55 protein-coding genes and 1 pseudogene (1 of these 56 running past the window's edge) are annotated in these 57,671 nt (G+C 39.9%); 2 read left to right on the top strand and 54 right to left on the bottom strand.

Going from position 1 to position 57,671, the window contains the following annotated elements; translation table 11 throughout:
* Positions 1-264: 264 nt before the first annotated feature.
* The 26 genes and pseudogenes from dprA to JOC76_RS16720 form a co-directional block, all read right to left on the bottom strand.
* Positions 265-1,167, bottom strand: coding sequence for a DNA-processing protein DprA (gene dprA / locus JOC76_RS16595; protein ID WP_205179670.1), 903 nt, complete (start codon positions 1,165-1,167; stop codon positions 265-267).
* Positions 1,168-1,432: 265 nt separating this feature from the next.
* Entirely contained in the window at positions 1,433-2,335 is a 903-nt protein-coding gene (gene sucD / locus JOC76_RS16600; RefSeq protein WP_205179277.1) for a succinate--CoA ligase subunit alpha, read from the bottom strand.
* Positions 2,336-2,358: 23 nt separating this feature from the next.
* On the bottom strand, positions 2,359-3,519 hold the full coding sequence (sucC, locus tag JOC76_RS16605; protein WP_205179279.1) for an ADP-forming succinate--CoA ligase subunit beta: 1,161 nt from the start codon (positions 3,517-3,519) through the stop codon (positions 2,359-2,361).
* Between the two features lie 212 nt (positions 3,520-3,731).
* On the bottom strand, positions 3,732-4,511 hold the full coding sequence (gene rnhB, locus JOC76_RS16610; RefSeq protein WP_205179281.1) for a ribonuclease HII: 780 nt from the start codon (positions 4,509-4,511) through the stop codon (positions 3,732-3,734).
* A 58-nt stretch (positions 4,512-4,569) separates the two neighbouring features.
* Positions 4,570-5,445 (bottom strand): ribosome biogenesis GTPase YlqF, encoded by an 876-nt coding sequence (ylqF, locus tag JOC76_RS16615; RefSeq protein ID WP_205179282.1) that lies wholly within the window; start codon positions 5,443-5,445, stop codon positions 4,570-4,572.
* Positions 5,446-5,472: 27 nt separating this feature from the next.
* Positions 5,473-6,042 carry a signal peptidase I gene (gene lepB, locus JOC76_RS16620; RefSeq protein WP_205179283.1) on the bottom strand — a complete coding sequence of 190 codons (570 nt, stop codon included), beginning with the start codon at positions 6,040-6,042 and terminating at the stop codon, positions 5,473-5,475.
* 186 nt (positions 6,043-6,228) lie between these two features.
* Positions 6,229-6,573, bottom strand: coding sequence for a 50S ribosomal protein L19 (rplS, locus tag JOC76_RS16625; protein ID WP_160720849.1), 345 nt, complete (start codon positions 6,571-6,573; stop codon positions 6,229-6,231).
* Positions 6,574-6,718: 145 nt separating this feature from the next.
* Positions 6,719-7,462: a tRNA (guanosine(37)-N1)-methyltransferase TrmD gene (gene trmD, locus JOC76_RS16630; protein ID WP_239557774.1), complete on the bottom strand. Its 744-nt coding sequence runs from the start codon at positions 7,460-7,462 to the stop codon at positions 6,719-6,721.
* Entirely contained in the window at positions 7,459-7,977 is a 519-nt protein-coding gene (rimM, locus tag JOC76_RS16635; RefSeq protein WP_205179284.1) for a ribosome maturation factor RimM, read from the bottom strand. The genes trmD and rimM overlap by 4 nt, the downstream gene beginning before the upstream one ends.
* A gap of 13 nt (positions 7,978-7,990) precedes the next feature.
* A complete protein-coding gene (locus tag JOC76_RS16640; protein WP_205179285.1) occupies positions 7,991-8,377 on the bottom strand; it encodes a YlqD family protein in 387 nt (128 codons plus the stop codon).
* A gap of 216 nt (positions 8,378-8,593) precedes the next feature.
* Positions 8,594-8,824: a KH domain-containing protein gene (locus JOC76_RS16645; RefSeq protein WP_205179286.1), complete on the bottom strand. Its 231-nt coding sequence runs from the start codon at positions 8,822-8,824 to the stop codon at positions 8,594-8,596.
* Positions 8,825-8,838: 14 nt separating this feature from the next.
* The gene (gene rpsP / locus JOC76_RS16650; protein WP_205179288.1) at positions 8,839-9,111 is read right to left on the bottom strand and encodes a 30S ribosomal protein S16; all 273 of its coding nucleotides are present in this window, start codon (positions 9,109-9,111) and stop codon (positions 8,839-8,841) included.
* 321 nt (positions 9,112-9,432) lie between these two features.
* Positions 9,433-10,782, bottom strand: coding sequence for a signal recognition particle protein (ffh, locus tag JOC76_RS16655; protein WP_205179289.1), 1,350 nt, complete (start codon positions 10,780-10,782; stop codon positions 9,433-9,435).
* A 12-nt stretch (positions 10,783-10,794) separates the two neighbouring features.
* Positions 10,795-11,127, bottom strand: coding sequence for a putative DNA-binding protein (locus JOC76_RS16660; protein ID WP_205179676.1), 333 nt, complete (start codon positions 11,125-11,127; stop codon positions 10,795-10,797).
* Between the two features lie 101 nt (positions 11,128-11,228).
* Positions 11,229-12,215, bottom strand: coding sequence for a signal recognition particle-docking protein FtsY (gene ftsY / locus JOC76_RS16665; RefSeq protein WP_205179291.1), 987 nt, complete (start codon positions 12,213-12,215; stop codon positions 11,229-11,231).
* Positions 12,216-12,233: 18 nt separating this feature from the next.
* Positions 12,234-15,800 carry a chromosome segregation protein SMC gene (gene smc / locus JOC76_RS16670; RefSeq protein ID WP_205179681.1) on the bottom strand — a complete coding sequence of 1,189 codons (3,567 nt, stop codon included), beginning with the start codon at positions 15,798-15,800 and terminating at the stop codon, positions 12,234-12,236.
* Between the two features lie 52 nt (positions 15,801-15,852).
* Positions 15,853-16,590 carry a ribonuclease III gene (gene rnc, locus JOC76_RS16675; protein ID WP_205179293.1) on the bottom strand — a complete coding sequence of 246 codons (738 nt, stop codon included), beginning with the start codon at positions 16,588-16,590 and terminating at the stop codon, positions 15,853-15,855.
* A gap of 172 nt (positions 16,591-16,762) precedes the next feature.
* Positions 16,763-16,996 carry an acyl carrier protein gene (gene acpP / locus JOC76_RS16680; protein WP_205179295.1) on the bottom strand — a complete coding sequence of 78 codons (234 nt, stop codon included), beginning with the start codon at positions 16,994-16,996 and terminating at the stop codon, positions 16,763-16,765.
* A 70-nt stretch (positions 16,997-17,066) separates the two neighbouring features.
* Positions 17,067-17,810 carry a 3-oxoacyl-[acyl-carrier-protein] reductase gene (gene fabG, locus JOC76_RS16685; RefSeq protein WP_205179297.1) on the bottom strand — a complete coding sequence of 248 codons (744 nt, stop codon included), beginning with the start codon at positions 17,808-17,810 and terminating at the stop codon, positions 17,067-17,069.
* A complete protein-coding gene (gene fabD, locus JOC76_RS16690; protein ID WP_205179299.1) occupies positions 17,807-18,754 on the bottom strand; it encodes an ACP S-malonyltransferase in 948 nt (315 codons plus the stop codon). Before fabD ends, fabG begins: the two co-directional genes overlap by 4 nt.
* A 10-nt stretch (positions 18,755-18,764) precedes the next feature.
* Complete coding sequence (gene plsX, locus JOC76_RS16695) at positions 18,765-19,769, bottom strand: phosphate acyltransferase PlsX (protein ID WP_205179300.1); 1,005 nt, start codon at positions 19,767-19,769, stop codon at positions 18,765-18,767.
* Between the two features lie 12 nt (positions 19,770-19,781).
* Positions 19,782-20,345 carry a transcription factor FapR gene (fapR, locus tag JOC76_RS16700; RefSeq protein ID WP_205179302.1) on the bottom strand — a complete coding sequence of 188 codons (564 nt, stop codon included), beginning with the start codon at positions 20,343-20,345 and terminating at the stop codon, positions 19,782-19,784.
* Positions 20,346-20,487: 142 nt separating this feature from the next.
* Positions 20,488-22,536: an ATP-dependent DNA helicase RecG gene (recG, locus tag JOC76_RS16705; protein ID WP_205179303.1), complete on the bottom strand. Its 2,049-nt coding sequence runs from the start codon at positions 22,534-22,536 to the stop codon at positions 20,488-20,490.
* Positions 22,533-22,658: pseudogene (locus JOC76_RS16710) on the bottom strand (L-serine ammonia-lyase, iron-sulfur-dependent, subunit alpha); the annotation flags it as partial. The gene recG and the pseudogene JOC76_RS16710, both read right to left, overlap by 4 nt.
* A gap of 98 nt (positions 22,659-22,756) precedes the next feature.
* The gene (locus tag JOC76_RS16715) at positions 22,757-24,439 is read right to left on the bottom strand and encodes a DAK2 domain-containing protein (protein ID WP_205179304.1); all 1,683 of its coding nucleotides are present in this window, start codon (positions 24,437-24,439) and stop codon (positions 22,757-22,759) included.
* A 15-nt stretch (positions 24,440-24,454) separates the two neighbouring features.
* Positions 24,455-24,817, bottom strand: a complete 363-nt coding sequence (locus JOC76_RS16720; RefSeq protein WP_205179305.1) for an Asp23/Gls24 family envelope stress response protein — start codon at positions 24,815-24,817, stop codon at positions 24,455-24,457.
* Positions 24,818-25,103: 286 nt separating this feature from the next.
* On the opposite strand from JOC76_RS16720, the gene rpmB reads away from it, so the two are divergent.
* The gene (gene rpmB, locus JOC76_RS16725; RefSeq protein WP_007087786.1) at positions 25,104-25,292 is read left to right on the top strand and encodes a 50S ribosomal protein L28; all 189 of its coding nucleotides are present in this window, start codon (positions 25,104-25,106) and stop codon (positions 25,290-25,292) included.
* 169 nt (positions 25,293-25,461) lie between these two features.
* On the opposite strand, the gene spoVM is transcribed toward rpmB, so the two are convergent.
* The 17 genes from spoVM to JOC76_RS16810 form a co-directional block, all read right to left on the bottom strand.
* On the bottom strand, positions 25,462-25,545 hold the full coding sequence (gene spoVM / locus JOC76_RS16730; RefSeq protein WP_007087787.1) for a stage V sporulation protein SpoVM: 84 nt from the start codon (positions 25,543-25,545) through the stop codon (positions 25,462-25,464).
* A gap of 109 nt (positions 25,546-25,654) precedes the next feature.
* Positions 25,655-26,302: a thiamine diphosphokinase gene (locus JOC76_RS16735; RefSeq protein WP_205179306.1), complete on the bottom strand. Its 648-nt coding sequence runs from the start codon at positions 26,300-26,302 to the stop codon at positions 25,655-25,657.
* Positions 26,303-26,352: 50 nt separating this feature from the next.
* Positions 26,353-26,997: a ribulose-phosphate 3-epimerase gene (gene rpe / locus JOC76_RS16740; protein ID WP_205179307.1), complete on the bottom strand. Its 645-nt coding sequence runs from the start codon at positions 26,995-26,997 to the stop codon at positions 26,353-26,355.
* Positions 26,998-26,999: 2 nt separating this feature from the next.
* On the bottom strand, positions 27,000-27,881 hold the full coding sequence (rsgA, locus tag JOC76_RS16745) for a ribosome small subunit-dependent GTPase A (protein WP_205179311.1): 882 nt from the start codon (positions 27,879-27,881) through the stop codon (positions 27,000-27,002).
* A 96-nt stretch (positions 27,882-27,977) separates the two neighbouring features.
* Positions 27,978-30,095: a Stk1 family PASTA domain-containing Ser/Thr kinase gene (gene pknB, locus JOC76_RS16750; RefSeq protein WP_205179312.1), complete on the bottom strand. Its 2,118-nt coding sequence runs from the start codon at positions 30,093-30,095 to the stop codon at positions 27,978-27,980.
* On the bottom strand, positions 30,089-30,847 hold the full coding sequence (locus tag JOC76_RS16755) for a Stp1/IreP family PP2C-type Ser/Thr phosphatase (protein ID WP_205179313.1): 759 nt from the start codon (positions 30,845-30,847) through the stop codon (positions 30,089-30,091). The genes pknB and JOC76_RS16755 overlap by 7 nt, the downstream gene beginning before the upstream one ends.
* A 4-nt stretch (positions 30,848-30,851) precedes the next feature.
* Positions 30,852-31,943: a dual-specificity RNA methyltransferase RlmN gene (rlmN, locus tag JOC76_RS16760; RefSeq protein WP_205179314.1), complete on the bottom strand. Its 1,092-nt coding sequence runs from the start codon at positions 31,941-31,943 to the stop codon at positions 30,852-30,854.
* Positions 31,944-31,989: 46 nt separating this feature from the next.
* Positions 31,990-33,336 carry a 16S rRNA (cytosine(967)-C(5))-methyltransferase RsmB gene (gene rsmB, locus JOC76_RS16765; RefSeq protein ID WP_205179315.1) on the bottom strand — a complete coding sequence of 449 codons (1,347 nt, stop codon included), beginning with the start codon at positions 33,334-33,336 and terminating at the stop codon, positions 31,990-31,992.
* A gap of 1 nt (position 33,337) precedes the next feature.
* Complete coding sequence (gene fmt / locus JOC76_RS16770; RefSeq protein WP_205179317.1) at positions 33,338-34,279, bottom strand: methionyl-tRNA formyltransferase; 942 nt, start codon at positions 34,277-34,279, stop codon at positions 33,338-33,340.
* Positions 34,276-34,761: a peptide deformylase gene (gene def, locus JOC76_RS16775; RefSeq protein ID WP_205179682.1), complete on the bottom strand. Its 486-nt coding sequence runs from the start codon at positions 34,759-34,761 to the stop codon at positions 34,276-34,278. The genes fmt and def overlap by 4 nt, the downstream gene beginning before the upstream one ends.
* Before the next feature lie 175 nt (positions 34,762-34,936).
* Positions 34,937-37,348, bottom strand: coding sequence for a primosomal protein N' (gene priA, locus JOC76_RS16780; RefSeq protein WP_205179318.1), 2,412 nt, complete (start codon positions 37,346-37,348; stop codon positions 34,937-34,939).
* Positions 37,335-38,558: a bifunctional phosphopantothenoylcysteine decarboxylase/phosphopantothenate--cysteine ligase CoaBC gene (coaBC, locus tag JOC76_RS16785; RefSeq protein ID WP_205179321.1), complete on the bottom strand. Its 1,224-nt coding sequence runs from the start codon at positions 38,556-38,558 to the stop codon at positions 37,335-37,337. The genes priA and coaBC overlap by 14 nt, the downstream gene beginning before the upstream one ends.
* A gap of 182 nt (positions 38,559-38,740) precedes the next feature.
* Positions 38,741-38,959 carry a DNA-directed RNA polymerase subunit omega gene (gene rpoZ / locus JOC76_RS16790; RefSeq protein WP_205179323.1) on the bottom strand — a complete coding sequence of 73 codons (219 nt, stop codon included), beginning with the start codon at positions 38,957-38,959 and terminating at the stop codon, positions 38,741-38,743.
* Position 38,960: 1 nt separating this feature from the next.
* Complete coding sequence (gene gmk, locus JOC76_RS16795; protein WP_205179324.1) at positions 38,961-39,575, bottom strand: guanylate kinase; 615 nt, start codon at positions 39,573-39,575, stop codon at positions 38,961-38,963.
* 12 nt (positions 39,576-39,587) lie between these two features.
* Positions 39,588-39,851, bottom strand: coding sequence for an extracellular matrix/biofilm regulator RemA (remA, locus tag JOC76_RS16800; protein ID WP_205179326.1), 264 nt, complete (start codon positions 39,849-39,851; stop codon positions 39,588-39,590).
* A gap of 247 nt (positions 39,852-40,098) precedes the next feature.
* Entirely contained in the window at positions 40,099-40,974 is an 876-nt protein-coding gene (locus JOC76_RS16805) for a YicC/YloC family endoribonuclease (RefSeq protein WP_205179328.1), read from the bottom strand.
* Positions 40,975-41,075: 101 nt separating this feature from the next.
* On the bottom strand, positions 41,076-43,754 hold the full coding sequence (locus JOC76_RS16810; protein ID WP_205179330.1) for a calcium-translocating P-type ATPase, SERCA-type: 2,679 nt from the start codon (positions 43,752-43,754) through the stop codon (positions 41,076-41,078).
* Positions 43,755-43,918: 164 nt separating this feature from the next.
* Here JOC76_RS16810 and JOC76_RS16815 point away from each other — a divergent pair, with 164 nt between their 5' ends.
* Positions 43,919-45,628: an Rqc2 family fibronectin-binding protein gene (locus tag JOC76_RS16815; RefSeq protein ID WP_205179332.1), complete on the top strand. Its 1,710-nt coding sequence runs from the start codon at positions 43,919-43,921 to the stop codon at positions 45,626-45,628.
* Positions 45,629-45,791: 163 nt separating this feature from the next.
* On the opposite strand, the gene pyrE is transcribed toward JOC76_RS16815, so the two are convergent.
* The 11 genes from pyrE to JOC76_RS16870 all read right to left on the bottom strand — a co-directional run.
* Positions 45,792-46,445 carry an orotate phosphoribosyltransferase gene (pyrE, locus tag JOC76_RS16820; RefSeq protein ID WP_205179334.1) on the bottom strand — a complete coding sequence of 218 codons (654 nt, stop codon included), beginning with the start codon at positions 46,443-46,445 and terminating at the stop codon, positions 45,792-45,794.
* A complete protein-coding gene (gene pyrF / locus JOC76_RS16825) occupies positions 46,442-47,158 on the bottom strand; it encodes an orotidine-5'-phosphate decarboxylase (RefSeq protein ID WP_205179336.1) in 717 nt (238 codons plus the stop codon). The genes pyrE and pyrF overlap by 4 nt, the downstream gene beginning before the upstream one ends.
* Complete coding sequence (locus JOC76_RS16830; RefSeq protein WP_205179344.1) at positions 47,130-48,071, bottom strand: dihydroorotate dehydrogenase; 942 nt, start codon at positions 48,069-48,071, stop codon at positions 47,130-47,132. Before JOC76_RS16830 ends, pyrF begins: the two co-directional genes overlap by 29 nt.
* Entirely contained in the window at positions 48,068-48,841 is a 774-nt protein-coding gene (locus JOC76_RS16835; protein WP_205179346.1) for a dihydroorotate dehydrogenase electron transfer subunit, read from the bottom strand. The genes JOC76_RS16830 and JOC76_RS16835 overlap by 4 nt, the downstream gene beginning before the upstream one ends.
* Complete coding sequence (gene carB / locus JOC76_RS16840; RefSeq protein ID WP_205179348.1) at positions 48,838-52,044, bottom strand: carbamoyl-phosphate synthase large subunit; 3,207 nt, start codon at positions 52,042-52,044, stop codon at positions 48,838-48,840. Before carB ends, JOC76_RS16835 begins: the two co-directional genes overlap by 4 nt.
* Entirely contained in the window at positions 52,037-53,128 is a 1,092-nt protein-coding gene (locus JOC76_RS16845) for a carbamoyl phosphate synthase small subunit (protein ID WP_205179362.1), read from the bottom strand. Before JOC76_RS16845 ends, carB begins: the two co-directional genes overlap by 8 nt.
* The gene (gene pyrC / locus JOC76_RS16850) at positions 53,125-54,411 is read right to left on the bottom strand and encodes a dihydroorotase (RefSeq protein ID WP_205179364.1); all 1,287 of its coding nucleotides are present in this window, start codon (positions 54,409-54,411) and stop codon (positions 53,125-53,127) included. Before pyrC ends, JOC76_RS16845 begins: the two co-directional genes overlap by 4 nt.
* Positions 54,371-55,315: an aspartate carbamoyltransferase catalytic subunit gene (locus JOC76_RS16855; protein WP_205179366.1), complete on the bottom strand. Its 945-nt coding sequence runs from the start codon at positions 55,313-55,315 to the stop codon at positions 54,371-54,373. Before JOC76_RS16855 ends, pyrC begins: the two co-directional genes overlap by 41 nt.
* 148 nt (positions 55,316-55,463) lie before the next feature.
* Positions 55,464-56,819: a solute carrier family 23 protein gene (locus JOC76_RS16860; RefSeq protein WP_372441968.1), complete on the bottom strand. Its 1,356-nt coding sequence runs from the start codon at positions 56,817-56,819 to the stop codon at positions 55,464-55,466.
* 111 nt (positions 56,820-56,930) lie between these two features.
* Positions 56,931-57,473, bottom strand: a complete 543-nt coding sequence (gene pyrR, locus JOC76_RS16865; protein ID WP_205179368.1) for a bifunctional pyr operon transcriptional regulator/uracil phosphoribosyltransferase PyrR — start codon at positions 57,471-57,473, stop codon at positions 56,931-56,933.
* A gap of 190 nt (positions 57,474-57,663) precedes the next feature.
* Positions 57,664-57,671 carry the 3' portion of an RluA family pseudouridine synthase gene (locus tag JOC76_RS16870; RefSeq protein ID WP_205179370.1) on the bottom strand. Its footprint extends 898 nt past the window's final position, so the window shows 8 of its 906 coding nt (coding positions 899-906); its start codon lies beyond the right edge, outside the window — the gene reads right to left on this strand; its stop codon occupies positions 57,664-57,666.

Genomic DNA, 57,671 nt, shown 5'->3' on the forward strand with positions numbered 1-57,671 from the left:
CGTAAAATTTAATAATTTTATTATAAAACAAAAAAGCAGTTGAAAGGTCGATAAAATCTACCTTTCAACTGCTTAAAATGTGGACTTTTTCAGTGCCCTCGCTGAAGCGCCTGTGGGGTCTCCCCTGCCCCGTACTGCCGCAGGACATTGAAATTCTTCTTCGATTCCACCCACGCACGAAGAAAATGCGAGAGCATTTTCGAGGAGTCGAGCGCCTTCCGCTCTAATCAACTGGAGTATTAAAAAAATTTCATTTAACAGAACCTATTCTTTAAATAGGGGGAGGTATTTTAATTCTTCCAGGATATCCTTTGCACTTGTAACCAGTTTTGCCCCTTGCTGAATCAATTCATTCGTTCCTCCTGAGCAGGGATTAAAGATGCTTCCTGGCAAAGAAAATACCTCACGTCCTTCATGGACCGCATAATTAGCGGTAATAAGCGATCCGCTTTTTCGCTTTGCTTCTATAATAAGTGTACCTGCAGATAAACCACTTATAATTCGATTACGAGCTGGAAAGTGCCACCTAAGGGGCTTGGTGTCAGGGGGATACTCCGAGAGGATTAGCTGCGTTTTCATCATATGTGTAGCAAGAGGAATATTTTCCTTTGGATAGATATGATATAGACCACCCGCAATAACCGCAATAGTCCTTCCTCCTAGCCTGATTGTCTGTTCATGGGCAAGTGCATCAATCCCTTTTGCTAAGCCGCTGACAATGACGAAATTATGTTCGATTAGCTCAGGAAAGATGAGGCGGATGGCATTTTTTCCGTATTGTGTTGCTTGACGAGATCCAACAACGGCTAGCATTGGTTCTGTTTTTAATAGTGATAGGTCACCTTTTGCATACAATACCCATGGTGGCTGATAAATTTCTTTCAATGCTCGCGGATATTCCTTATCAAAAATCGTAATGACGGAAATTTCGTTGGTCTTATATTGGCGAATTTGTTCATGAATGGTGGCTTTAGGAATGGATGTTAAAGGTAATCGTGAAGACTCTTGGGGAATTGTTAACTGATTGGGCATTGGAGGAAAATGATAATGGAATTTAGAGTCAAGGGTTTGGAGTGTTGGATCTCTTTTGAGTAAATAATAGACTTGGTTCCAAGTTATATTGGGGTAGTGCAATAAATGAACAAATTTTTCTTTAAACTCATCCATAAAGAAACCTCCATTATTTTTATTAATCAACAAATAGCCCCCCAAGTTTTCGGGGGACTATTCTGACAGGAACACTGATGAATATTAGTGTCTAGCTACAGACGCCATCGGCTCTATGGTCTACAGCCAATCCGTCGTGAAGGTTAAATAGCAACCTTCTCGCCGGCTTGTCTTATGCTTGGCTACAGGAAGCTATCGCTTTCTGTACGCATTAAGTTCGACTAAGTCTCCCTATATCGCCGATAAACGGGCGTCTTCCGCTTTTCTAGTTCGTTTTACATTTTTCGTATAGGCCCTGCTCTTTTAATACTTCGATTAAAGTTTCACCCATTACAGAAGGAGTATCAGCTACTTTAATGCCGCATTGGTTCATAATGCGAATCTTTTCGTCTGCTGTACCTTTTCCGCCCGAGATAATAGCACCTGCGTGTCCCATTCTTTTTCCAGGAGGGGCCGTACGACCGCCGATAAAGCCCACAACTGGTTTGGTCATGTTCGCTTTCACCCACTCAGCTGCTTCTTCCTCAGCAGTACCACCAATTTCACCAATCATGATGACAGCGTAGGTTTCAGGATCTTCATTAAATGCCTTTAACACATCGATGAAGTTTGTACCATTTACTGGGTCTCCACCAATTCCGACAGCAGTTGTTTGACCAATACCAGCTTGTGTCAATTGATGAACTGCCTCATATGTTAAGGTTCCAGACCGGGAAACAACACCGACATGACCTTTTGTATGGATATATCCAGGCATGATGCCAATTTTACATTCATCAGCTGTAATAACCCCAGGGCAGTTAGGACCTACTAAACGGGTCTTCTTGCCTTCCATGTAACGCTTAACCTTTACCATGTCTAAAACTGGAATATGCTCTGTGATACAAATAACTAGATCTAGTTCAGCATCCACTGCTTCAATGATAGAATCTGCAGCAAATGGAGCAGGAACATAGATAACAGAGGCATTTGCACCTGTCGCTGCAACAGCGTCTCTAACTGTATTAAAAACAGGCACGCCTTCCACTTCCTGACCAGCTTTACCAGGTGAAGTTCCACCGACAATTTTCGTACCATATTCAATCATTTGCTTTGTATGGAAACGGGCGGTACCGCCAGTAATTCCTTGAACAATAACTTTTGTATCTTTATTAATAAAAACGCTCACGTGAATTCCCCTTTCTTCTGATCCTATTTAACTAATGAAACGATTTTTTGTGCACCGTCAGCCATGGATTCTGCAGCAATAATTTCAACGTCCGACTCAGCAAGAATTTTCTTACCTAAGTCAACATTTGTTCCTTCTAAACGAACAACAAGTGGAACTGAAAGCCCAACCTGCTTAGCTGCTTCCACAACACCCTCGGCAATGACATCACACTTCATAATTCCACCAAAGATATTGACGAAAATACCTTTTACGTTTGGATCTGAAAGGATAATTTTAAATGCTTCTGTTACTTTCTCAGCTGTTGCACCGCCGCCAACATCAAGGAAGTTAGCAGGATCACCGCCATAATGCTTCACGATATCCATTGTAGCCATTGCAAGACCCGCACCATTAACCATACAGCCAATATTACCATCTAATGCAATATAGCTTAAATCATACTTTGATGCTTCAATTTCTTTCGCATCTTCTTCTTCTAAATCGCGATAAGCTAGGACGTCTTTTTGACGGTATAACGCATTTGAGTCAAAGTTTAATTTGGCATCTAATGCCATAACCTTGCCGTCTCCGGTCACCACTAATGGATTGATTTCCGCGATTGAACAATCTTTTTCAATATAAGCACTATATAAGCCCATCATGAACTTAACTGCTTGATTTACTAATTCATTCGGAATATTAATATTGAAGGCAATACGACGTGCTTGGTATGGTTGCAAGCCGATAGCCGGATCGATTTCTTCTTTAAAAATTTTCTCAGGCGTTTTAGCAGCAACTTCTTCAATTTCTGTACCGCCTTCTTCAGATGCCATTAAAACGACACGTGAGGTTGCACGGTCTAATACTAGACCTATATAGTATTCTTTCTTAATGTCACAGCCTTCTTCAATTAGGAGGCGTTTAACTTCTTTACCCTCAGGACCGGTTTGGTGTGTAACTAGCGTTTTTCCTAGGATTTCATTTGCATATGTACGAACCTCGTCAAGGTTTTTCGCAACTTTAACCCCACCTGCTTTTCCTCGTCCGCCCGCATGAATTTGTGCTTTTACTACACATACTTGTGTTCCTAGTTCTTTAGCAGCTTCCACTGCTTCTTCAACCGTGAATGCCACTTTTCCATTTGGAACAGCTACCCCAAATTGCTTGAGGATCTCTTTCCCTTGATACTCATGGATATTCATTTCCCATCCTCCTATCAAACTCTTCAAAAAATTGACTCCGTTTTCATTTTATATAATGACTGAAACCTTGTCTACCATAAAGTATAAAAATTATACTCATCTTTAAAATATTCAGAAAAGCAGGCTATAAAGAAACCGTTTTCATTGGTTTTTTTCACCTTTTTATTTTTTCTTACGATAATAAAAAAACAGGTAAAAACCTGTTTTTTTATTTAACTTATTATAGTGATATAGTCCTTAATAGGAGCAAAACTTCTTCGATGATAAGGTGTAATACCGTATTGTTTAATTGCTTCAAGATGTTCTCTTGTCCCATAACCCATATTTTGCTGAAAACCATATACAGGATAACTTACAGATAGCTCCTTCATTAACTCGTCTCTTGCTACCTTTGCAACAATGGAGGCAGCCGCAATTGAAATGCTTTTTGCATCCCCTTTAATGATTGATTCCGTAGGATACGGCGTTTCAAGCTTCATTGCATCAATTAATAAAAAATCAGGCTTTGGTCCAAGCGAGACAATGGCTGCTTTCATTGCCTTTTTAGTGGCTTCATAAATATTTATCGCGTCAATTTCATCAGCCTGTATCATTGCCACATTATAAGAGATTGCTTCTTTTTTAATAATCTCGGCAAATTCCTGCCGTTTTTTTTCGGTAAGTTTCTTGGAATCATCTATCCCAGCTAAGTAAAAATCTTCAGGTAAAATAACCGCAGCCGCAACAACTGGTCCTGCAAGCGGTCCCCTACCAACTTCGTCCACTCCTGCGATAAAACGAAACCCTTGTGCACGGACCTTTCGTTCATATTGATTCATTTCCAGAAACTTTTCCTGAAGACGCTTTTCATGCTCTCGTTGTTTTTTCCATTTGGCTAAGGATTGCTGTACACCTTTTCGATCATCATTGTAAAGATCTACTATAAACGAATCTGTTTCATCTAAAATAGCAGATAGTTTTTGCTCTATTTGGGCAATTGATAGTTTCTCCATTTGTAGTCACCTTGTTTATTAATGAAAAAATCAAGCCCTCCATTTGGAGAGCTCCTTTTTATTGTTCATTTTCTACTGGTACTTGAATATCTATTGGTCTTTCAAACGTAAGTGGACCGAATTTCTCGGAACGGATTTCTCTAATAACTAATTCCGCCACTTTATCATAATCGACCATACCACCGCCCATTAAACAGCCTCTGAGTACGCCTATATGATCAAATAATGCCACAATATCATCCGGAATTTTCTCAAGTTTGTAGCGCTCTTGTAATCGTTTTGGATAAGCCTTTTCTAAAAAGCGCATCGTGTAAACCGTTAAATCTTGCAAATTTAATAAAGTATCTTTTATAGCCCCCGTGATCGCCAACTTCATACCTACTTCTTGGTCCTCAAATTTAGGCCATAAAATCCCTGGAGTATCGAGCAGCTCCATTTCTTTCCCTACTTTAATCCATTGCTGTGATTTCGTTACGCCGGGAGTATTTCCAGTTTTAGCGATATTTTTCTTTGCCAGTCGATTGATAAGCGTAGACTTTCCAGCATTCGGTATCCCGACAATCATGGCGCGAATCGCTCTAGGTTTTACTCCTTTTGCTTTTAGCCGATCAAATTTCTCTTTAAGAATTTCATTTGATGCTTGGACAATATTTTTCATGCCTTCGCCTGCTTGAGAATTGATTGCAAGTGCTTTGATTCCCTTTTCAGCAAAATAAGCAATCCATTCTTTTGTAACCTCTTTATCGGCCATATCTGCCTTATTTAAGAGGACAAGCCTTGGTTTATGCTGGATTATTTCATCAATCATTGGATTCCTAGAGGAATAAGGGATTCTTGCATCCACCAATTCAAAAATAATATCCACCAGCTTTAACTTTTCCGTGACCTCTCTGCGAGCCTTGGCCATATGGCCTGGAAACCATTGAATCGTCAAAGTCCCGCCTCCTTTTAAAAGCTTAAACTATTTTCCATCTACACTAAGAATATGGGCATCCTTTAAAGGCCAATAGACCACACTTGTTTTCCCAATAACCTTGCTCATCGGAATAGTTCCAATATGTCTGGAATCTTTACTAAAGCGGCGATTATCACCCATTACAAATAATTCGCCTTTAGGAACCGTTGTACGGCCAATTTTTTCTTTTAAAGTGAAAGAACCTGTTAACGGACCATCTTCTACTTGTTTCTTATATTCATCCAAATAAGGCTCTTTATACGCTTTTCCATTTATATATAAGACATCATCCTTATACTCAAGCGTATCGCCTGGAAGCCCTATTACACGCTTTATGTAATCCTTACCTTCCGGGGCATGAAAAACAATAATATCAAATCGTTTTGGCTCCCCAATTTTATAACTGAATTTATTCACAATCATTCTGTCTTGATCCTTTAATGTCGGCATCATGGATAGACCGTCAACTACAATTGGGGCAAAAAGAAAATATCGAATGACTGCAGCGAGAGCTACCGCAATCAATAATGCTTTCGTCCATTCCCAAAGTTCATTTTTCTTCTTCTTTTCTGTCATTATATTCCCCACCAATCACTATTAAAAAATGTCTTACAACCTATTTTACAAAAGTTGACCATAATTAACACGATGGGCTGATTTTTTTAACCAAACTTTAATATTTTGTTCCAAAATCTGTGGAACCATTCGAAAAAGAATAAAAAAAGAGCCTGCTTTTGAGCAAGCCCTTTTTCTTGGTTCTTATTATCGAATCTCTTTAATTCTAGCTTTTTTACCACGAAGGTTACGCAAGTAGTAAAGCTTAGCACGGCGAACTTTACCGCGGCGAATTACTTCAAGCTTCGCAATTTTTGGTGTGTGTACTGGGAAAGTACGCTCAACGCCTACTCCGTAAGAAACTTTACGTACTGTAAAAGTTTCGCTAATTCCACCACCACGACGCTTAATCACTACACCTTCAAATAACTGAATACGCTCACGAGTACCCTCGACAACCTTTACGTGTACACGTACAGTGTCACCAGGACGGAAAGCAGGAAGATCAGTACGAAGTTGTTCTTGTGTGATTTCTTTAATTAATTGTTGCATCGTTTTCAACTCCTTCCAACAGATGCTCATGCATATCTACTTTCGATTACATTGCAGCGGAACATCGTTTTAAGACCACAATCTGAAAAACATCAGTTCTGAGTCACAAGTAGTATCATAACATAATAATAACGAGCCTGCAATATTACTCATAATCTTTTTTTACTTCTTTCAGCCATTTTTCTTGTTCTTTTGTTAGTTCCATTTTATCCAATAAATCAGGTCGTCTTAAAAGCGTCCGGCGTAACGCCTCTTTATTGCGCCACTCTTCAATAAGCTTATGATTACCTGAAAGTAAGACATCAGGAACCTTCAACCCGCGAAAATCAGCTGGTCGTGTATAATGAGGATGTTCTAGCAGCCCTGTACTAAACGAGTCTTTCTGATGAGACTCCGCGTTTCCTAATACCTCTGGCAAAAGTCGGACAACACTATCGACTACCACCATTGCCCCGAGTTCTCCTCCCGTTAACACATAGTCGCCAATCGAAATTTCGTCTGTGACAACATGTTCCCGTATCCGTTCATCATATCCTTCATAATGACCGCAGATAAAAATTAAGTGCTCTTCCTTCGCCAATTCTTCTGCTTTACGCTGTTCGTAGCGTTCTCCTTGAGGACAAAGGAGAATCACCCTTGGATTTTTACTTTTTGCTTGTTCCCTAAGTGATGTTACCGCATCGAAGATTGGTTGTGGTTTTAGCACCATGCCTGCCCCGCCGCCGTATGGATAATCATCTACTGTTGAGTGTTTATTATCTGCAAAATCACGGAAATTCACGACATTATAGCGAACAGCTGATTTCTCAGCAGCTTTTTGTAAAATAGAATGACCGAAAACTCCGGCAAACATCTCCGGAAATAACGTCAAGATATCAATCTGCATCATGAAAGTAATCCTTCCATAGGATCAATAATGATGACTTTTTCCTTTACATCGACTTTCTTTACTACTTCATGAATATAAGGGATTAAGACATCTTTGCCACCCTTGCCTTTTACAACCCAAACATCATTTGCCCCAGGAGAGAGAATTTCCGTTACTTTTCCGATTTCCTCTCCTTTTGTGGTCGCGACCAAACAGCCGATAATTTCATGATAATAGAATTCATCATCTTCTAATTCATCTAGTTGTGTTTCAGGTACCTTTAGAATACCTTCTTTGAATTTTTCCACATCATTGATATTATTGTACCCTTCAAAAGTAAGTAACTCGAAATTCTTATGGGTCCGGTGGCTTTTGACTGTGAGTTCAATTGGTGTATTGGATTTTGGCATAAATAAATAGAGAATATTCCCAGACTTATACCGTTTTTCAGGAAAATCTGTTTTGGATATAACCCGTACCTCGCCTTTAATCCCTTGTGTATTAACGATTTTTCCGACATTAAACCATTTTTCCATATGTCTTCACCTTCTATCTAATTTCCTTTACAATACCGTCCTCAATAATGATGGTCGATTGTCCCATTTTCTCGTCCCACTGGTCACCAACATTTACTTCAATGAGTGCCTGAACTTCTCTTTCCTGTATTTCACTACCTAATGGTAGGGTATGTAATTGTTCGATTTGAAACTCAAAAAGCTTTATTTTTTCTTTACGCATTTGTATTTCTTTTTCAAATTTTTGCTTTAATGTTTCAGGCGAAAAATTTTTTGTTTTCTCCAAACGCTTGTGCTCAAATAAAAGTTGATCACATTCCTTTTTGAGCTCTAGTAATTTCCTATGAAACATTTCAAAAAGCTGTTCCTTACTTTTTTCTGTCACGACCTGCTTCACCACAACAGTTTGAATAAGCTGCATTTAACATCCCGCCTCCCTGTGTTCTATAGAACTACGAGAATTGTCTAGCTACAGCGCCTAGGGGCTCTTAGGTCTAAGCCAATCCGTCAAGAAGGTTAAAAAGCAACCTTCTCGCCGGCTCGTCTGTAGCCTTACGCCCCTGAGCATGGCGCTTCCGCTTTTCTGGTAGCAAAAAAGGGAGGAATGAATCCCTCCCTTTTATCTAGATGCAAAAAGCTATTCACCAATTTCTAGAAAAATTTTCTTTTGTTGTGATGATCCTGCTGCATATACAACAGTTCTAATGGCCTTTGCAACACGCCCTTGTTTGCCGATTACTTTTCCCATATCCGTTTTATTAACGGATAATTGATAGGTAACACGGTGTTCATCTTCTAAGACATTCACACGAACATCTTCAGGAAAATCAACAAGAGGCTTAACAATCGTTTCGATTAATTGTTTCATAATCAATCAGGCTATTACTTGCCTAATTTTGCATTATGGAATTTTTCCATGATGCCTTGATTAGAGAAAAGGTTACGAACAGTGTCTGATGGCTTCGCACCGTCTTTTAACCATTTAAGCGCTAATTCTTCGTTGATTTCCACTAATGCTGGCTCAGCAACTGGATTGTAAGTTCCAACTGTTTCAATGAAACGACCGTCACGTGGTGAACGAGAATCTGCTACTACAATACGATAGAAAGGAGTCTTTTTAGCTCCCATACGCTTTAAACGAATTTTTACTGCCATTTTAAATAAGCACCTCCGAATAGTTTCACACAAGATAGTATAATATCAATTCTTTTATAGTTTGTAAAGTGTTTTTTCTTTACAACCAGTATTACCAAATTTTTGCAGTTTAAACTTAAATAGACTTGTTGATTTCCTCTCCAGGCACTCGCTTTCCGCGGGCGTGCCGGGGAGCCTCCTCGACGAAGAAAGCGCCTGTGATGTCTCCCCAGCCCCGTACTCCCGCAGGACATTGAAATTCTTCCTCGAATCCGCCCACGCACGAAGAAAATGCGATAGCATTTTCGAGGAGTCGAGTGCCTTCCGCTCCAATTAACTAGTTTAAAACTTAAAAGGGAACTTAAATCCACCTTTTTTCTTGGCTTTCATCTGCATGCCAGACATTTGTTTCATCATTTTCTTCATGTCTTCAAATTGCTTCAAAAGGCGGTTAATCTCCGTTACAGGACGTCCGCTTCCTTTGGAAATTCTCTTCTTGCGGCTTGCATTGAGTATTTCTGGATTATTTTTCTCATGCTTGGTCATGGATTGAATAATCGCTTCCACATGGGCAATTTGTTTTTCATCGATAGTAATGTTATTCAAACCTTTGATTTTATTTGCTCCAGGCATCATTTTTAGCAATTCATCCAATGGACCTAAGTTTCGAACCTGACCAAGCTGATCTAAAAAGTCTTCGAGCGTAAACGATGCTGTCCGCATTTTCTGTTCTAACTCTTTTGCCTTTTCTTCATCCACATTCGCTTGTGCCTTTTCAATCAGCGTCAGGACATCACCCATGCCCAAGATTCTTGATGCCATACGTTCTGGGTGAAATGGCTCCAATGCATCCATTTTCTCGCCAAGACCGACAAATTTAATCGGTGTCTGTGTGACAGCGCGAATAGACAAGGCCGCCCCGCCGCGAGTATCACCATCAAGCTTCGTTAAGACGACACCTGTTAAGCCAAGCTGTTCATTAAAGCTTTGTGCAACATTGACCGCATCTTGACCTGTCATTGCATCAACAACTAGGAAAATTTCATCTGGTTTGGTTAGCTCTTTAATGTCCTTCAGCTCGTCCATTAATGCCTCGTCTACATGTAAACGACCAGCGGTATCAATCAGAACATAGTCATGATGGTCTTCTTTTGCTTTAGCAATGGCTTGTTTAGCAATCTCCACAGGGCTTACTTGATCCCCCAGCGAGAATACAGGCATATCCAATTGTTTCCCTAAGGTCTGAAGCTGTTTAATGGCTGCAGGGCGATAAATATCGGCTGCAACTAGCAATGGCTTGCGATTATACTTTTTACGTAGCAACAGCGACAGCTTACCCGTTGTCGTTGTTTTACCGGCCCCTTGCAGCCCGACCATCATAATAACAGTTGGTGGACGATTGGATACAGCAATCTTGCTTTGCTCGCCTCCCATTAAAATGGTTAATTCCTCGTTAACGATTTTAATGATTTGCTGGCCTGGAGTTAAACTCTTTAGGACCTCTTGCCCTACAGCCCGCTCACTGACTTTTTTAACAAAGTCTTTGACGACCTTGAAGTTAACGTCCGCTTCTAGCAGGGCGAGACGTACTTCACGCATCATTTCTTTGACATCCGCTTCCGAGACCTTTCCTTTTCCACGGATCTTTTGGATTGTATTTTGCAGTCGGTCGGCTAATCCTTCAAACGCCATTCATGCCGCCTCCTAATCTAATTTCTCAAGCTCAGTTACAGTTTCTAATAATGCTTCTTTAGATAGGTTCCCCTTATTAATCGATGCTTTTAAGTCCCTGATCAGTTTCGTACGCTCTTGAAATTTTTGAAATAATAACAGCTTTTCCTCATACTCCTCGAGCATTGCTTCTGTCCGTTTAATATTATCATAAACAGCCTGTCTACTGACTTCATACTCTTCTGCAATTTCTCCTAGAGAGTAATCATCTAAATAATAGAGAGACATATAGCTTTGTTGCTTTGGAGTTAACAGCGAATAGTAGAAATCATATAGATAATTAATTCGTGTTGTCTTTTCAAGCATCATGCCAGTATTCCCTCCAATGCTATTGTTAAGTGAAAAGCCTTTACAAAAGTAAAGTTTACAGGGTCCTATCATTTCTGTCAAGAAAATACCTTTACAACCTATTCTGTTTTTTCTACTTGATCTGCAAATAGCCCGTACACATATTTTTCCGCATCAAATTCTTGAAGATCATCCATTTTTTCCCCAAGACCGACAAATTTAACAGGGATCTTTAATTCATTGCGAATGGCTAGTACAATACCGCCCTTTGCCGTACCATCTAATTTGGATAGGACAATTCCACTGACATTTGTTGCCTCTTTAAAGGTTTTCGCCTGAATAAGCGCATTTTGACCAGTGGTTGCATCAAGTACTAGAATGACTTCATGCGGTGCGCCAGGAATCTCGCGTTCAATTACCCGCTTGACTTTTTCTAGCTCTTTCATTAGATTCACTTTGTTTTGCAGACGGCCGGCCGTATCACATAATAAAATATCAGCATTGCGTGATTTAGCCGCTTGGATGGCATCATACATAACAGCAGCCGGGTCAGAGCCTTCTGCCTGCTTAATGACTTCCACTCCCACTCTTTCGCCCCATACTTCGAGCTGTTCAATCGCGCCTGCACGGAAGGTATCTCCCGCTGCCATCAACACTTTCTTTCCTTCACTTTTAAATTTATACCCGAGCTTGCCAATGGTAGTTGTTTTTCCAACTCCATTAACCCCAACAAACAAGATAACCGTTAATCCGTCCTGTTGGATATTTAATTTTGATGAATACTCTTCACCAGAATTATAGATTTCCACAAGCTTCTCAGAGATTACGCTTTGGACCTCAGCCGGGTCTTGGATATTACGGCGTTTTACTTCCATCTTGAGTTCCTCGATTAGCTGCATTACCGTATCGAAACCTACATCTGCCTGGATTAAGATTTCCTCTAGTTCTTCAAAAAAGTCTTCATCGACCTTTCTATATCTAGCCACTAAATCATTCACTTTTCCGGAAAAACTGTCACGTGTTTTCGTTAAGCCTTCCTTAAACTTTTCTGTAACCGAATCCGTTGATTTCGAAATTTTTTCTTTTAATTTTTTAAAAAAACTCATGTTTTTCACTTCCTTAAATTATAATTCAACTAGTTCTTTTGTATCCTCTAAGCGGACAGATACCAGCTTTGAAACTCCCGATTCCTGCATCGTTACACCATAAAGGACATCTGCTTCCTCCATTGTTCCCTTTCTATGCGTAATGACAATGAATTGGGTTTCTTTACTATACCGCTTTAAATATTGACTAAAACGGTAAACGTTTGCTTCATCTAAGGCTGCTTCAACTTCATCCAGGATACAGAATGGAACCGGGCGGACCTTTAAAATAGAAAATAACAAAGCAATGGCTGTCAGCGCTCGTTCTCCACCTGAAAGAAGTCCAAGATTTTGAAGTTTTTTCCCTGGCGGCTGGGCAACAATTTCCACGCCTGTATTTAATAAGTCTTCAGGTATGGTTAAAACCAAATCCGCTCTTCCGCCACCAAACAAGGTTCGAAATGTGGGTTCAAAATGCTGACGTATTCCTTCAAAGGTTTGTTGGAAACGTCTTTTCATTTCTATATCCATTTCTTCAATAATCTTAAAGAGAGTATCTTTCGCTTCCTGAAGGTCGGTCTTTTGTTCATTTAAAAATTCATAGCGTTCAGAGACCCGTTCATATTCTTCAATAGCCCCAAGATTGACATTGCCAAGCTCTTCAATGGCCAGTTTGATTAATTTAACCTTTTTCCTGGCTTCCTCCACCGAGATATTTAATGGGTATTGCTCCTTCGCTCCTTCAAATGAGAGGAGGTATTCCTCTCTTAAATGGGCAAGCCGATTTTCCAGCTCCACATCTAAACGGTTAATTTTTACTTCCTCATCTTTTAAGACCCCCGTCATCCCTTTATGAAGTCTTTTTAATTCTCTTGCTTCTAATTCAGTATTTTCAAGGGAATCCTGCAGCAACAAACGCTCTTGTCTTCTTTCAGTGATTAATTGTAGGGTGGCCTCTTTATCTTGCTGCTTTCTTTTGGCCGCCGCTTCTAGTTGCTCTTCCCCAGAAGAACTATTAGACATTTCAGATGTTAAAAGGTTAAGATCTTCAGTAAAAATAGACAGCTTTTGCTCACTCTCTGTTAAATCATCATTAACTAGCGTAAAGCGTTCCTTTGCATGGTTAAACTGTTCATTCCTTGAAGCAAACTCTACCTTTAATTCATTTATTTCATTCGTCAAGGTTTCTTTAGAACTCAAGTCACTCGTTTTCTGAACAGTTAATTTTTCAATTTGGGCATCGAGTTCAGCAATCATTTCCTTATAGGAGCTAACAGCATCCGCTAACTCCCTTTTTCTTTTTAAAAGTGATTCTTTTTCCTCCGTCAATTGTCCTTTTTCGAGGTCATATAGAGCTAAACGATCATTAAGGTTCTTTTCTTGAAGCTCTGCCTCGCGGAGGTTACCCTTTACAGACTGCTCCGATAATCTTAACGATTCTCCATCTTGCCGTTTCTTCTCTACTTGCTGATCAGCCTGTTGAACCTCAGCTTTTAATCGCTTAACAGTCGCTTCTAATGCTGCTGTTTTTTCTTCCATAATGACGATTTTTTCTTTTAAATTTTCTAATTCCCCTTTTCTCGTTAACAAAGAGGATGTCTTTTGCTTAACGGCTCCACCCGTCATGGAACCGCCTGGATTGACAATATCGCCATCCAACGTTACCAATCTTGCCCGGTACTGAAGGATTTTCGCTAATTCATTAGCTCCCTTTAAGTCCTTTGTTATGACCACATTACCGAGTAAATTATTCATAACTTCAGAATACTTTGGCACAAATTTCACCAAACTGACGGCAGGTCCAATTAAGGCTGGATGATTTTGAATGGAAGATAGTTGTGCAGACGATAAAGGTCTCCCTTTAATAACACTTAACGGCAAAAATGTAGCCCGGCCAAATGAATTCTGTTTTAAATATTGAATAGCTGTACGGGCATTTTGCTCATGATCAACAACAATATGCTGCAGCGCACCCCCGAGAGCTGTTTCAAGAGCCGTTTCATACTCTTTCGGAACCGTTATGAGCTCTGCAACTGCCCCTTCAATTCCCTTTAACTTTTGGTCACGAGCCTTTAAAATCTCTTTCACGCCTTGAAAAAAGCCGGCAAAGTCTTCTTCCATTTCTTCAAGCATTTCTTTTCTTGATTTTGCCTGCTGAAGGAGTTGATAGGCTTGATACAGTGTTTTTTCCTGTTTCTCGTAATTGTTTTTTACTTTCTCCAGTTGATGTTGTCCTTCTCGATACGCAACCAACTGATCGGCTAATTTTTTCTGAACCTCTTCTAAAGCCTCTTGAATGTCCAATTTGTGCTGTTGGACATGAACACGCTCTTCAAGATACTTTTCGTTTTCCGCATCAAGTCTGGAGCCTCTGCGCTCTTGCTGTTCCAATTGTTGGTCAATATATTTTAGTTCATTTTTTGCACTCGCTTGCTCGTTTAATAAATCAATATATTCACTTTTTAAACTTTCAATTTTCTCTTCCACATTTTCTGAGAATAAAGGCAGTTTATCTTGCCGCTCTTTTAATTCAAATTGCAATTTTTCAACTTGTATACTCAGTTCCTTAACAATCTCAGCTTGTGCATCTCTGTTTTCCTTTAACTTACTGATTCGATCGGTTAGTTCTAAAATATTAATCTTTAACTGATCTTTATTTTGCGCAGCATTTTTCTTCCGTTCCTTAAGGACTTCTTTTCTGCCCTCAAGCTTTTCAAGTTCCTCACTTGCATGCAGTAGTACATTTTGGAGGTCTGTGATAGACTCATCTAATGCAGCAATCTTATCTCTTGTTTGAACAATTGCTGCTTCCTTCACTTGCAATTCTGAGGACATCTTTAGTTCTTCTTGTTGGTGTTCTTCTAGCTGCTTGGAAAGATGTTCCCATTTTTGATGCAGGTCCTCAATTTCAAAAACTGTCAACGCCACTTCTATTTTTTCAAGTTCTTCTTTTTTCTCTAGGAAATCTTTAGCCATGGATGCTTGAATTTTCAATGGCTCTACTTGCCCTTCAAGTTCATGTAAAATATCATTGACACGATTTAAATTATCCTGAGTCTCAAACAACTTCACTTCTGCCTTTTTTTTGCGGTTCTTATATTTGAGAACTCCAGCGGCTTCTTCAAAGATTGTCCGGCGTTCTTCTGCCTTACTATTTAATATTTCTTCTACCTTTCCTTGGCTTATAATCGAAAAAGCTTCTCTGCCAAGGCCAGAATCCATAAATAAATCAATAATATCTTTAAGTCGGCATGATTGCTTGTTAATGTAGAAATCACTATCACCCGAGCGTGACACTCTTCTTGTTACACTCACTTCATTATAGTCGATCCCAAGTCCTTGGTCGGTATTATCTAAAGTCAGTGTGACTTCAGCAAAATTAAGAGCCTTTCTAGATTCACTGCCAGCAAAAATAATATCTTCCATCTTGCTGCCTCTCAAAGATTTGGCTGATTGTTCCCCTAATACCCAGCGAATAGCATCGGTAATATTACTTTTGCCACTCCCATTAGGACCAACAACAGCCGTTACACCAGGAACAAAATCAACCTCAATACGTTCAGCGAAAGATTTAAAGCCAATAATGTCCAACCGTTTTAAAAACATTTCTTTATCCTCCCTATACTGCATGGGGATTTCTCCTGCCAAATTGCGATTTCTAAGTTGTTTTTGTTTTTAATACCTTGAGGGCCATTTCAGCCGCATGCTGCTCCGCTTCTTTCTTTGATTTCCCTGCTCCTATACCTAGCTCTGCACCATTAAGTGATACTCTTGAAACAAATTCTTTATTGTGAGCTGGTCCTTTTTCTTGAAGGACACGATATTCAATGATTCCTGCACCATCTCTTTGAACAAGCTCTTGTAATTGACTTTTAAAATCCATCACATGAGAAAAAGCACCGGCATTAATTTTAGGAAAGACCACTCTATCTAGAAATTCGACTACTTTATCAATTCCTTGATCCAAGTATAGCGCACCAATGAAGGCTTCAAACACGTCAGCAAGCAAAGCTGGGCGTTCTCGGCCGCCTGTCATTTCCTCTCCTTTACCCAGCAAAATATGTTTGCCGAATTCAAGTTCATTAGCAAACGATACGAGCGAAGGTTCACATACGATAGCAGCACGCAGTTTTGTTAATTCTCCTTCAGTCATCGTAGGGTATTTTTTAAAAAGGAATTGTGAAACAGTTAATTCAAGGACAGCGTCTCCTAAAAATTCTAGTCTTTCATTATCTTCGAATGGCTTTCTGCGATGCTCATTCACATAGGATGAATGTGTAAATGCTTGTTTTAATAATTTTTCGTTTTCAATCGTCACTCCGATTGAAGTTTGAAAATCCTTCATTTGATTTTCTTTTGCGCGATTTACATCTTTGTCTTTACCGTTCTTGCGCATGAATTTCTCCACCTTGCATCAAATTTACAAACTATCTAATAAGAGTTTAAAAAAGATTTTATAAAAACGCAAAGAAACTTGGCAGATAGTTTTGCCAAGTTTGGCTGCCAAGCTCTACTATATAGAATAAAGCTCCGTTTGAAAACGGAGCTTTTGAATCAATCTAACGGGATTATTTACTGCTATTTATGTAATTAACAGCATCACCAACAGTACTGATTTTTTCAGCATCATCGTCAGAAATTTCCATATCGAACTCATCTTCTAATTCCATTACTAGTTCAACTACGTCAAGGGAATCAGCACCAAGATCATCTTTGAATGAAGCATCAAGGGTAACTTGAGACTCATCAACGCCTAAGCGGTCAACGATGATTTTTGTAACACGTTCTAATACCTCTGCCATGCTTGTCACCTCCCCTCAAGCTATTATAGAGTATTTCATCAAAAAGATAAATCTAAAATATTATTTATTTTTACATTACCATTCCGCCATTAACATGAAGCGTCTGGCCGGTGATATATGATGCATCATCAGATGCGATAAAGGCGGTTATTTTCGCAATATCCTTTGGCTCTCCTAGGCGTGCTAAAGGAATTTGTTTTAACATTTCTGCCTTTACTTCCTCAGATAATTTATCTGTCATATCAGTGGTGATAAAGCCAGGAGCAATAGCATTTACTGTAATATTGCGTGAAGCCAATTCTTTAGCAGTCGTTTTCGTCATGCCAATGACTCCAGCTTTTGCCGCTACATAGTTAACTTGACCTGGATTTCCGCTTACACCGACAACAGAAGCGATATTAATAATACGGCCGGCACGTTGCTTCATCATTTGTCTAGTCACAGCTTTGGTACAGAGGAATACACCTTTTAGGTTCGTGTTGATCACATCATCCCATTCCTCTTCCTTCATTCGCATTAGTAAATTATCTCTTGTTATTCCCGCATTATTAATGAGAATGTCTAGCTTTCCAAAACGGTCAACCGTTTCCTTCACCATTTTCGCAACTTCTTCCGAATCAGCCACATTACATTTGATTACGAAGGCGTCTCTGCCTAACGCTTTAATTTCATCGACCACTTCATTGGCCTTTGCTTCACTACCGGCAAAATTAACAGCCACATTCGCACCAAGACGCGCAAGTTCTAAAGCAATTTCTCGTCCAATTCCTCGTGATGCTCCTGTCACAAGAGCTGATTTCCCTGTTAGTATCATAGTTTTTCCTCCTTTAGGGCGTCTAATACAACTTGAGCGCTCTCCTCATCCGATACTGAATAAGTTTTAACAGTCTTATCAATTTTCTTGATTAAACCTGAAAGAACTTTTCCAGGGCCAATTTCAATAAATGTATCAACACCGAGGCTGATCATCTTCTCAACGGAATCTTCCCATAATACTGGGGAATATAATTGTTCAATTAATTTATCTTTAATTTCTAAACTCGCACTGATGGGTTCAGCCGTAACGTTTGCAATCACAGGGATTTCAGCATCTTTCATTTCCAGTCCATCTAGGACTTCACGGAGTTGATTTGCTGCTGGTTTCATTAAGGCTGAATGAAACGGTCCACTTACTTCTAAAGGCAACACTCGCTTCGCCCCAGCTTCCTTTGCTTTAGCACCTGCATTTTGTACACCTTCTCTAGAACCTGAAATGACGATTTGACCAGGACAGTTTAGGTTAGCTAAAGAAACAGGTAAACCCGTCTGATTAACCTCATCGGTTACTTGTTGGAGTGTATCACGATCTAAGCCAAGAACAGCAGCCATGGACCCCTCACCGTTAGGAACGGCATGCTCCATAAACTCTCCTCGTTTGCGAACAGCGTAAACACCATCTTCAAAAGACATTACTCCAGCAGCAACCAGTGCCGTATATTCACCTAAGCTGTGTCCGGCAACAAAATCAGCCTTAACCCCAGATTGTTGAAAGAAGTCCAAGATGGCAATACTTGTTGTCAACAAGGCCGGCTGTGTATTATAGGTTACTGTCAACTCTTCTTTCGGACCTTCAAAGATTAACTTACTCAATGGAACATTCAGCCTTTTGTCGGCATTTGAAAAATAATTCATAATCTCAGGATACTTGTCAGCTAAATCTTTTCCCATTCCTACCGTTTGTGAACCTTGTCCAGGAAAAACAAAGGCTATTTTACTCATTTCAACACCTCTATTGTTCAAATTTAACAGAATCTGACTCTTCGACAGCTTTTTGAATTAATTGGACAACATCGTTACCTACCATTTCCCTTGTCTGCTTAATCGCACTATAGATAGCTTGGGCGTTGGAAGAACCATGTGCCTTGATGACAGGTGCTTTTAGCCCGAAAAGTGCAGCCCCGCCATACTCTGAATAGTCCATTGTATTTTTTAGCTTTTTTAGGTTCGGCTTTAGGACTGCAGCAGCCAATTTACTTGTATAACTGCTCATTAAGGCGGTCTTTAGCATTTTAAACATCGAAAGGGCTGTCCCTTCAAGTGTCTTCAATACCATATTACCAGTGAAACCATCGGTTACTACCACATCTGCAACACCTTCAAGTAAATCACGTGCCTCTACATTCCCAACAAAATGCAAGTTACTATTTTTTAATAAAGTAAACGTGCTTTTGGTCAGCTCATTACCTTTCTTTTCCTCGGTTCCAATATTTAAAAGCCCTACTCTTGGCTGTTTGATTCCTCTAACCTTTTCACTATAAATGGAACCCATGATAGCGTATTGAACTAAATGTTCAGGTTTTGCATCGGCGTTTGCTCCAACATCGAGAAGCATGAAGCCTTCTCCACCGATGGTTGGCAATGTCGGAGAAAGGGCAGGTCGATCGATTCCGTCTATTCGTCCAACAACAAATAGTCCAGCCGCCATTAATGCTCCTGTATTCCCCGCTGAGATGCAGGCATCGGCTAATCCATCGGTTACTTGTTTAGCAGCCAAAACCATCGAGGCATCTTTTTTACGGCGGACCGCTCTTACCGGCTCATCCGTTCCAAGTATAACCTCAGTTGTATGTAAAATAGAAATTCTTTCGTGATTTGTAAGTATTTCCTTGATTTGTTTTTCATCCCCAACAAGAGTAAGATGAATATCAGAAAAGGACTGAACTGCCTTCATTGCACCTAATACAATTTCTTTTGGGGCATGATCTCCGCCCATGGCATCGATTGCTATTTTCATTTGTCTCATTCCTTAAATGTTTTTCGAACGGTACATTTCGAATTCTCCAGTAAAAACTAGTTCGTCATTGACAAAACTACTTACTTCAACAGTGGTTCTGCCGGATTCCTCTATTTTTGTTACCTTTGCTTTAGCGATGACTCGCTCATCTAAATTGACCGATCGTTTAAATTGGATATTCGCTTTAGCGGTTAGGGCCAATTCATCATTAATGACGGCCACCGCCAGGGAATTAGCTTGAGCAAAGAGATGGTGTCCGCGTGCAATAAGATTACGTTTAAATACATGTTCTTTTTTTACATCAAAAATAGATATGGCATTTTGGTCTAGTTCTATATGAATGATTTCACCGATTACTTCTTCAAGCGGTAAGGAGCGTACTTCATCATCGAAGCGTTTCTCCGCAACTGTTTTAATCCGTTCCCGCAGTTCCGGTATCGATAACTCCAAGCGGTCGAGACGAATCGTCTGTACACTTACTTGAAATTTTTCTGCTAATTCCTCATCGGTAATAAAAGGATTATCCTTTATGGTAGAAGTTAATAATTGTTGTCGGTCTTTTTTGCTTCTTCTCATAGTTTTTACACCGTCCGAGCTCTTATGACTAGGTACTAAGAGTAGTATAAAATTTAAAAAAGCATAATGCAAGATTAAAATTTAAAAGAAAAACGGAAATGCCCGTTGCCGGGCACTGATTAGACGGTATCAAATTAATTCATTAGTCTAGTTTTTCCCCTTCTAGCACACCTGATTCTTTAATTTTTTCTCGTAAATAATGATAGTCAGGGTCTGTCCAAAAAAAGTCTGAACTGATTAGCATACTCGCATCATTTCGCGCTGTTTCAAGCGCGCGATAATCATGCACCATATCAGCGACTTTAAATTCAGGAACGCCGCTTTGTTTTTTACCAAAGAAGTCCCCAGGTCCTCTTAATTCTAAATCCTTCTCACTCAAAACAAATCCATCATTTGTTTCCGTCATGATCCGCATTCTTTCTTGTCCTACCTCGGACTTTGGACTTGCAAGTAGGATACAGTACGACTGAGCACTTCCTCGTCCGACACGGCCACGAAGCTGGTGAAGCTGTGATAAACCAAACCTCTCGGCATCATAGATAACCATCATAGTTGCATTAGGTACATTGACCCCTACTTCGACAACGGTTGTGGAGACAAGCACTTGTATGAGGTTTTCGCTAAATGCCTTCATCACCGTATCTTTTTCTACTGAAGATAAACGACCGTGCATTAAGCCGACGTTAAAACGATTTTGAAAAAAATGACTTAATGTTGTATGCACATCGATGGCATTTTGCACATCTAGTTTTTCTGACTCTTCTATTAGAGGACAAATCACATAAGCCTGATGTCCTTTTTGCAATTCCTTTTCTACGAACCCTAGGACACGTTCGAGCATCTCAGGTTTTGCCCAATAGGTCTCGATAGTTTTTCTTCCAGCAGGCATTTCATCGATAATCGAAACATCCATTTCACCAAAAACTGTAATGGCCAACGTTCTAGGGATAGGGGTTGCCGTCATGAACAAAACATCTGGGTTTTCTCCCTTTTCCCTTAAAATCCTCCGCTGCTCCACCCCGAAGCGGTGCTGTTCATCTGTAATGACAAAACCGAGCTTGTGAAACGTTACCTCATCCTGGATGAGTGCATGGGTACCAATTAAAATATCAATTTTTCCTTCTTTAAGATCTTGGAGGATCTCTCTTCTCTGTTTACCTTTAATGGAGCTTGTTAGAAGTTCGCATCTTACCTGTACAGGTTCGAATAAACTTTTCAAAGACTCTGCATGCTGTTCAGCCAAAATCTCCGTTGGGACCATCAGTGCACCCTGAAACCCAGCGATGACTGTTGTATAAAGACCGATGGCGGCTACAACCGTTTTTCCAGATCCAACATCACCCTGAAGAAGCCGATTCATATGGTAGGGTGATTTCAAATCGGCTAATATTTCATTTACAACCTTCTTTTGGGCATTGGTTAATGGGAAAGGAAGACTATTAATGAAGTCCATTAATTTTGCCAAGTCATATTTTTGCTTGATTCCTGGTGAATGCTCCCGTTCAAACTTTCTTAATGCTTGCATTTTCAATTGAAACAATAGAAATTCTTCGTATACAAAACGCCTTCTCGCTTGCTTTACTTCCTCGGGATTATTAGGAAAGTGCATGATCTTTAATGCATCCATTTTGTCCATTAGACGATATTTTTTTAGAAACGATTCTGGTAATGTCTCCTCAATAAACTGTCCATATTGCTGGAAAGCTAGCTGAATAAACTTACGCATGCCTTTTGTAGTTACTTTTCCCCGTAATGCGTAAACTGGTTCAAAATCATTCGCTTTCGTGTTGTGTCCCGTTTGCATCTCATTTGCAGTGATTGTTTGCCGGTGAGCATCCCATTTTCCTGTAACCGTAATGGTATCATTCATATGGATTTTATTTTTAAGATATGGCTGATTAAAAAAGACTACTTTAATTAAGTAAGAGCCCACAAAAAGCCTGATGGTCAATTTTGATTTCTTTCTGCCATAATAGTTTAGAGAAGGCTCACTATGAACCTTCCCTTCGACTGTTATTTTCTCATCATGCTGTACTTCGGTTAGGTCTCTAAGTGAATAGTCTTCATACCGATACGGAAAGTATTCTAATAAATCACTGATAGTAAATATTTTCATTTCCGCAAATGAATCAGCTGTTTCTTCCCCAATACCTTTTAACGTGATTATTGATTGATTTAGTTCTGAATTCACTTTTCTTTGAGCGGTATACCGAAGATTTTAGACTCTAGTGCCCGATCTGTCGGTGTAGCCGCCAACCCTCCCTGCGCCGTTTCTTTTAAAGCTGTCGGTATCGATTGGCCGATTCGATACATATAGCATCAATATTTCATTTGTAAAATGTTTACGTTTTTTAGGCATAAAAAAGAAGGGAAAAGCCTTAAAAAGGCCCCCCTTCTATTTTAGCTGTTTATTATTCAATTGAAAAGATATATGAGTATAATGGCTGGCCGCCATCATGAATCTCAATTTCTACATCTTCAAAATTTTCCTCAACGTACGAAGATAGGTTAGCTACTTCTTCCTCTGTTACATCTTCACCATAAATAATGGTAAGAATTTCTGAATCTTCATCGAGCATCTTTGTTAAGAGATCTTCTGCCACTTTCCCTTTATCTTTATTCTTTACCACAATTTTTCCTTCTGAAATGCCCATGAAATCATCTTTTTCAATTTCTAACCCATCAATGGAGGTATCTCGGACAGCAAAGGTAATCTGACCGGTTTTGACATGATTTAATGCTTCTTTCATGGAAGCTTCATTATCATCAACAGCTGCAGATGGATTAAAGGCTAGAAGAGCAGACAGCCCTTGCGGCACTGTCTTCGAAGGAATAACGTAAATTTCTTCTTCTGCTACATCTTTTGCTTGTTCAGCCGCCATTATAATGTTTTTATTGTTTGGTAAAATAAATACCTTCTTAGCGTGCACTTCCTTAACCGCTTTCACAATATCCTCTGTACTTGGGTTCATTGTTTGTCCGCCTTCAATGACCGCATGTGCCCCGATGCTTTTGAATAACTTTGCAATCCCCGCGCCCATTGATACAGTTACAATTCCATATTCCTGCATTTCTTTATGCGCCTGCTTGTCTTCAGGTTTCGATGCAGCATGTTTTTCACCAACAATATTCGAATGCTGCTGACGCATGTTTTCTATTTTCATATTGATCAAATTTCCATAACGCTGTCCATAGGTTAACACTTCACCAGGTTGTTCGGAGTGAATGTGTACCTTAACAACGTCTTCATCTGCAATCACTAATAACGAATCCCCATAATTACTTAAATCATTACGGAAGGTATTCTCGTTAAATGGATGTTTTGCCACCTTTTCCTGCTCAAAACGAACCATAAATTCAGTACAATAACCATAAACAATATCCTCTGTATTAATATGACCTTGAACGTTTTTATGGTGTTGTGCACTAACCAATTCCGTCATAGATGGAATTAAGTCAGAAGATACTGGAAGGCTCTCACCTTTTAATTGAGCTAAAAATCCTTCATACACAAAAACAAGTCCCTGTCCTCCACTGTCTACAACACCAACTTCTTTTAAAACGGGAAGTAAGTCAGGTGTACGTTTGAGGGATGCCTTTGCTTCGTTTAATATTTCTTCCATAATATAGATCATATCTTCTGAGTTTTGCGCCGCAACAACTGCTTTCTTAGCTGAATCTTTTGCGACTGTTAGAATAGTCCCCTCAACAGGTTTCATGACAGCCTTATAAGCTGTTTCAACTCCTGCTTCTAAGGCATTGGCAAAATCTTTACCCGAAATAACGGCTTTTGACTCAACAGCCTTTGAGAACCCGCGAAATAATTGAGAGAGAATAACTCCAGAATTCCCACGTGCTCCCATTAGCAACCCCTTTGAAAGGGCCACTCCTACTTTACCAATATGTTCTTGAATATTATTCTTTACTTCCTTTGCACCGGAGGTCATTGATAAATTCATATTGGTTCCAGTATCACCGTCGGGCACAGGAAAAACGTTCAATGCATCAACCATCTTGGCATTTGCTGACAAGTGATTAGCACCTTGAATCACCATTTCGGCGAAACGTTTTCCATCTAATGCTGTTATTGACACAAACTTTCCTCCTCACTACGAGTTCGTCACACGAACTCCCTGAACGTAAATATTGACCGAGTCAACGGCAAGTCCAACTGTCTTATCGAGGGTGTATTTAACTTTTGATTGCACGTTGTTGGCAATTTCGGAAATTTTCGTACCATAGCTGACTATAATGTACATATCAATATGTAATGCCTCGTTTTCTTGGCGTACGATCACACCACGAGTAAAATTTTCCTTACGTAATATTTCTGTGATTCCATCTTTAATTTGATTCTTAGAGGCCATACCGACGATTCCATAGCATTCAATTGCCGCTCCTCCAGCAATTGTTGCAATTACTTCATTTGAAATATCAATTTGTCCGTACTTAGTTTTTAATTCAATGGACATGAATCGTTCCCCCTTTTGGAAATTGCTCTATGACTACAGTCATTTTACTATAGTCACTCCAATATTAAAAGCCATACTTGAATTGCTACAATAGAGCATTTACAAAATATCGATGTCAAGGATTTTTTCTTGAAAGGTTTGTACACAAGTATTGCATTAAGATACGTTGTGTGATAAATTATTAAGGTATCTCAAGTCTAGAAAATTTTTAATATAATTTTCTATATCCAAATGAACATCTAAAGATGTTGTTCTAAAGCTTTTGGTAGTTAAGGAGGGAAACATAATGCCACGTAAATGTGTAGTAACTGGAAAGAAAACAACAACTGGTAACGCACGTTCTCACGCTATGAACGCTAACAAGCGTACATGGGGTGCTAACTTACAAAAAGTACGTATTCTTGTTGATGGAAAACCTAAGCGTGTTTGGGTTTCTGCAAGAGCGTTAAGATCTGGTAAAGTAGAACGCGTTTAATGAGTGTGAGCATCCAATTATTGGATGCTTTTTCTTTTTACAAGCTTGTATATCTATAGTCCAAATTTGAACAAAAAGGAACAATTAGCAACTATTAAGTTAGTATGACCCAATTGGATAATAAAAAGCACCCAAAATAAGGGTGCCTAATCATTTCTGAAGGTCTTTTCTATTCATTTTTCTTGAATGCCCCAATCATGGCCCGGACAAGCCCGCCTAAGAATCTCGGCAATTTAATTGTATAAAATTTCATACTACTGTCCCTCCTCACAAATCTACCCCGGCATATTTTAAAGCCACTTTTTCCGCACGCCCCTACATAGTATTCAAACGAACGAAATCAGTACCATTTGAAGTGCATCTTAATCGTTACTTCTTATCACTATTAATATGCCTTTGGAGAATGAAAAAGTACCATAATCATTTATTAGTTCATTACTAATACATAATGTGGAACCGAGCGTAATATGACGGTTCTTTAGTGGAAATTTAAATCCTTCAAGGGTTAGATCAGTCACCTCAAGTGTTAAAGGGACAAACGAAATATATTTTTTGGAGGGAATTTTTTCAATAGTATAGTGTCCAGCTTCTTTTAAAAAAATAATATTTTTCTGATCAATTAAATACACATCGACTGGGTTGTTTGCTCTAATTGGGCTAATCAGTAATTGGACGTTGGCAAATAAATGATCCAGTCTGCCGCCAGTAGCACCAAACAGACGAATACACGTAGGATTTTGATCAAGTGCCCAATTCAAGGCAAGTTCCAAATCGGTTTCATCTTTTTCCGGCTTATATTTCCTTATGCCGGATACTTGGTGTTCAATGACAGTCAGCTCTTCTTCACTTACTGAATCAAAGTCACCAAATGCCATGGCAGGGGTAATGTTTCTCTTAATCAGATGAAAAACCCCCCGATCAACGCCAACCCAGATTGCATCTGTTTCTTGATAACGAGTTAAATCAGGAAGTAATTCTTCTGGTCCTCCTGCCAATAAATTGATAATCATCTAGCACCCCTCTTTACATGAATGGAAAAAGCCAGCTTAAAAAACTGGCTTTACCCTCTTAGTTGTGAAATGGCCTGTTGATAATCCTCTTGATTGTATACCGCAGAGCCAGCCACAAGAACTGTTGCACCAGCTTCAATGCATTGTCTAGCCGTTTCTGGGTTAACACCGCCATCAATCTCAATCTCAATTTGAATTCCTTTTTGCTCGGCCATTTCCTTAACCTTCTTTATTTTTGGAAGAACCTCAGGGATAAAAGTCTGCCCCCCGAAGCCAGGATTCACCGACATTAATAACACCATGTCAATATCACCAATGATATGTTGAATCGACTCCACTGGTGTGGCTGGATTAAGAACAACACCCGCTTTTACACCAAATGATTTAATACTTTGAATAGTACGGTGAAGATGGCGGCACGCCTCCACATGAACCGTAATATAATCGGCTCCCGCTTTCACGAATGCCTCGAGATAGTGGTCTGGATTCTCAATCATTAAATGTACATCTAGCGGAAGCTTTGTAAGTGGACGGACGGCTTCTACCACCAGTGGACCTATTGTTATATTAGGTACAAAATGACCATCCATTACATCTATATGAATGTAATCCGCTCCTGCTTTTTCAACTGCAATAATTTCTTCTCCCAACTTTGAAAAATCAGCTGAAAGTATAGAAGGTGCTATTTTCACCATTGTTAATACCTCGGCTTTCTCTCTTTAATTTCCTGGAGGAAATCCAGGTAATGTTCATATCGATAATTTGGAATTTCTCCACTTTCAACGGCCGTCTTTACACCGCATTTTGGCTCAGACACATGTAGACAACCGCGAAACTTACATTTTTCACTCGCCTTTTGTATTTCGGGAAAACAAAATGTTAAATCTTCCATTTCAATGTTAATGAACTCTAAAGAACTAAATCCTGGTGTATCCGCTATAAGCCCATTCCCAACCTTGATAAGCTCCACATGTCTAGTTGTGTGTTTCCCTCTGCCAAGGTGTGAAGAAATATCATTTGTTTTTAATTCAAGGTCAGGTCTTAACACATTCAGTAATGAAGATTTTCCTACACCTGATTGTCCTGCAAAGACAGAAATTTTATTTTCAATATGTGGACTTAACAATTCAATCCCCATTTCTGTTTCTGATGAAGTTAATATAACCTCATACCCAGCAGCCCGATATTGGTTCGCATACGCTGAAATTTTTTCATTCTCTTCATGATTGGTGAGGTCCATCTTTGTAATACAAATTAATGGTTGAATGTGATTAAATTCAACTAAAACAAGAAAACGGTCCAAAAGTACTGTGCTAAAGTCTGGTTCAACTGCTGAAAATACAAGAATAGCCTGATCCACGTTGGCGATCGGTGGTCGAACCAATTCATTTTTCCGCTCTTTCACTTCTAAAATATATCCTTCTAGATCATTTTCAGCTTGAAAAACAACCTCATCACCAACAAGCGGGGTAATTTTATTCTTCCGAAAAACACCTCGTCCTCGGCATTGGATGAGGGTTTCACCGTGAAGAACATAATAAAAACCGCTTAACGCTTTAACTATTTTTCCTTCAGGCATAACTACACTCCTTGCCCTTTTACTTACCAAACCATTAATTTTCTCCTTTAAAAATCTACGCGAAACCCATCTATCTTATACAGACTACGATACTAATTATTCTGCAGTTGTGTTTGTGTTAGTTGTTGTGTTAGTGTTGCCACTTGTATTTACACTTGTGTTTGTACCTATGTTTGTACCTGTGTTTGTACTTGTGTTTGCACTTGTGTTTGCACTAGTATCTGAACTTGTATCTGTATCCGCATCTGAGTAGTTTTTATTTTCATCAATAATTACTTTCGTATCGCGAATGACTTTATAGCCAGCCTTTTTGCCATATGGAATCATTAATTTAATTTGTTTTTTTGTATTTTCAGTAATATAAAAGGTCTCAGCAGGTTCTGTCATGCTGTGGTTCATATCTTCAATATAAATTTGCACTAGTTGTTTTTGCCCAGGCTCACCAGGAACAGGAGGTTCATAGGGAATGGTTAATTCAACAATAAGTTCTTTAGGAGGCTTATCTTCTTTTCCCTTAGAGATAACGACCTTAACCTTGTCACCTTTTTGTAATTCTGTTCCTGCAGCAGGACTTTGAGAAATCACCATTCCAGCCGGAATATTGTCATCATATTTTTCTTCAGAAGAATCCAGAGTTAAACCGACCATGGAAGCATAGTCTTGAGCACCTTTTAAATTGTATTGGGTTAAATCCTTCAAGTCAATTTTTTCCGGCCCTTTACTCACTTCAAATACTAGAACCGTCTCATCTGGAACCACTTTTTCTCCATTGTTAATATTTTGACTGATAATGGTCCCGGGATCACTGTCATCGGTCACTTCCATTTTCTGTATATCTTTGAAGCCCTGATTTTCTAAAATTGCAACGACATCATCGTAATCCCGACCAACATAATCTGACAATTCATATTTCTCTTTACCTGTGCTGACATAGATTGTAACCTTTGAATTTTCTATTACTGTACTTCCACTCTCAGGGTCCGTCTTAATTACTTTCCCCTCTTTTACATTCTCATCTGTAATGTCAATCTCATTGCCTACAGTTAATCCTTTTAATTTCAGCTTTGAAATCGCATCATCTAAGTTCATGCCGCTAACATCCGGTACACTTAAATCCTTAGGCGCTAATATACGTGGTAAAACTGTATAAGTTAATAATGCCAGAATGGCTAATACTAAAAATGTAGATATTAAGATTATCGGCCACTTTTTCCGTTTTTTTACGTTTGTTTTATCTTGATTAGCTGAATCCTTTTGGTTATTTACCGTTTTTTCACTACTATGGACTAATGTTTCATCCAGATTTTTTAAAGGTTGATTATCGGTAATAACCGGGATTGCTTTTGTCGCATCATCATCAATCGGAATCGTAAATTTTTGTTCATCCATACGCTCAGGATTAAGTGCTGTCCGCAGATCCTCTTCCATCTCATCGACAGTATTATAACGATGAAATGAATCCTTCGCAGTAGCCTTTAAGACAATATTTTCAACACTTTGGGGGATGTTTGGATTCCATCTTCTAACAGAAGGTGTTTCGGATTGAAGATGCTTTAACGCGATTGAAACCGCCGACTCACCGGAAAACGGCAACCTGCCTGTCAATAATTCAAACAAAACAATCCCTAAGGAATAAATATCAGACTTCCGATTGGCCATGCCCCCTCTAGCTTGTTCGGGCGATAAATAATGTACAGATCCTAAAACAGAATTCGTCTGCGTAATACTTGTTGCACTAAGTGCCATCGCAATACCGAAATCGGTAATTTTCACATTTCCCTCATGGTCTACCAAAATATTATGCGGTTTAATATCACGATGGATAATATGATTTTGATGGGCATGTGAAATCGCTGAAGTAAGCTGTCGCATGATTCCAATTGCATCTTCCACTCTAAGCGGAGAATTTTGCTGAATATATTGTTTTAATGTCTGACCATCCACAAATTCCATCACAATATAGTAGAGATCACTTTCCTCGCCAACGTCATAGATATTGACAATATTCGGATGGGCCAGACTAGTTGCTGATTGTGCTTCGCGTCGGAACCTGCGGATAAATTCCTCATCATTAGCAAAATCTAATCGAAGCATTTTAACCGCAACATCGCGGTCTAGGATCATATCATGGGCTAAGTAGACATTTGCCATGCCACCTCCGCCAATCATATCCAAAATTTTGTAGCGGCCACTTAATCTTTTTCCAATCAACATCTAAAATCATCCTCGCGTGTCTCAGAAAACTCTACAATTGCCAGTGTAATGTTATCCTCTCCGCCATTTTCATTTGCAAGTAAGACCAGTGAGCCTGCCTTTTGTTGTAAATCTTCTTCATTATGCAGTATTTCCATCATTTGTGCTTCATTCACTTTATTGGAAAGACCATCAGAACAAAGTAAAAGTATATCTCCCTCTTCAAAGATAATCGTTTTAATATCCATTTCTACTGTTTTTTCAGTGCCCAAAGCCCGTAATAAGACGTTTTTTCTTGGATGATGTTCCGCATCTTCTTTTGAAATTTGTCCGGACCTAACCAGTTCGTTGACAAGGGAGTGATCTTCGGTGATTTGTTTGAAACCAGTTTCGTTTAATAAATAACCTCTGCTGTCACCAATATTGGCAATGGTTGCAAATGTGTCCGTAATAATTGCAGCAACAATCGTTGTTCCCATACCGTCACATTCAGAATGATTGGTTGCATGATCTAATAACAAAAGATTCACACTCTTGATTTGATCTTTAAGCCAATTCTCAGCATCACCAGCTGTTACAATCCCTGTGGATGTTTCCCATTCTGATTTTAACGTAGTAATCGTCATTTGACTGGCAACGTCACCAGCACGGTGACCGCCCATCCCATCTGCCACAACGGCAAGGCGGTAACCGTCCTTGTTACCAAATACACCACCGGCATCCTCATTGTGAAGACGCACTCTCCCTCTATCTGTCTGAAATACTGCTTTCATCCCTTCACCTCGTCTCTTCTTTTCGCTCCTTTGCACGAAGTTGTCCACATGCTGCAGCAATATCTGACCCTTGCTCTCGGCGAATTGTTACATTAATCCCTAATTTTTTTAATGTCTTTTCAAAAGCAAAAATTTTATCTCTTGGAGTTCGGACATAATCCCTTTCAGGTACATAGTTAACAGGAATTAAATTGACGTGACATTTTATTCCTTTTAAAAGGGCTGCTAATTCTTCCGCATGCTCTATGGAATCATTTACGCCGCCAAATAGCCCGTATTCAAAGCTAATTCGTCGTCCTGTCTTATCGATATAATACCGTACCGCTTTCATTAAGTCATCAAGTTTATATGCTCTATTAATTGGCATCAGTTTTGACCGTAATTCTGTATTTGGTGCGTGAAGTGAAATCGCAAAATTAATTTGTGTATTTTCATCAGCAAATTGATAAATTTTAGGAACGATTCCGCTTGTTGAAACCGTAATATGCCGTGCACCAATATTCAATGATTTCTCATGATTGATTATTTTTAGAAAGGCTAACATATTATCATAATTATCGAAAGGTTCACCAATACCCATAATAACCACTGAATCTACGCGTTCATCTGTTTCGTCTAATGCTTGTTGTACCTTCACTACCTGAGCAACGATTTCACCCGCTTCTAGATGTCTTTTTAACCCGCCAAGTGTCGAGGCACAGAAGGTACAGCCAATTCGGCAGCCTACCTGGGTTGTCACACAAATGGAATTCCCATAATCGTGGCGCATTAGCACGGTTTCAATTGAATAACCATCTTGAAGTTCAAAAAGAAATTTAATGGTCCCATCTGTTGAAGTTTGTTGGATAATGGTATTCAATGTTGTAACTTGAAAATGTTCATCTAATTTTTCTCTTAAGCCTTTTGATAAATTACTCATATCTTCAAAAGACTTGATTCTTTTTTTATAAAGCCAATCAAAAATTTGTTCAGCCCGAAATGGCTTCTCTCCATTTTCCGACAGCCAGTCTTTTAAGTCTTGAAGCTGAAGTGAGTAGATCGATTTTTTCTTGGTTTCCAATGTTGTTTTTGTCTCAGTTGTATTTAATTGTTCCAACTGTTACACCTTCTTCCTATTGTCTAGGTCCTAAAAATGCATGCACTTAAGATTTTCTTAGCGCTGCAATATAAAATCCGTCTGAACCAATATCCTGTGGGAATATTTGTAAATCAAACCCATTTATCAGTGGTTGAATCGCTTCAGGCATCCTGCTTTTAAATGTTAGATCGCCTTCGAAGTCCGGATTATTTTCCAAAAATCTTTTAACTGTATGTTCATTTTCCTCCTTATCTACAGTACATGTACTATAAACAAGAATGCCTCCCTTTTTCAACAAAGGTGCAACCGAACTAAGTAAGTCTTGTTGAATACTGCTTAACCGCTCTATGTCTTGTTCTGTCTTTGTATATTTCATATCTGGTTTCCTTCTCATAACACCAAGGCCAGAACATGGTGCATCCAGCAGAATTCGATTAAAGGAATCAGGCTTAAACTTTGCTTGTAAATGTCTAGAATCAGATATACTTGTTTTTATATTTGAGAGCCCTAAACGTTTGGCATTATCATTGATCAACCTTACTTTGTGCTGATGAAGATCTACCGAAATGACTTCGCCTGTATTATTCATTTTTTCTGCAATATGGGTACTCTTACCTCCGGGCGCTGCACATGCATCAAGTATATATTCATCTTCCATAGCCCCTAACGCATAGGCGGCAAGCATGGAACTTTCATCTTGGATGGTGAACATTCCATAATTAAATGATATTGTCGAAGCTAAATTTCCTTTTAACGTCCGGATGGCTTCAGGAATAAAGGGACTTTTTTCGATCTGAAATCCATCCTCTTCTAAAAGAGCAACACACTCATCTCTAGAAATCTTGGTGAGATTAACTCTTGCCGTCTGCATAGGTGCCGTTAAATTGATCTCACACATTTCTTTCGTTTTCTCATATCCAAATTGGTTCACCCATCTGGTCACAAGCCACTCTGGATGACTTGTTTCAAGTGCTAATCTTTGAATGGGATCTGTGACTTCGTTCAAAGAAGGGAGCCCTTCTCTCTGGATGGTTCGGAGCACTCCATTGACCAAGCTGGCAATCCCTTTATGTCCTCTTTCTTTTGCAATTTCAACTGCTTCAAAAATAGCTGCTCGATCTGGTATGCGATCAAGGTAAACCATTTGATAGAGCGTTAATCGAAGTAAATGATGAACCCAATTGGCTAATTTTTTATTGTCTTTGATGAAAGGTCTTAAGTAGAAGTCTAGGGCCATTCGTCTTTGCAATGTTCCATAGGTCAATTCAGTTAAGAGCCCAATATCAACAGCGGACAATTGATTCTTTTCAATTGTGCTGTTAAGAAGTAAATTGCTATAGGATTGATTTTTCTCTATCGTTACTAGTAGATCCATTGCGATTGCACGTACTTTATTTTTTTTTGAGGTCATCTTATTCTCCCAGCTTGCTGCCCAATGTCATTTTTGAACCAGCACCTCTTAAAAATTGTTCACTTAGCATTCTTGTTTTCCCCGAAGGCTGTAGTTCTATAATTTTAATGGCTGTTTCATTTCCAGTTCCAACCGTGAAACCATCCGATTCTATTTTTAAAACTGCTCCGGGTTCCCCTTTTAATCCAGCAACTTTTTGGGACTGCCAAATTTTTAAAACCTGGCCATCCAAAGTCGTAAACGCTACTGGCCATGGATTCAAACCGCGAACATGGTTATAAATCTCCTCACCCGTTTTATCCCAATTAATTTTTTCCTGTTCCCGCTTTATATTAGAAGCAAAGGTTGCTTCCGCATCATTTTGTGGAGTTGGCGTTAAACGGCCTTCTAATAGTAATGGCAAGGTTTCGGATAGAAGCTTGGAACCTGCAACACTTAACTTATCATGGAGCGTACCTACATTATCCTCTTCTGTAATCGGCACTTCAACACTCGTTAAAATATCACCGGCATCTAATTTCTCAACCATATACATGATAGTAACACCCGTTTTCTTCTTGCCTTGGATGATGGCATAATGGATGGGAGCTCCGCCACGAAGTTCTGGCAACAAAGAGGCATGTACATTAATGCAGCCGAATTTTGGAGCTTCTAACAGCTTTTTAGGTAGAATTTGCCCAAAAGCAGCTGTTACTATTAAATCTGGATTTAAGGCCAAGATTTTGGTTAGTTCCTCTTCTTGACGAATTTTTTCTGGTTGAAAAACGGGAATGCCCTGTTTGATTGCTTCCACTTTTACAGGAGGTGGTGTTAATACTTTTTTTCTTCCGACAGGTCGATCAGGCTGCGTTACCACACCAATGACTTCGTACCCATCCTTAATAATTTGCTGCAGGACAGGTACTGAAAAATCGGGCGTACCCATAAAAACAATTTTGGTCATTCAATTTCTACTCCTTTTAACTCATCATCCTCTAGAAATCTTGATACTTTGGTTGTAAAAAGAATTCCGTCTAGATGATCAATTTCGTGCTGGATAGCTCTTGCCAAGAATCCTTCGGCCTCAAGCGTATATTCCCTGCCTTTACGGTCAAAAGCTTCAATTTTTACAAAGTTTGGGCGAGTTACTTCTCCATATAATCCAGGAAAACTGAGACACCCCTCAGGGTCTGTTTGTTCTCCGGAGGTTTCGATAATGCGCGGGTTAATCATTTCTATTGTTCCAAATTCATCATCAATATCAACAATGGCGATACGGGCATCAAGGCCTATTTGCGGAGCAGCCAGACCTACCCCATCAAATTCAATCATTGTGTCATACATATCATTTAAAATACTCGTTAACTTTTTATCAAAACTTACCACTGCCTTGCAAGATTTCTCTAGAATCTCGGCAGGGTGAGTAACAATTTTCCTAATAGCCAATTCTGTTCCTCCAATATGCAAAAGCTGTTTGCTGTATATTTTATATTTTATTAAACTTCGAGAAATGACTAGCTCCAGTGCCCTTAAATAGGCACTTTTTGCGTTTTTCTTTTTCTTATCATTTTCACCCAAAATTAATAAACATAACCTTTTTCCCCATGTAATTTCTTTTAGGCTACATTAAGATGACAGGATTGACATCGATTGATACCTGTAAACCATTCTTTGTATCCTTCTGATATTGATCGAGTATGGTTTTAAGAGTTTTCGTAAGGTTCGGTTCCCGTTTGTATTTTATCAAACATTGATAGCGATATCTATTATTGATCCTAGGAATCGATGAAGCTGCCGGACCTAAAACGACCGCCTTATCCGACACTTGGGAGCGGATATAGTTAACCATTTTTTCTGTAGCCGCAACGACATTTATTAAGTTTTCATGACTTACTGTAATTAGCGCTAAATAATAGAAAGGGGGATAATGACGCAGTTTTCGAATTAACATTTCCCGCTGATAAAATAGATCATAGTCTTGACTTGCCGCCAGCTCAATACTGTAATGTTCCGGTGTATAGGTTTGGATCACAACTTCACCTGGAAGTTGATGTCTTCCAGCCCGCCCGCTAACTTGTGTCAATAATTGAAATGTCTTTTCAGAGGAGCGGAAATCTGGTAAATGAAGCATCGTATCTGCTGAAAGCACACCCACTAAAGTTATATTGGGAAAATCCAGTCCTTTAGCAATCATCTGTGTACCTAGTAAAATATCGGCTTTTCCATCCTTAAAGTCATTGAGAAGCCTCTCATGTGCCCCTTTTCGACCAGTCGTATCCACATCCATGCGAATAACTCTGGCCTCAGGTAAAATCTTCCCAAGTTCTTCTTCGACTTTTTGGGTTCCGGTGCCAAAATAGCGGATATATTCACTATTACATTCAGGACAAGCAGTTGGCACGTAGCTTTCGTACCCGCAATAGTGACATTTCATCTGTTCACGCACACGGTGATAGGTTAGTGAAATATCACAATTAGGGCAATTCACTACATAACCACAATCTCTGCACATTACAAATGAGGAGTGACCCCGCTTATTTAAGAATAAAACTGATTGTTGCTTCTTAGCGAGCCGATCCTGAAGAAGCTCAAACAATTTTCGAGAAAACATGGAACGATTGCCTTCACGAAGTTCCTCCCGCATGTCAATAACGTCAACAGATGGAAGGTCTTGATTATTCATGCGGCTTGGTAATGTTAAAAGCTGATACACCTTTTTTTGTGCTCTGGCAAAGGACTCAAGCGAAGGTGTGGCACTTCCAAGCACAACTGGACAGTTATAAGTCTTGGCTCTCTCAATTGCTACATCCCTGGCATGATAGCGTGGCATTTCTTCCTGCTTATAGCTTGTTTCATGCTCTTCATCAATGATAATGATCCCTAAATTCTCAAATGGAGCAAAAATAGCTGAACGGGCACCGACCACTACTTTTACTTCCTTGCGTTGAATCTTGCGCCATTCATCATACTTTTCTCCAGCAGACAAACCACTGTGCAAAACGGCAACGTTGTCACCAAATCTCCCCTTAAACCGATGAACCATTTGCGGGGTAAGAGCTATTTCCGGTACAAGAACAATGGCTTCTTGTCCTTTTTCGATGACTTCCTGGATGGATTGCAAATAGATTTCTGTTTTACCGCTCCCTGTGACACCATAAAGCAAAAACACCTCATGTTGATTCTGTTCAATTGAATAGAGAATAGGAGCAATTGCCTTAGCTTGAGAATCGGTTAATGGAAGTGGCTTAGTACGTTCGAATGTTCGATGTTCATAAGGATCTCGGTATACCTCTTTATCAAATTCCATCAATAGATTTTTATCTACAAGGGATTTAATCGTCGACCTTCCTGTGTTTAATTCATCCGTCAACGTTTTTAATTCCACTTCATCGTAATGCTTTACAAAATACTGTAAAACTAGCTTTTGCTTTTCTGCATTTGAAGGGATGGTCTGAATCGCTTCTAGTAATTCATTTATACAAGTCGTTGGTCGTACAAACCTCTGGTGTTTTTTTCTTACTCGCTCTTTCACTTCATAAACAACTTCTAAGAGACCCTTTGCTGCCTCACGCTGTAAGGGAGGAACAATCCTCATTTTAATTGCTTGTTCCCAGTCAAGCTCCCGGTCATTCTCAAAGAAGACTTGCAAATTTGAGGGTAACTCTTGGGCAGTCCCCCTTTTTGCAAGCCTAACTTTTTTTTCATATTTTGCTTTTAGGGCAGCTGGCAACATGACTTGATAGGCAAATATTTTAAAACAAAGCGTTTTTTCAGTCAGCCAGTTACCTAGTTCGAGTAACTCCTCATTTAATACTGGCTTTAAATCCATTGGTTCAATAATCTCTCTCAATTTGTTCACATTTGATTCTGAGTTTAATCCAACTACAAAGCCCTGGATATGTCTTGGACCAAATGGGACTATGACCCTCATGCCCGGCTGAATGGTCCCCCTCCACTGATCAGGGATTATATAATCGAAAGCGCGGTCTGTTTGTTTTGTCGGTACATCGACAATTACACTAGCTATCTCCATTTTTATCCCTATCCTTAAAAAGTGAAGTAATTTCTTCAATAATTTTAACGGCTACTTCATTCTTGGACATTAAAGGTAAACTGATGACCTCACCAGATCGTTTGAATAGGGTCACAATGTTTGTATCAGTACCAAACCCAGCACCTTCCGTTTTTACATTGTTAGCTACAATCATATCTGCATTTTTTTTCATTAATTTGGTTTTCGCATATTCCTCAAGATGGTCCGTCTCTGCTGCAAAGCCAACCAGCACTTGATTTTCTTTTCGCTGACCCAGCTCATACAAAATATCATTTGTTCTTTCAAGTTCGATATTTGTATCGCCCTTCTGCTTTTTCACCTTATGGTCAAAAGTAACTCTTGGGCGGTAATCTGCAACCGCTGCTGTTTTAATTACCACATCTGCTAAAGAATAATCCTTCATAACTGCTTTATACATATCTTCAGCACTCTCAACCTTCACTAACTCTACCCCCTGTGGGGCTGTTATTGAAACAGGTCCTGAAACCAATATGACACGTGCTCCCTGTTTCACTGCCTCTTCAGCAAGTGCGTAACCCATCTTTCCCGACGAATGATTGGAAATAAATCGAACAGGATCAATTTTTTCACGAGTAGGTCCTGCGGTTATAATAATTGTTTTTCCCTTTAATTTTTGATGTACCATCAGATTAAAACGATCTTGAATTAGCTTTACGATTTTCTCCGGCTCTTCAAGGCGTCCTTTTCCGACATAACCGCAGGCAAGGTAACCTTCACTTGGCTCAATAAATTGGCATCCGTATTCGGCTAATATAGCAAGATTCTTTTTAACAGCAGGATGGTCATACATATGTACATTCATGGCAGGGGCAATCCACACAGGTGAGGTTGCAGCAAGTAATGTGGTTGTAATCATATTATCTGCAATTCCACAGGCTAATTTTCCAATTGTATTAGCTGTGGCAGGGGCAACAAGAATTAAATCGGCCCAATCCGCCAGGTCAATGTGCGCAATCACTTGCGGATTTTTCTCATCAAATGTATCGATAAAAACATCATTACGGGATAAGGCTTGAAAGGTTAAGGAGGTAACAAATTTCTCCGCAGATTCACTTAACATGACTTTAACGTTAAAACCAGCTTGTACAAGCTTACTTGTAAGAGCTGCTGCTTTATAAACAGCAATTCCTCCTGTTACACACAATAAGATGTTCCGTTCCTGACTCATTTTAAAGCCCCCACTCTTATCCATTACTTTTTTCTTATTATGCTAAAAAAACGACATTTTTTCATCTCTTCCTAACGAAAAAAGATCCCACTAACATCATACAAAATAAAAAGGCTGACATGCAGGTGATTTCCCTTTTTGCCAGACCTTCTTTCATGTTTTATTTTTGCCTGATAGCCATATTATTCAGCAGAAGTTTCTGCTTTCTTTGAAATCCGATAAGTTAATTCACCACTATAAATTTCCTCAAGTGCTTTTCCTACATATTTATAGGAAACATACTTAGGAAGTCGTTCATCTTTTACTTGAGACATCACGCGTGCCCGCTTAGCAGCCACAGAAACAAGTGAATATTTTGAGTCAATTTTTTCTAATAATGAGTCAATAGACGGATATAACATTTTATTCAACCTCCAACAGTTTTTTATAACGATGTTCGACTCTTTCTCTGCGGCAATGCTCCGCCATTACAATCGCTTTAACTCGTTTGCAGGCGAGCTCTACCTGATCATTTTCTACCACATAATCATATAATTCCATCATTTCGATTTCTTCACGGGCACTTAACATTCGATTCTGAATGATGTCTTCTGTTTCTGTTCCCCTTGTGACAATCCTGTTTTTAAGTTCGGTTAAACTTGGCGGCATGAGGAAAATAAATAATCCCTCGGGAAACTTTTCTCGCACTTGACGCGCACCCTTTACTTCAATCTCCAAGAAGACATCTTTTCCGGAATCTAAGGTTTGACGGACATAATCAACAGGGGTTCCATAGTAATTCCCAACAAATTCAGCGTATTCAAGTAACTTGCCCTGTTCGATTAATGCTTCAAATTCCTCTCGTGTTTTAAAGAAATAATCAACCCCATCCACTTCTCCTTCGCGTGGAAGGCGAGTGGTCATGGAAATGGAATATTCAAAATCGGTATCATGATGAGAAAAAATCTCTTTCCGAACGGTACCTTTTCCAACACCGGATGGTCCAGATAAAACAATCAGCAATCCTTTTTCCTGCATATTATGGTAATCCTACCCTTCATCTATAATTTCTTCACGGTCGGTTAAGCGATTGGCAACCGTCTCCGGCTGTACTGCTGAAAGAATGACATGGTCACTATCCATCACAATTACAGCGCGAGTCCGTCTTCCATAGGTGGCGTCAATTAACGATCCCCGATCCCTGGCATCTTGAATGATTCGTTTTATTGGCGCAGATTCAGGGCTGACAATGGAAATAATGCGATTGGCAGAAACAATATTACCAAATCCAATATTGACTAATTTAATCGACATGGTTACTCATCCAATCATTAATAATATAATTTTGACCGTGTTGAATAGTTTCTAAACAATAGGCTCTGTTTAATTTCGCTGTTGATTTCCGCTCCAGGCGCTCGCTTTCCGCGGGCGTGCAGGGGAGCCTCCTCGGCGCTTATGCGCCTGTGGGGTCTCCCCTGCCCCGTACTCCCGCAGGAGTCGAGCGCCCTCCGCTCCAATCAACAAAGAATAAAAAACACTTACAAAGCCATCCCAATAAATCCTATTCGATATTCTGAACCTGTTCCTTCAGCTTTTCAAGTAAACTTTTGATCTCAACCACTTTTTTAGCAATATTTGAATCATTTGCTTTGGAACCAATGGTATTGGTCTCTCGGTTCATTTCCTGGACGAGAAAGTCTAATTTCCTGCCAATCGGCTCACTTTCATCTAAGGTTTGCAAAAATTGTTGAATGTGGCTTCTTAACCGCGTAATTTCTTCATTTATATCAGCTTTATCTGCAAATACGGCAACCTCGGTTAGAATTCGGGTTTCATCCAATTGTCCATTGACAAACTCTTGAATCCTTTTGGTCAAGCGGTCCTTAAAAGCTTGTACTGCAATAGGAGCAAATTTCTGAAGCTCGGTTACATTTGTTTCGATTTGAGCAGTAATCGATTGTAAGTCCCTTTTTAATTCTTCTCCTTCTGCCACCCGCATTTGTTTAAGCATCATCACCGCTTCTTCAACAGCCGAAAGGACTAACTTTTCAATTTCTTCATTACCTTCTTCACTTTCTTCAATATGTAAAAGTTCTGTTCGATTGAGCAAATCTTGAAGGGTGATCATCCCTTCAATTCCAAATTTACTTTTCGCTTCAAGAAGGAATTGAACGTATTCCTCCATCAGCTTCCAATCAGGAAGGACCTTTTTAGAAACCATTGCTTCACCATCAACACTCACATACACTTCTACACGGCCGCGGCGAATATGCTGGCTTAAGATCTTTTTCATTTTATCTTCTATTTTTAAAAGCTGTCTGGGCATGCGGATATTTATTTCAGAAAAACGGTGATTAACGGTTTTTATTTCTACGTTCACCGAAAAGGTTCCAGATACTGACTTTGCTCTGCCGAAGCCTGTCATACTAATAACCATCAGGTACACATCCAATCTTAGCTATTGATCGGCTCTTTATTTTATAACAATAACAAAAGGTAATAGAACGAACTCTATCACCTTTTGGATTATATCATACTTTATTTTGTTTTTCTTAACAAAAATGATCCTGCTAGTAAAAAAGTTGGTACTGACGATAACCCTAAAATTAGCAGCCAATCTTTTAGCGCTATAGGAAGCGTGTGAAAAATTGGTTGTAGTGGTGGGTAGTAAATAGCAATAATCATGAGCGCTAATGATGAGATAACGGCCCAAACGAGATACTGATTGCCAAACGGATTTCTTGATAATACCGACCTTTCACTGCGGCAGTCAAATACATGTATTAACTGAGCCATGACCAGAGTTGCAAAGGCAATCGTCTGTGCATATGGAAGTTGTCTTGAATCATTATGATACACAATCATAAACGCTAAAAGCGTCACTAATCCTATTAGGAAACCGCGTGAAACCACCTTCCAACCGAGGCCCCTTGAGAAAACACCTTCATTCGGACTGCGCGGACCACGTTTCATCACATTTTCCTCAGGCTTATCTAATCCTAATGCCATCGCCGGCAGACCATCTGTTACCAAGTTTACCCAAAGGATTTGAATTGGTAAGAGAGGCAGCGGCAAGGCTAAAAGCATCGCAAACAGCATAACCAAAATCTCACCGACATTGGATGCTAGTAAGTATCGGACAAATTTTCGAATATTTTCGTATATGTTTCTTCCTTCTTTAATAGCCACTTTAATGGTTGCAAAATTATCATCCAACAAAACTAGTGCTGAGGCTTCTTTGGCTACGTCTGTACCTGTAATACCCATCGCAACACCGATATCAGCAGCCTTAATCGCAGGGGCATCATTGACACCATCGCCTGTCATAGCGACAATGTGTCCTCTATTTTGCAAAGCTTTAACAATTTTAAGCTTATGTTCAGGGGATACCCTTGCAAAGACAGAAACGTCATCCACCACTTCTTCTAGTTCTTCAACGGACATCTCAGCAAGTGCTTTTCCCTCAAGCACCTTGCTTTTTTTCGTCAAAATCCCCAGCTGGGATGCAATCGCTTTGGCTGTTATGACATGGTCTCCCGTAATCATAACTGTTTTAATGCCCGCTTCCTTACACTCTTTCACCGCTGCTTTCACTTCAGGTCTTGGCGGATCGATCATCCCTTGAACCCCAATAAATGTTAATTTTTTTTCTGCTTCATGGTCGCTCAAGATTAATGTATTGGCAGGAATTGGCTTAAAGGCAATCGCAATCGTTCTTAGTGCCTGTGAGGCAAGTCCATTAATGGCATCTTGTACCTTAGTTTGCGATTCCTTACTTAAGTATTGTGTTCTCTCATCCCACAGAATGGACTCACAGATACCTAACACCACATCGGGTGCTCCCTTGGTTACGATGAAGTTGCGGCCCTGTTTGTCCTTCACATGGATACTCATCATTTTTCTCGTCGAGTCAAACGGAAATTCATTAACAATCGTAAATTCTTCTAATAATTTGGCGCGGTCAAAACCCGCTTTCATCGCACTAACAAGCAGTGCTCCTTCTGTTGGGTCTCCATCAAGGACATAATCATCATCTTTTATGGCCAATTCGGAATGGTTACATAACATTCCAAAGATGAGCATTTGCTGTAATGCCTTTTCATCTCTTGGTTGCACATTCTGCTCATTCCGATAAAAATTCCCTTGCGGCTTGTACCCAACACCGTCGACTGTCCATGTATTTCCACTACTCCATAAATGGGTAACGGTCATTTTATTTTGGGTCATCGTTCCTGTTTTGTCTGAACAAATAACCGAGGCACAGCCAAGTGTTTCAACAGCTGGCAGTTTCCTGACAATCGCATTTTTCTTAATCATTTTTTGTACACCTAATGATAGAGCAACCGTTACGATTGCCGGGAGACCTTCAGGAATGGCGGCAACGGCGAGGGATACTCCTGCCAAAAACATTTCATATAATTCATGCCCCTGTAGGACACCGACAATTACCACTAAGACTGTCAAGAACAAGGCCACAATAATTAATATTTTTCCAAGCTGCTCCAAGCGCCGCTGCAGTGGTGTATCCTGAGACTCAGCATTTTGCAGTAAATCAGCAATCTGTCCCATCGCTGTTTTCATACCGGTCGCAATGACTACCCCTAATCCGCTTCCTCTCGTAATCATCGTCCCCATAAAAGCAATATTTTCCATATCGCCGATACCGGGATTTGGATTAGTTAACGGGTCAACATGCTTGGCAACTGGCACGGATTCCCCAGTCAGCGCAGATTCCTCAATCTCTAAGCTTTTTGATTCAATGATCCGAACATCTGCACCAATTCGATCACCACTGGCAAACTTTATAATATCCCCGATAACAATTTCTTTAGATGCAATCTTAATCCATTGTCCATCGCGCATCACGGAAACCTGTGGTGCTGATAATTCTTTCAAGGCTTGAAGTGATCTTTCTGCTCGCCTTTCCTGGTAAAAGCCTAGGAAACCGTTTATTATCACAATTGCGATAATCGCAATGGCATCAATATATTCACCCAATAAACCAGAAATCAAGGTGGCAGCCAACAGCACTAACACCATAAAGTCTTTAAACTGGCTGAAAAATAAAAGCAACGCCGATTGTTTTTCTCCCTCATCTAATTCATTTAGTCCGTGCTGTTTTACTCTCTTCTTTACTTCGTCCTGTGATAATCCAGAAGAAAAGTCGGTTTCTAGAGCCTTTTCTACTTGATTGATCTTCATTTCATGGAATTTCATCCGACCATCTCACTTCCCCCTTTTATAGACTTGCTCTAAGGAAAGCTTATTCATGGTCGTCCAAAAAAATGCTAGATGAAAATGTGATTGATAGGTAATATTAAGACAGATTTTCATCAGATAGGATATAATTGAAACATAGTTACTAGAAAAGGATGTTTTCCATGTCATTTGATGGTTTATTTACAAAAGCAATGGTGGACGAGCTTGTTCGTTCCCTCAAGGGCGGACGGATCAATAAAGTTCATCAGCCATATAAAAATGAAGTTATTTTAACAATCCGCGCAAACGGAATCAATCAAAAACTTTTATTATCAGCTCACCCAAGTTATGCACGTGTCCAATTTACAAATGAAGCCTATGATAATCCAAGTGAGCCCCCAATGTTCTGTATGCTCCTTAGAAAGCATATTGAAGGCTATATTTTAGAGGATTTGTATCAGGTAGGCAATGATCGGATGATTGTGTTTGAGATTAAAGGAAGAAATGAAATTGGAGATATAAGTTATAAACAATTAATTATCGAAATTATGGGACGGCACAGTAATATTGTGTTAGTCGATAAGACGCGCAATCTTATACTTGATAGCATCAAGCACGTTTCCTTCGCTGTAAATAGCCATAGAGCCATTCTTCCTGGGCAGCCTTATATCAATCCACCAGAACAACATAAACTCAATCCATTTACTGCTTTAGAAGAAGATGTGTTGAAGAAGATTGATTTTATGAATGGCAAACTTGATCGACAGCTAGTCGAACACTTTGGAGGAATATCACCGCTCTTTGCAAAAGAAGTTATTTTCCAAAGTGGGTTAGCCAACCGGACAACCGTTCCACCTGCGTTTATACGTCTAATAAACAAAATAAATACCGGTGATATTGCCCCATCAATTATGACTGCTAATGGGAAAGAATTATTTTATTTATTCCCACTTGAGCATGTCAAGGGAGATATAAAAACCTTTGCCACTCTTAGTGAAATGCTCGACCGTTTTTATTTTGGCAAAGCCGAACGAGACCGGGTGAAGCAGCAAGGGAATGATATTGAGAGATTTATAAGCAATGAAAAGGAAAAAAATGAAAAGAAAATAGACAAGCTTGAGCGGACACTTGAAGAGGCTGAAAAGGCAGAAAAGTTTCAACTATATGGAGAGTTGTTAACCGCTAATTTATTTGCTGTCAAAAAAGGAATGAAGGAAATCGAGGTTCTTAATTATTATGATGAGAACGGGGCCATGATTGTCATTCAGCTGGATCAGAGAAAGTCACCTTCCGACAATGCACAGAAGTATTTTTCCAAATATCAAAAGGCAAAGAACGCTATTTCGATTGTGGTGGAACAAATCGACAAGGCACGTGAAGAAGTGGCGTACTTTGATAATTTGCTTCAGCAGGTAGAGTCAGCTTCACCTAAGGATTTGCAAGAAATCCGCGAGGAACTTGTGGAGGGCGGCTATATCCGCGAACGGCAAAAGCGTAATGGGAAAAAACTTCAGAACGCTAAACCTGTTTTGGATCAATTTATGGCTTCTGATGGGACAGAAATAATTGTCGGTAAGAACAATAAGCAAAATGATTATTTAACCAACAAGCTGGCAGCACGCGATGAAATCTGGCTTCATACAAAGGATATTCCTGGGTCACATGTGGTAATTCGCAGTAAGGAACCTTCTGATAAGACGATCCTAGAAGCGGCAAATTTAGCTGCCTACTATAGTAAGGCACGTAATTCAGGATCGGTCCCTGTCGATTATACAAAAGTCCGTCATGTAAAGAAACCTAATGGCGCAAAGCCTGGATTTGTTATTTATGATAATCAACAAACGATTTATGTGACGCCGGATGAGGAAATGGTTCTAAAATTGAAAAAATGATGCAAAAAAGGGAGCTCTTAGCTCCCTTTTTTAATTTATCAGCGCTTTTCAATCGTTTATCAGTACTTATTGATTATTTATCAGCACTTTTCAATCATTTAACGGCACTTTTATCTGCTTTATCAGCACTTTTAACATCTTCCTGTTTTAGCACCGATAATTTTTATTTTAACAGTGATTCTGCTGCTTCGAATTTTTGACTCCAGGCAGCTGTATCTTTGCTCCACTCAAGTAGGCTTTCTTGGTTTTCCGCACTTACATACCCCTTATCAATCGCTACTTCAATTAAGGTTGAAAAATCCGTCAATGAAAAACTGGTAATCTTTTCTTCTTCAAATACTTGTTTTCCTTTTTCAAGGCCGTATGTAAAGATCGATACAACACCTAGGACTTCACAGCCTGCTTCTTTTAACGCATTTACTGCCGTGACCACACTGCCTCCAGTAGAGATCAAGTCTTCAACTACTACTACCTTTTGACCTTCCTCTGCTTTTCCTTCAATTTGATTACCTTTGCCATGACCCTTTGCTTTTGAACGAACATAGCACATTGGCAGATCCATAAGGTCGCTCACCCAAGCAGCATGTGGGATACCAGCCGTAGCGGTACCAGCAACCACTTCTGTTCCTGGAAAATGGTCTTGAATCAACTGCTTTAGTCCAGTAGCAATGGCTTTCCTTACCTCTGGGTACGAAAGTGTTAATCGATTATCACAATAGATAGGAGAACGAAGTCCTGATGTCCATGTAAACGGCTCCTCGGGCTTTAAAGCAACCGCATTGATTTCTAGTAACTTTTCTGCAATTAAGTGTTTCATTGTTTTACTCCCTTCCATGCTTCCATCCATTGTTCATAACTTTTTAACGGGTCTTGTGAACGAGTAATTGAGCGGCCGACTACAATCGAACTGACTCCCATTGTCCGGGCTGCTTCGGGGGTTGTAACTCGTTTTTGGTCCCCAACTTGATCACTCGCCATCCTAATTCCTGGGCATACAGTCAAAAAAGATTGTCCCACTTTTTCCTTAATCAATCCTGCTTCCCATGCAGAGCAAACTACTCCATCAAGGCCAGCTTGTTTTGTTAAGGAGGCATAATGAAGCACCGATTCCTTTAAGGAAACCGGAATAAGTTGTTCTTTTTGCATTTGTTCCTCTGATGTACTCGTTAACTGTGTTACAGCGATGCAGTTCGGTCGTTTTCGTCCAGCCGCAGTCCCTGACTCTAACCCTTCAAGCGCTGCCTCCATCATTTCTTTTCCGCCAGCAGCATGAACATTAACTAAATCACATTCTAATCGGGCGAGCCCCTTCATTGCACTTTTTACTGTGTTCGGAATATCATGAAGCTTTAAGTCTAGAAAAATTTGATGGCCTTGCTCTTTTAATTGATGAATGATCGCAGGACCTTCCTGATAGAACAACTCCATTCCCACTTTTACAAAAAGCTCCTTGCCGGCAAAAGGTGTTAAAAATTGATTGACTTCATTAATGCCAGCAAAATCAAGCGCGATGATAAGCGAGTTGTTCATTCTTTTTCCAGCTCCTTCCTGTACATTCACTGATGTGTTCAACGCCTAATTGATCAAGCAGTTCCGGTAATTCCTCAATTATCGTTGGACATACAAATGGGTCTACAAAATTAGCCGTACCGACAGCAACTGCACTTGCCCCCGCATAAAAATACTCGATTACGTCTGCAGCGGTCTCAATGCCGCCCATTCCGATAATCGGAATCTCAACAGCCTGGCTTACTTCGTAAATCATCCGAATTGCGACAGGCTTTATCGCTGGTCCTGACAATCCGCCTGTTCGATTGGCCAAAATCGGTTGACCTGTTTTTAAATCCAATCTCATTCCAACCAGGGTGTTGATCATGGTCAAACCGTCCGCACCACCTGCTTCAACTGCCTTTGCCATTTCCACAATGTTCGTGACATTTGGAGACAATTTCACATATACAGGTACTTCTGATACCTCTTTTACTTTCCGGGTTAATTGCTTAGCTGTTTCAGGAATGGTGCCAAAAGCAATTCCGCCAGTCTTAACGTTAGGACATGAAATATTTAATTCTAGAGCATGTACATTTGGGGCTTTAGAAATTTGACGAGCCACTTCTATATAGTCTTCTTCAAGAGACCCAGCCACATTTGCAATGATTGGCACATCATATTGAGACAAAAACGGCAGTTCTTCGCCTATGACTTTCTCAAGTCCCGGATTTTGAAGGCCAATGGCATTTAGCATCCCCGCAGAGGTTTCCGCTACGCGTGGTGTTGGATTGCCGAATCTAGGTTCCACAGTTGTCGCTTTAATCATGATTGCCCCAAGGACACTCAAATCATAAAACTGACTGTACTCACGGCCAAAACCAAAGCAGCCAGATGCAGGCATAATCGGGTTTTTGAGTTTTAAGCCCGGTAACTCGATGTTTAAGCGATTCATATAACTACCTCCCCGGCGCGAAATACTGGGCCATCACTGCAGACCTTTTTATAAGAAGCCCCTGTTGGATCTTCTTTCTTTTTACATACACAGGCAAAGCAAGCACCAATGCCGCAGCCCATCCGTTCTTCTAACGATAAGAACAACTTTTTATCAGCATAATTTTGTTCGATTGCCCGTAACATTGGTGTTGGTCCACATGTATAAATGCAATCAAACTGCAATTCTTTCATTACATCAGTAACGAATCCTTTTTTTCCATACGTACCATCCACAGTTGTTACGTAGGTTTCCCCATTTTTCGAAAATTCTTCTTCATAGAACACTGCAGATGCCGTTTGGAAGCCAAGGACATGGATGACTTTAACACCTTTTTGAACGAGCTGATTAGACAGCTCATAAAGCGGGGGCACGCCAATGCCGCCCCCTACAAGTAAAGCTGTTTCCCCTGCTAGCACCTCATCGATAGGAAATCCATTACCAAGCGGACCAAGGATGTCGATGTACATCCCTGGTTGTGCTTCTGAAAGCATGGTGGTACCTTTTCCTTCGCTTCGGTAAATCATCGTTAGTCTTTCTTGTTCTAGGTCGTATGATGAAATACTAATTGGTCTGCGTAACAGTGGATCCAAGCCGTTTGCAACTTTAATATGCACAAACTGACCTGGTTCACTTATTTGCTTAACTAACTCTCCCTTAACGGTGAGTTCAAAGATATCAGAAGCTATTTCTTTTTGACTGAGGACTTTGCATAACTCTTTTTGGATCATGCAAATACGGCCTCCTTTTTCATCGCTGCCATTGGTTCTGCTGAAAAGTTCATGGATTCAATTACTTTAAGAATTGCATCGGCTGTGTCAAGTGAAGTTAAGCATGGAACTCCATTTTCAACAGCTTCACGGCGAATTCTAAACCCGTCACGTTCAGGCTGTTTCCCTTTTGTCAGTGTATTAATAATGAAATGTGCTTCTCCATTATGGATGACATCTAACAGTGTTTTACCTTCTGAACCAATCTTATCAACAACCTTCACTCTTAGACCTGCTTCTTCTAAAACAGCTGCCGTTCCGCTTGTTGCCATTAAACGATACCCATTTGCAGAGAAACGCTTCGCAAGTTTTAAGGCTTCCTGTTTATCCTTATCAGCTACGGTAAACAATACTGTACCGAACGGTTGGATTTTCATGCCTGAAGCAACTAAACCTTTGTATAGAGCTTTTTCAAGCGTAACATCTTTACCCATTACTTCACCAGTCGACTTCATTTCAGGTCCGAGTGTGATATCAACACTCTTAAGTTTAGCAAAGGAGAATACCGGCACTTTAACGTATACCCCTTCTTTTTCTGTAACAAGGCCTGGGATGTATCCTTGGTCGATAATTGAGACACCTAGAATTGCTTTTGTTGCGATTTTTGCCATAGGGATATTCGTTATTTTACTTAAGAATGGAACAGTCCGGCTCGATCTTGGGTTGACTTCAAGTACATATACTTGATCACCTGCAAGCACATATTGGATGTTAAGTAATCCGATAATATTTAAGCCCTTCGCCATTTTTTCTGTATACTCCACAAGTGTTTGTTTTACTTTTTCACTTAGAGTCTGCGGCGGGTAAACAGCTATGGAGTCACCTGAGTGGACGCCAGCTCGTTCGATATGTTCCATGATGCCTGGGATAAGGACGTTAGTCCCATCACAAATCGCATCAACTTCAATTTCTTTTCCTGTTAAATAACGGTCAATTAGGACTGGATGTTCTGGGTTCACTTTTACCGCATTTTTCATATAGTGAAGCAATTCCGCTTCTTGGTAGACAATCTCCATTGCCCTTCCTCCTAGTACATATGAAGGGCGGACAAGGACCGGATAACCGATTTCGCGGGCGATTACGAGTGCTTCATCGACCGACATAGCTGTTTTTCCAAGTGGCTGCGGGATGTTTAACTGCCCTAGTGCCTGTTCAAATTTATCACGGTTTTCTGCACGGTCTAAGTCTTCTAAGCTTGTTCCTAGGATTTTTACACCGTTTTCCTCAAGTTTTGCTGCCAAGTTGATTGCGGTTTGTCCGCCAAATTGAACGACAACTCCAACAGGTTTCTCTAAATCAATAATACTCATCACATCTTCAATCGTAAGTGGCTCGAAGTATAATTTGTCAGAAATACTGAAATCCGTTGAAACTGTTTCTGGATTGTTATTAATGATAATGGCTTCATAGCCCGCTTCTTTAATCGCCTTTACAGAGTGAACAGTCGCATAATCAAACTCGATCCCCTGACCGATTCGAATTGGTCCAGATCCAAGAACAACGACGCTGTTTTTCTCTGTTACAATTGATTCGTTTTCCTCTTCATATGTGCCGTAATAGTATGGTGTTGCCGATTCAAATTCTGCAGCACAAGTATCAACCATTTTATAGACTGGAACAATTCCGTGATTCTTTCTAATCTTATTAATTTCTTTTTCCGATACATTCCAGAGCTGACCTAATCTTTTATCAGTAAAGCCTTTTTGTTTTGCTTCCATTAAGATTTCCGTATCAAAAGGATTGGCTGCAATGACAGCCTCTAGTTTGATAATACCTTCCATCTTCTTCAAGAAAAATAAGTCGATTTTACTCCATTCGTGGATGGTTTCAATGGTTAATCCACGTTTTAATCCTTCTGCAATGTAAAAGAGCCTTTCGTCGCCTGCTTTGCGAATTCGTTTCTCAAGTAATTCATCATCGATTTGAGCTGCATCATTTAATTCAAAATGATAGACGCCCGCTTCAAGGGATCGGATTGCTTTTAATAAGGATTCCTCAAAAGTACGTCCAATCGCCATGATCTCTCCTGTAGCTTTCATTTGTGTTCCGAGTGAACGGTTACCCGATTCAAACTTGTCAAACGGCCATCTAGGGATTTTAGTAACGATATAATCTAATGCAGGTTCAAAACTTGCATAGGTTTTTCCAGTAACAGGGTTGATCATTTCATCAAGTGTTAAACCGACAGCAATTTTAGCTGCAAGCTTCGCAATCGGATAGCCTGTTGCTTTTGATGCTAAAGCCGAAGAACGGCTAACACGTGGATTTACCTCAATGATATAGTAATTGTAGCTGTATGGATCTAATGCAAGCTGAACATTACAGCCCCCTTCAATCCCTAGAGCACGAATAATTTTTAAGGAAACATTGCGAAGCAGCTGGTATTCGCGGTCGCTTAATGTTTGACTAGGTGCTACTACAATCGAGTCCCCAGTATGTACGCCGACTGGGTCAATGTTTTCCATATTACATACAACAATGGCATTGTCATTTCCATCACGCATTACTTCATATTCAATTTCCTTGAAACCTGCGATACTTTTTTCTAACAAACATTGCGTCACTGGGCTGTGCTTTAGTCCACTTGTAACAATTTCCTCAAGTTCCGCATCGTTATGGCAGATTCCGCCGCCCGTTCCTCCTAAGGTAAATGCAGGGCGAACAATCACAGGGTAACCGATTTTTTCAACAAATGCTTTCGCTTCAGCTAATTCATGGATAATTTCACTGTCAGGCACTGGTTCATTAAGATCATTCATAAGGGTACGGAAAAGGTCGCGATCCTCTGCTTGGTTAATCGCTGAAAGTTTCGTACCAAGAATTTCTACTTCGCATTCAGCTAAGACGCCTGATTTTGTAAGTTCGACCGCCAGGTTAAGACCTGTTTGTCCGCCAAGAGTCGCAAGAAGCGCATCTGGGCGCTCTTTGCGAATGATTCGGCTAACAAATTCTACCGTTAATGGCTCGATATAAACCGCATCCGCCATCTCTGTATCCGTCATGATCGTGGCCGGATTGGAGTTAACTAGAATGACTCGATAGCCTTCTTCTTTCAAAGCGATACATGCTTGGGCACCAGCATAGTCAAATTCTGCTGCCTGCCCGATGACAATTGGTCCTGAACCGATTACTAAAATGGATTTTATATCTGTGCGTTTAGGCATTTGCTGCAACCTCCTGTTTGTTCTTTTCCATCAAGTCCATAAATTGATTAAATAGGCCGTTTGCATCTTCCGGTCCTGGCGACGCTTCTGGATGGTATTGAACCGTAAAAGCTGGATAATCTAGATGCTTAAGTCCTTCGACTGTTCCATCGTTTACTGCAATATGGGTAATATCTAATCTTGTATTTTTAATCGATTCTGCCTCAACTGTATAACCGTGGTTTTGTGAGGTAATCGCAACCTTTCCTGTTGTCAGGTCTTTGACGGGATGATTCGAACCGCGATGTCCGAATTTCATTTTCTCTGTATTCGCTCCGCATGCTAGGGCAAATAACTGATGGCCTAAGCAAATTCCAAACAGTGGAACTCTGCCTAAAACTCCTTTTAACATATCAATTGCTTCCGGAACATCCTTTGGATCCCCAGGTCCATTTGAAAGCATAATTCCGTCCGGTCGTAATTGGAGGATTTCTTCTGCTGTTGTATGGTATGGTACGACAACAACATCGCAATCACGCTGATTGAGTTCACGTAAGATTCCGTGCTTCATTCCAAAATCAACAAGAACTACCCTTTTGCCGCGTCCTGGGCTTGGGTAAGGATTTTTTGTGGAAACTTGTTTAACTTGATTGGTTGGAAGCGGCGCTTTTTTTAATTGATTCAAGACCTCGTTCGGATCTTTTTCAATGCTGCAAATTGCTCCTTTTAGAGTTCCATATTGACGGATAATTCTTGTTAATTTTCGTGTATCAATTCCAGCAATTCCAGGGATTTTTTTCATGTCAAAGTACTCGTCTAGCGTGTACTCGTTTCTCCAATTGGACGGGAAGTCTGCTGCTTCCTTAACGATTAAACCCTTTATCGCAGGATTAATGGATTCAAAATCATCACGGTTAATCCCATAATTTCCAATAAGCGGGTAGGTTAATGTTACAATTTGTCCGCAGTAAGATGGGTCGGAGATGATTTCTTGATAACCGGTCATCCCTGTATTAAAAACGACTTCACCAATTGTTTCTGTATCACTGCCAAAGCCTTTACCGATAAAAATGGTTCCATCCTCTAAAATTAGCTGTTTTTTCATACCAATACACATCCCTTTTCCCATGCAATTTCTCCTCCAGCGATCGTCATCTCAGGCCATCCCTTACATTTCCAACCGCTGAATGGTGTATTTTTTCCTTTTGATAAGAATTCTTCTGTTTTTATCTCATGTTCTTCTTCTAGGTTCAATAGCACTAAATCTGCTGGTGCACCGACCTCAATTTTCCCATATGGAAGGCCGAAAGCTTCAGCTGGTTTGACGGTTAAATACTCGATTAACTGTTCGAGCGTGATAATATTCTTTAAGACAAAGTGTGTATATAGAAGCGGGAAGGCTGTTTCTAAACCGACAATCCCGAACGGTGCTAGCGTCATTCCCTCTGCTTTTTCTTCTGCCGTATGTGGTGCGTGATCGGTTGCAATGAAATCAATCGTCCCATCTAATAGTCCTTCGATTAAAGCCGCGCGGTCTTCTGCATCACGAAGCGGCGGATTCATTTTAAAGTTTGAATCAAGCCCTGGAATATCATCTTGGGATAATAATAAGTGGTGCGGTGTAACCTCTGCAGTTACCTTAATTCCTGCTCTTTTCGCATCCCTAACAACCCGTACGGATCCTTTTGTGCTGATGTGACAGACATGATAGTGACAATCTGCAGCTTCCGCTAACAGAACATCTCTCGCAATTTGTACCGATTCACAGACAGATGGAATTCCATTCAATCCATGTTTCTTCGCAAATGAGCCATCATGAACAGACCCCTTGTTGATTAAAGTGTTTTCTTCACAGTGAGCGACAATCGCCATGTTAAGTGCAGCCGCTTTTTTCATCGCATCAAGCATCATCGCTGCGGATTGTACGCCAACCCCATCATCCGTAAAGGCAAAGGCTCCATTTGCTTTTAGCCCCTCAAAATCCGTTAACTCCTGCCCTAATTGACGAATCGTAATTGAAGCATACGGAAGCACCCTAACCTTCGCTGTATCCTTGATCCGCTTTTGCAAGTCCTCCATGTTACTTATGGTGTCAGGCACCGGTCTTGTGTTTGGCATATTGGCAATAGTGGTAAATCCGCCTCTCGCTGCGGCTGCTGTTCCGGTTGCGATGGTTTCCTTTTTTTCGCCGCCTGGTTCACGCAGATGCACATGCAGGTCGATAAATCCTGGTGAAACTAATTTCCCTGATGCATCTACTGTACGATTTACAACAGCTTCAATCTTTTTACCTATTTTGGTGATAACCCCATTTTCTATTAATAAATCTGCTTGTTTTGTTTCTCCGTTAGATGCTATGTAGCATGCGTTCTGAATAAGTAGTTTCATTTTGGTTTCCTCCTTCAAGACTTTCGATTGATCGCTTGATTGCCGCCATTCTGACGTATACACCATTTTCCATTTGTTTAAATATTCTCGATCTCTTGCACTCTACAAGACTATCAGCAATTTCCACATTTCTATTTACTGGTGCGGGATGCATGATAATGCTGCCCTGCTTCATCATTTTTTCTCTTTCAATGGTTAACCCATATTGTGTGTGATACTCATTTGCCGTGAAGCTGCTTTTTTCTTGATGCCGTTCATGTTGAACCCGCAGCAGCATTACTACATCGGATTCTTGAATCGCTTCATCAATCGGTCTGTACTTGGACATATCTGAACTTCGGGAATCAAACCATTCTATCGGACCTGAGAACACTACTTCAGCTCCAAGCCTTGTTAATACATCGGCATTTGAACGTGCCACCCGGCTATGACGAATATCTCCGATTATCGCTATTTTCAACCCGGCAAATTGGCCAAACTCTTGATGAATCGTCATTAAATCAAGAAGTGACTGTGTTGGATGATGACCACATCCGTCTCCTCCATTAATAATCGGGATATTCACTTTTCCGACTAATTCATCAAAGTAGCGGTCCTGATCATGACGAATGACAACTGTTTTGACACCAATTGATTCTAAAGTTTTTACGGTATCATATAGTGTTTCCCCTTTTTGAACACTTGATGTCAGCACTTCAAAATGAATCACGTCTAGACCTAATCTTTTTTGAGCTACTTCAAAGCTGCTTTTCGTTCTTGTACTAGGTTCAAAAAAGAGGTTGGCAGCAAATATTTTTCCTTTTGGATGCCACTCCATTCCTTTTTTAAAGTTATGAGCATCATTTAAAATCTGATAAATCTCATCCACCTTTAATTCATTTGTGGTTAGTAAATGTTGTAACATCCATTTTCCCGCCTTTCATGATTATAAAAAACACCCTGATCATCAGGGTGTAAACAGACTATACTTTAACAAGGTAGAACAACCACCTTGTATTAGCCTCACACCCTTATAAGCCTCACTGGACTTCTTTTAAAAGGTTACCTTGTCTTTATGCAGGTTTCTTATTTGTCTCTTCTTCGAACATATTTTCATCTGCCGCTTGTCTTCCAGGCAGGATTAAGTTTAACAATACTCCGATTATAGCTGCTAACGCCATCCCCTGAATTTGGATATTATAAGGAAGCTTTACAACTGCTCCCCCGATCCCAATTACTAAAATCACGGATGAAACGACTAGATTTCGTTTATCTCCGAAGTCCACTTTACTATCCACTAACATTCTTAAGCCCGATGAAGCGATAATCCCGAAGAGAAGAATCGATACACCACCCATAACTGGTGTAGGAATCGTTTGGATTAAGGCAGTTATCTTGCCAATAAATCCAAAGATAATCGCGAAAACTGCAGCACCTGCAATGACATAGACACTGTATACTCGCGTAATCGCAAGAACTCCAATGTTTTCACCATAAGTTGTTTTTGGAGGACCGCCAATTAAGCTCGAAATTAATGTTGCTGTTCCATCACCTAAAATTGAACGATGCAAACCTGGATCTCTAATATAGTCACGTCCGACTACTTTACTTAGAACTAGTTGGTGACCAATATGCTCTGACAATGTAACAATCGCGACTGGAACGATTAGTGCAATAATATCCCATGTAATTTTTACCTTATAGCTTACAAAAGGGAAGACAAACGCTGGCATTTCAAACCAATGTGCTTTTAAAACCGGGGTGAAATCCACAACCCCAACGATTAATGCATAGATATATCCAATTATGATTCCTGCTAAGATTGGAATAATACTTAACATTTTTTTTGCGTAAATCGAGAAAATAATCGTCGCTGCCAACGTTACAAGACCTACAGAGAAGTGAAGCATGCTGTATTTCCCAGCTGGATTATTCATCGCCATTCCGACTGCTGTTGATGATAATGCTAAACCAATAACAATGATGACGGGTCCTACAACAATCGGTGGAAGTATATTCATAACCCAACGATGTCCAGACTTACTGATTACTAGTGCAACAATTCCATATACAAGTCCCGCTATAAATGTCCCAATCATTGCAGCACCTGGACCGCCTGTTTCATTTAATAATTTTATCGGGATAATGTAGGCAAATGATGAACCTAAGTACGCAGGTACTTTTCCTTTTGTTATTAAGATAAATGCAAGTGTTCCAAGTCCGCTTGAGATTAAGGCAAGAGCTGGACTTAAACCTACAAGATATGGCACGAGGATAGTTGATCCAAACATTGAGAATAGATGTTGCAGGCTTAACGTAAGCCATTGCGATGATTTTGGGACATCTGTAACATCTAAGATTGGTTTGTTATTCATGTTGTTTACTCCTAATTGATTAGTTTCTCTTTTTATTGTTTTCTTTTTATCCATAAAAAAACCCTCATTGTGTCCTGTAGATACAAAGAGGGTATAGAAAGACCAAAGAAATATTGGCTTCCCCCTTTGTCAGCCTCACAGGACTGCCTTTTAAAAGGGCGGTATTTATTTGTCAAAAATGCTTACTTGGTCTATCTTATCTATTTCCGCAAGTTGAACAACAATTTTTTCATCACTGGATGTTGGTACATTTTTACCTACATAATCTGCTCTTACTGGAAGCTCCCGGTGACCTCTATCTACCAGGACTGCGAGCTGAATTTGAGCAGGTCGACCTACATCCATCAGCGCATCAAGTCCAGCTCTGACTGTTCTTCCTGTGTATAGTACATCATCAATTAAAATTACTTTCTTTTCATTAATATCAACGGGTATATCCGAACCTTTAACAAGTGGTTCTAGGTTTTCCGTTTTTTTAGTCAAATCATCCCGATAAAGAGTAATGTCGATTTCACCAACCGAGATAGGATTTCCTTCGATTTCTTCAATTCTTGAGGCAAGGCGTTTCGCCAAATAGATACCCCTTGTTCGAATACCAACAAGCACACATTCCTCAATACCTTTATTCTTTTCAATAATTTGGTGAGCAATCCTTGTAAGTGCCCGACTAATGGCTTGTTCATCAAGGACCAGAGCTTTTGGGTTCATTTTACACCTTCTTTATTATATTAAAATAAAAAACCTCTCACCGGCTTAGGCGAGAGGTAGGTACGTAAATGTCAGCTATAGGCAATGTATGCCAATAACTTATCCGTTTCCTTCTCAGCCTCACGGGACCGAATTAAAGGGCTTATTAAACTATACTCATATTACCCCATACGTGGGCAATCGTCAATCATTATTTAC

The sequence above is a fragment of the Neobacillus cucumis genome, assembly GCF_016908975.1.
GTDB classification, from domain to species: Bacteria; Bacillota; Bacilli; order Bacillales; family Cytobacillaceae; genus Neobacillus; species Neobacillus cucumis.

Bases quoted from the DNA above. Each gene is read 5' to 3' on its own strand.
- dprA (WP_205179670.1), bottom strand. From the start codon at position 1,167: ATGGATGAGTTTAAAGAAAAATTTGTTCATTTATTGCACTACCCCAAT.
- sucC (WP_205179279.1), bottom strand. From the start codon at position 3,519: ATGAATATCCATGAGTATCAAGGGAAAGAGATCCTCAAGCAATTTGGG.
- rnhB (WP_205179281.1), bottom strand. From the start codon at position 4,511: ATGGAGAAACTATCAATTGCCCAAATAGAGCAAAAACTATCTGCTATT.
- lepB (WP_205179283.1), bottom strand. From the start codon at position 6,042: ATGACAGAAAAGAAGAAGAAAAATGAACTTTGGGAATGGACGAAAGCA.
- rplS (WP_160720849.1), bottom strand. From the start codon at position 6,573: ATGCAACAATTAATTAAAGAAATCACACAAGAACAACTTCGTACTGAT.
- trmD (WP_239557774.1), bottom strand. From the start codon at position 7,462: ATGATGCAGATTGATATCTTGACGTTATTTCCGGAGATGTTTGCCGGA.
- rimM (WP_205179284.1), bottom strand. From the start codon at position 7,977: ATGGAAAAATGGTTTAATGTCGGAAAAATCGTTAATACACAAGGGATT.
- JOC76_RS16640 (WP_205179285.1), bottom strand. From the start codon at position 8,377: ATGCAGCTTATTCAAACTGTTGTGGTGAAGCAGGTCGTGACAGAAAAA.
- JOC76_RS16645 (WP_205179286.1), bottom strand. From the start codon at position 8,824: ATGAAACAATTAATCGAAACGATTGTTAAGCCTCTTGTTGATTTTCCT.
- rpsP (WP_205179288.1), bottom strand. From the start codon at position 9,111: ATGGCAGTAAAAATTCGTTTAAAGCGTATGGGAGCTAAAAAGACTCCT.
- ffh (WP_205179289.1), bottom strand. From the start codon at position 10,782: ATGGCGTTTGAAGGATTAGCCGACCGACTGCAAAATACAATCCAAAAG.
- JOC76_RS16660 (WP_205179676.1), bottom strand. From the start codon at position 11,127: ATGCTTGAAAAGACAACACGAATTAATTATCTATATGATTTCTACTAT.
- ftsY (WP_205179291.1), bottom strand. From the start codon at position 12,215: ATGAGTTTTTTTAAAAAATTAAAAGAAAAAATTTCGAAATCAACGGAT.
- smc (WP_205179681.1), bottom strand. From the start codon at position 15,800: ATGTTTTTAAAACGGTTGGACATTATTGGCTTTAAATCTTTCGCTGAA.
- rnc (WP_205179293.1), bottom strand. From the start codon at position 16,590: ATGCGCAAGAACGGTAAAGACAAAGATGTAAATCGCGCAAAAGAAAAT.
- acpP (WP_205179295.1), bottom strand. From the start codon at position 16,996: ATGGCAGAGGTATTAGAACGTGTTACAAAAATCATCGTTGACCGCTTA.
- fabG (WP_205179297.1), bottom strand. From the start codon at position 17,810: ATGATACTAACAGGGAAATCAGCTCTTGTGACAGGAGCATCACGAGGA.
- fabD (WP_205179299.1), bottom strand. From the start codon at position 18,754: ATGAGTAAAATAGCCTTTGTTTTTCCTGGACAAGGTTCACAAACGGTA.
- plsX (WP_205179300.1), bottom strand. From the start codon at position 19,769: ATGAAAATAGCAATCGATGCCATGGGCGGAGATCATGCCCCAAAAGAA.
- fapR (WP_205179302.1), bottom strand. From the start codon at position 20,345: ATGAGAAGAAGCAAAAAAGACCGACAACAATTATTAACTTCTACCATA.
- JOC76_RS16720 (WP_205179305.1), bottom strand. From the start codon at position 24,817: ATGTCCATTGAATTAAAAACTAAGTACGGACAAATTGATATTTCAAAT.
- rpmB (WP_007087786.1), top strand. From the start codon at position 25,104: ATGCCACGTAAATGTGTAGTAACTGGAAAGAAAACAACAACTGGTAAC.
- spoVM (WP_007087787.1), bottom strand. From the start codon at position 25,545: ATGAAATTTTATACAATTAAATTGCCGAGATTCTTAGGCGGGCTTGTC.
- JOC76_RS16735 (WP_205179306.1), bottom strand. From the start codon at position 26,302: ATGATTATCAATTTATTGGCAGGAGGACCAGAAGAATTACTTCCTGAT.
- rpe (WP_205179307.1), bottom strand. From the start codon at position 26,997: ATGGTGAAAATAGCACCTTCTATACTTTCAGCTGATTTTTCAAAGTTG.
- rsgA (WP_205179311.1), bottom strand. From the start codon at position 27,881: ATGCCTGAAGGAAAAATAGTTAAAGCGTTAAGCGGTTTTTATTATGTT.
- pknB (WP_205179312.1), bottom strand. From the start codon at position 30,095: ATGTTGATTGGAAAAAGATTAAGTGGCCGCTACAAAATTTTGGATATG.
- JOC76_RS16755 (WP_205179313.1), bottom strand. From the start codon at position 30,847: ATGAAAGCAGTATTTCAGACAGATAGAGGGAGAGTGCGTCTTCACAAT.
- rsmB (WP_205179315.1), bottom strand. From the start codon at position 33,336: ATGACCTCAAAAAAAAATAAAGTACGTGCAATCGCAATGGATCTACTA.
- fmt (WP_205179317.1), bottom strand. From the start codon at position 34,279: ATGACCAAAATTGTTTTTATGGGTACGCCCGATTTTTCAGTACCTGTC.
- priA (WP_205179318.1), bottom strand. From the start codon at position 37,348: ATGGAGATAGCTAGTGTAATTGTCGATGTACCGACAAAACAAACAGAC.
- coaBC (WP_205179321.1), bottom strand. From the start codon at position 38,558: ATGAGTCAGGAACGGAACATCTTATTGTGTGTAACAGGAGGAATTGCT.
- rpoZ (WP_205179323.1), bottom strand. From the start codon at position 38,959: ATGTTATATCCGTCTATTGACTCATTATTAGAAAAAATTGACTCAAAA.
- gmk (WP_205179324.1), bottom strand. From the start codon at position 39,575: ATGCAGGAAAAAGGATTGCTGATTGTTTTATCTGGACCATCCGGTGTT.
- remA (WP_205179326.1), bottom strand. From the start codon at position 39,851: ATGTCGATTAAATTAGTCAATATTGGATTTGGTAATATTGTTTCTGCC.
- JOC76_RS16805 (WP_205179328.1), bottom strand. From the start codon at position 40,974: ATGGTTATTAGTATGACAGGCTTCGGCAGAGCAAAGTCAGTATCTGGA.
- JOC76_RS16810 (WP_205179330.1), bottom strand. From the start codon at position 43,754: ATGAAATTCCATGAAATGAAGATCAATCAAGTAGAAAAGGCTCTAGAA.
- JOC76_RS16815 (WP_205179332.1), top strand. From the start codon at position 43,919: ATGTCATTTGATGGTTTATTTACAAAAGCAATGGTGGACGAGCTTGTT.
- pyrE (WP_205179334.1), bottom strand. From the start codon at position 46,445: ATGAAACACTTAATTGCAGAAAAGTTACTAGAAATCAATGCGGTTGCT.
- pyrF (WP_205179336.1), bottom strand. From the start codon at position 47,158: ATGAACAACTCGCTTATCATCGCGCTTGATTTTGCTGGCATTAATGAA.
- JOC76_RS16830 (WP_205179344.1), bottom strand. From the start codon at position 48,071: ATGAATCGCTTAAACATCGAGTTACCGGGCTTAAAACTCAAAAACCCG.
- JOC76_RS16835 (WP_205179346.1), bottom strand. From the start codon at position 48,841: ATGATCCAAAAAGAGTTATGCAAAGTCCTCAGTCAAAAAGAAATAGCT.
- carB (WP_205179348.1), bottom strand. From the start codon at position 52,044: ATGCCTAAACGCACAGATATAAAATCCATTTTAGTAATCGGTTCAGGA.
- JOC76_RS16845 (WP_205179362.1), bottom strand. From the start codon at position 53,128: ATGAAAAAACAGCTAATTTTAGAGGATGGAACCATTTTTATCGGTAAA.
- pyrC (WP_205179364.1), bottom strand. From the start codon at position 54,411: ATGAAACTACTTATTCAGAACGCATGCTACATAGCATCTAACGGAGAA.
- JOC76_RS16855 (WP_205179366.1), bottom strand. From the start codon at position 55,315: ATGTTACAACATTTACTAACCACAAATGAATTAAAGGTGGATGAGATT.
- JOC76_RS16860 (WP_372441968.1), bottom strand. From the start codon at position 56,819: ATGGATAAAAAGAAAACAATAAAAAGAGAAACTAATCAATTAGGAGTA.
- pyrR (WP_205179368.1), bottom strand. From the start codon at position 57,473: ATGAACCCAAAAGCTCTGGTCCTTGATGAACAAGCCATTAGTCGGGCA.